Origin of the sequence: uncultured Haliea sp., from assembly GCF_963973825.1 — a bacterium.
Lineage (GTDB): Bacteria > Pseudomonadota > Gammaproteobacteria > Pseudomonadales > Halieaceae > Haliea.
Window position 1 is genome coordinate 1 of sequence record NZ_CAXBAE010000002.1, and the last position, 57,671, is coordinate 57,671.

The following is a 57,671-nucleotide window of genomic DNA, read 5'->3' on the forward strand; positions in this document are numbered from 1 at the left end:
GTGCCCATCACCGTTTCCTTGCCGTCGCGGGTGGCGGCGCCGGTGCGCAGCTCCTTGCCAATGGCCACGTCAGCTACATCGGCTACCCGGACTGGCGCACCATCCCGGTTGGCAATCACCACCTGTTCAATATCGCCAATGGTGGCCAGCTGCCCGGGCGAGCGCACCAACAGCTGTTGGCCGTTGCGTTCGATATAGCCGGCGCCGCGATTGGTGTTATTGTCCCGCAGGGCGCTGACCAGTTCATCCACCGTGATGCCGAACTCCAGCAACCGTTGGGGCGACGGCGTGACGTGGTACTGCTTGTCGTAGCCGCCTATGGTGTTGACCTCGATGACACCGGGCACCTGGGCCAGCTGCGGCTTGATGATCCAATCCTGGATCTCCCGCAGCGCCGTAGCGTCCAGCGGACTGCCATCCGCTTGAGTGGCGCCGGGCAGGGCTTCTACGGTGTACATGAAGATCTCGCCAAGGCCGGTGGCGATGGGACCCATCTCCGGCTCCAGCCCGGGGGGCAGCGCGCCCTTGATGGCGCCCAGTCGCTCATTGATCAGATTGCGGGCGAAGTAGATATCCGTGCCTTCTTCGAACACCACCGTCACCTGGGACAGGCCGTAGCGGGACAGGGACCGGGTATAGGACAGGTTGGGCAGGCCGTACAAAGCCGTTTCCACCGGGAAGGTGATGCGTTGCTCTGCCTCCAGAGGCGAATAGCCCGGTGCCTCGGTGTTGATCTGCACCTGGACATTGGTGATATCCGGCACCGCGTCGATGGGCAGGCGCTGAAAACTCCACACGCCCACGCCGACCAGCACCAGAATAAGGGATAACGTTAAAAACCGCCGCTCTACCGAGAAGCGTAAGATGGCATTTATCATCATAGCCTCCTGGGTTAGTGGTCGTGGGATGCGCCGGATTTTTCGATATCGGCCTTGATCAAATAACTGTTTTCCACCACATAGCGATCGCCTGCCTGTAGGCCTCCCAGCACCTCAGTCAGGTTGCCGTCGCTGCGGCCCAGCTCCAGTGGGCGGATCTCGTAGGTGTCATCCACCTGAATAAACACCACGGTCCAGTCCCGGAAGGATTGCAGGGCGCGGTTGTCAACCACCAACGGGGCCTCCACCGTTTCCACCACGATCTCTCCGGCCACCAGCAAACCCGGGATCAACAGGCCTTTGGCGTTGTCGACTTCGACCCGGGCCAGGGTGTAGGGCGCGTTGCCGGGTGCCGGCAGCAGGTGGCGGATGGCGCCTTCCCGCGCGATGCCGTCAGCCTTCAGGCGGGCTTTCTGGCCAATGGCAACCTCGGCCCGCTGGCCAGGGAAGACCTTGAGTTCGGCCCACAGAGTGGTCAAATCGGCAATGGCGAATAGGGGTTGCTCCCCGGCCATTTCCCCGTTACTGATCCGGCGCTCAATGACGATCCCATCGATGGGCGCTCGCAGTGCGTAGGTTTGCAGGCTTTCGTTGGACTCGACTTGAGCGAGTACGTCACCACGTTCGACTCGATCGCCCAGATTGACCTTCACCTGACTGACCACGCCCGGGAAACGGGCGCGGATCCGGGCAATCTGCTGCGGTGCCGTGGCCAGGCTGCCGTAGGTGGTGAGGCTACGCTCGATGGCACCCGGCCCGGCTGCGGCCGTTGTGATACCCGCTTTTTGGGCGATAGCCGGGGCAATCCGGGTGCGACCTTCATGGGATTCCCAGAGCCAGCTGTAGTTCTTGCCGTCCATCGCGAGGGTCACTTCCACGTCGAAGGAGTGGGGCTCGATCACCACGCCATCTCCCAGCCAGTAGTCCCCCCGGTAGGCGAAGTCGAATGTGTCCACTTGCCCGCCCAGGCGGGTGAGCTGGACATTGAGGTCAATAGCATCGGTAACGGCGCGGCCATCCCTGGTGACCCAGGCCCGGTATTCCGGGGGAACGCCCTGCTCAAAGATTTGCAGTTCGACGGTGGCGTCGTTCTGTTGCAGCAGTATGCCGCCGTGAGGCCCTTTAGCCTCGGCCTGCGATTCGCCCTGTTGTTCCTCGGCAGCGTGCAAGGGACTGACGGCAAGGCAGCTGGCCACCAGAATCAGACAGAGTTGTTTTATCAGTTGCATGGTGTGAGTCCTGAATTCGTGGGTTAGCGCGCCGGGGCGCTCGGAGTAGTCGCGAGTGGCTGCGCCGTAAGTTGTTCGATCAACGCCTGGTTGAGTAGCGCCGTGGTCGCGGCGTCGACCAGTACCTCCCGTGCTGAGAGCAGCTCACGCTGTGCGGCGGTCCACTCCACATAGCTGTAGCGGCCGTTTTCATAGGCTTGGCGGGTCTGAGTGAGTGCATCGGTCAGGTCGGGAAGCATTTGGCTGCGAATCTGCTCAACAGCCTCAATACTTTGTTGTCGCAAATGGTAGGCATCGAAGAGGCGCGAATGGAGGCGCAGCAGGGTATCCTCCCGGCGGAATCGGACCTCATCCCGCGCCGCCAGGGCGGCCTGCACCTCGCCGCGATTGCGCCGTCCGGAAAAGAGCGGTACCGAAAGCCCAGCGGTCAAGGCCGTATCATCCGTCTCTTCGAAGCGCCGGATGCCGACCTGCCAACGGATGTCGCTCTCGGACTGGCTGCGCGCCAGCTGAATCTCCGCTTCGCGGATACGCTGTTCGCTGGCGTAGATTTGAATGGCTGGGCTGGCGCTGACCCGCTGGTACAGGGCATCGAAGTTGTCGGAGGAACCGAACTGGAACAGATCGCCTTCCAGCATTTGGAAGTCCGGGCTGGTATCGCCCCACAGGGAAGCCAAAGCCATTTTCCGGCTCGCGAATTCGGTTTGCCGACGGGCCTGCTCAATACGACTCTGGGTGAGCGCGGCCCTGGCGCGCAGGACTTCGGCCTGCGGCGCTGCGCCGCGGTCGGCACGTCGGGTGACGATCTCGTGGGTGGCCTCGGCCAGCGCCACGGCTTCAGCGGCTAGTTGGAGTTTTTCCTGCAGGGCCAGGGTGGCGACAAAACGCTGGGTCGCCTGTCCCAAGAGATTCAGGGTCTCGGCCCGGCGCTCGACCTCGACCCGCCCGTATCGTGAGTTAACCACGCTCACGCGGGCCTGACGCTTGCCGCCAAGTTCGAGAGCCGATGACAAGGACAGGGTGTACTCCGCCCCGTCGACCCCTTCCAGATTGTCGCTGCCGAGGAAGTTTTCCACTTCCAGGCCGGCCTCCAGGGCAGGATTTTGATCTGCCGTAACGCGGCGACCCTCAAGGCCCTGAAGGCGAAAATCGAAGACCTGGAGGCCGGGGTTTGCCGCCATGGCCCGCGAGAGGGCCTCGGACAGAGTGAGCGGTTTGTCACCGGCATGGGCCAGGGCAGAACCGAATGCCAGCGCTAAGAGGCAAAAAGCATGGACAATAAAGTGGCACGGCATTGCGCGCCGCCCGTTTTTTACGGGCATTCTGAAAAGCATAAGACTGCTCCTACGAAAGTCTAGATGACAGTTCCCCGGGTGGGGAAGGTATTCGCAGGATCAGACGATAGGAGGGCGGAAAAGGGAGGATTGAACCCCGGTGGTGAAGTTGACTTGGTAGTCGGACAGTACTATTCCCGCAGTCAAGCCGGAAGTGTTGGTGAGGGTTCCCAGCAACACCATGTGGAAGCAGCTATGGCTGTGATGGCAATGGTCCGCTGAATGATTGGGGCTGTCGGGAGACGACTTGGTTGCCTGATTTTCGCTGAAAAAATCCGCTGATTCGTGTGAATGCTCATCATGATGTGGCATTGCAGGGTTGTGCGGCTGTGCCTCATAGGCAATAGATGCCATCGACTGCAAAGCAATCAACAGCGTCATTGCGACTATGAAACAGCGTTTAATCATGCAGGCGGTCCAATAATGTGAGCAAGAGCCTAGCAGAAAGGCAACCGCATAGAAAGGACTGGACTCCCATGGCGTTAGGTGAGTCCGTCGTGGGGTGGCCTGAGCAAATCAAGTGGAGGCGATAATTAAATTGCGTCATCAATATCCCCATAGATAGATTGATACCGCTATAGCGGATAGCCACAGACCGATAATGACGCCTGCCGCGACTTCCACAGCCGCCAGATGATCTGGAAGGCAGTGTAGGTTTTGCCGGTGCCGGTGGCCATGACCAACAGGATACGGTCCTGCCCGCGGGCCACGGCCTCCACGGTGCGATTGATGGCCACCGCCTGGTAGTAGCGGGGCGCCCGGCCGCTGCCGTCGTCGTAGTAGGGCTGCTCGACCACCGCGCGTGCCGCGCCGGCGACGCCCTTGTATTGGCAGTAACGCTCCCACAGGTACACCGGGGAGGGAAACTCGTCCAGGCTAAGGGTGGTTTCGGTGACAGGCCCCAGGCCGGTGCGGTCGTGGAAGAGGAAGCCGTCGCCGTTGCTGCTGAAGACGAAGGGCACATCCAGGGCATCGCTGTAGGCCAGGGCCTGCTGCATCCCATCGCCTAGGCTGTGGCTATTGTCCTTGGCCTCTATCACCGCGATGGGCTGGTTCTGCTGGTAGTTCAGCACATAGTCGGCACGCCGCTGCTTGCCTCGGGAGTGCAGGCGACCGCGGACGATAACGCGGCCGGCGGTAAAAGTGACCTCTTCGCGGATCTGGGTCTGGAGGTTCCAGCCCGCCTGGATCAGCGAGGGTGTGATGAACTTGGTGCAGATGTCCCTCTCGCTGAATTGCTTCTTATCCATGCCTGAGACAGCCTGCTCGTCCATTCATCGGGGCTTTTCGTTGTTGGCTGGACTATAACACCCACGACGAATGGGTCCAAAACATGCCGTGTGGTGATCGTGATCCAGGTACGCTCCACGACTTGCAGGAAAATCACCGGCTCGGAATCAGATTGGCTACACTCAGGGACATAGTCCTGCCGGAGACAGGCTCGATGTGTGGCCGTTTCAACGTTACCGAGATGCCCGGCCTCCAGAACCTGCTGGATTCTCTGGGCATCGATGTACGCTTACCACCGCCCCGCTACAACGTCGCGCCCACCGAAGATGTGCTGCTGCTTCACGACGGGCAGGGGGAATTGGCCCGCTGGTGGCTCACCCCCTCATGGGCAAGAGAGGTCAGCACGAAATACAGCATGTTCAATGCCCGCGCCGAGTCGCTGGCCCAAAGCCCGGCATTCCGCGGTCCTTTCAAGAGTCAGCGCGGCATCGTCCCCATGAGTAGCTTTATTGAGTGGCGTACAGATCAAGGCCACAAGCAGCCGTGGTTGATCACCAACAAAGACAGCTCCCTGGCCGTGGCGGCACTGTGGGATGTCTGGCGAGGCCAGCCGGCCCCCTTGCTGTCCTGCACCCTGGTCACCACAGAAGCTGCCCCAGAGTTCCAGCCCTGGCATTCGCGCATGCCAGTGATGCTGTCGCTGGAGGAGTGCGTCCGCTGGCTGGACAATGCCGAGGAGATACCACCCGATGATCCGCTAGTTCGTGCGGAACTGAAATTCCCGTTGGCCCTGCAGCCGCTGGCGTCGAGTATTGGCAATTCCCGGAACAAGGATGCGGCACTGCTGGAGCCAGTTGGGGAGGTAGTGTGGCTTGAGAGTAGGTGAGGGGTGTAGTGGACTTGTCGGCCGCTGTGGTCCAGCCGGCGAGCCAGTCTGCGTCTATCGGCTCCGTGGGCTGAGTTTAGGATGAGGGCGGGGACGCGGCTACTGGGAGCGTTGATGCACCACTTTCGCTTAGTGGGGATCTATATAGGGATAGATCACGAATAACGTCTAACTAATTGATTTTATTGATATAGTGGTGCCGGAGATAGGAGTCGAACCTACGACCTTCGCATTACGAATGCGCTGCTCTACCAACTGAGCTACACCGGCGGGGGCCGCGATTATAGCAAAAGGGGCGCGGGCGGCCGCAAGTTTTTTCTCGAACAGCTACCGCCCTGCCATCTCCTTTCGCAGCGCGTTATAGCTGGCGCGGATATGTCCGGGCAGCTCATCAATGGCCGCCTGCCGCGCCGGGCAGCCGGCGATACCGAAACACAGCTTCCCGGCATGGCTCACCACCGTGATGTTCAGGCCCATGCCGTGGGTGATGATCGACAGCGGGTAGAGTGCCTCGAGGCGTGCGCCGTTCAGGTAGAGTGGTGTCCTCGCCCCGGGAACATTGGAAAAGATGGCGTTGATTGCCGGCCGCACGCGCTCGACGTTGCCGCTTAAGGTGAGCAACACCGCAGGTAACATCAGCAGCGCGTAAAAGTCTTCTGCCGCCGTTACTGACATCGCCGCCATCTCCCGTTTGGCAGCGCGGGTCGTGCGGACAACCCGCTGCAGGCGTTTGGCGTCGTTGCTCTCGCTGGTGAAGAACGGGCTCAGGATGTAGCTCAGGCGGTTGCCGTCGGCACCCTGCGCAGACTTCAGCGACACCGGCATGCCCACAATCAGCGAACTCTTCGGTAACGCATTCTGTGCCTTGAGGTACCGGCGCAGGGCGCCACCGCAGATCGCCAGCAACACATCGTTGACGGTGCCGCCACTCTGCTTTGCCAGGCGACGCACGGTGCCCAGTGGCAGATCACAGATGGTCAGGCTACGCCGGGCCTCCAACTCGGTATTGAACAGGGTGCGGGGGGCGGTGAAGGGCAGTCGCATGCCCTCCACGTTGCCACTGAGGATATCTTCCCCCATGTGCAGCAGCAGCCGCGACAGCTGCGGCAGGGCGCGATACTGCTTGATAGTGCTTCTGGCAACGCGGCCCAGCTGTTCGAACAGGCTGTGGTGACTATGCCGGTGGCCCTGTTCACGCCGCACCTGACGGAAGTCGATACGGCCCGCCGGATCCGTGCTGAACAGGCTCTGGATCATGCGCATGGCGCCGATGCCATCAACCAGCGCATGATGGGTCTTGCAGTACATTGCAAAGCGACCGCCGGGAAGCCCCTCGATGATGTGCAGTTCCCACAGCGGGCGGTGACGGTCCAGGCGCCTCTCATGTGCGCGGGTCACCAACTGCAGCAGGTCCTGCATGCGCCCGGGTTGCGGCAGGGCATAGTGGAACACGTGGTTTTCGGGGCAGTAGTGGGTGGCTTCCTCCCAGTGCGCGCCGGAGATGTTCTCAGGGTCCGACAGCTGCCTGTTGAACGCGGGCAGAATCTCGTTGAGCCGACCACAGTCCCGGGCCAGTTTGCGCAGGAAGTTCCCGGCAGCGCCTTCCGGGGGGCGCAGCACCATCAAGGCAGCAACGTGGAAAGGGCAGCGCGGCGTTTCGATGCGAAGAAATCCGGCGTCCTGGGCGCTTAATCGGGTCATTGGCGTGTTCAGCCTCCTTCCAGGTAGCGCGCCTCCAGATGCGCGCGGAACCAGGATGACTGCAACGGGCTGCCGGTCGCTTGCTGCATGAGCGCGTTGTAGTCGAGAAATTTGCCCTGGCTGTGGACCTGTTCACGCAGCCAGCCCAGCAGGGCGCAGAAATTGCCCTCCGCCAGCTGCGCGGGCAGTTCGGGCAGCGACCGGCGCGCTGCGGCAAAGAGCTGCGCTGCACTCATCGCTCCCAGCGTGTAGGTGGGAAAATAGCCGAACAGGCCGGCCGGCCAGTGCACATCCTGCAGGCACCCATCCCTGTAGTTACCGGCTGTGGACAGTCCCAGGTAGGCCTGCATGCGCGTGTCCCATGCATCCGGTATGCCGGCGACATCCAGCGTGCCCTCAATCAGCTCGCGCTCGATCTCATAGCGCAGAATGACGTGCAGCGGATAGCTTACTTCGTCCGCGTACACGCGGATGTAACCGCGGTTTACCCGTGTGAACAGCCGGTACAGATTGTCCTCCTGCCACGTTGTGCTGCCTGCGCTGGCCGTCGAAAAACAGCGTTGCAGGTGGGGTGTGAGAAAGTGCAGGAACTCCCGGCTGCGGCAGGCCTGCATCTCCATCAGCAGCGACTGGCTTTCGTGCATGGCGGTGCTGAGGGCCTGCCCCACGGGTTGGGATCGCCATTGCGCCGGCAGCCCCTGTTCGTACAGGGCGTGCCCCGTTTCGTGGATGACGCCCATCAAGGCCTGGGTGAAGCCCTCGGTTTCGTAACGGGTGGTGATGCGCACATCACTGGGCACGCCGCCACAGAAGGGGTGGTGGCTGACATCCAGCCGCCCGTGCTCGAAGTCGAAGCCCAGCGTGCGCATCATCTCCAGGCCGAGCGCGCGCTGTTCCTCGATCGGGAAGGGGCCTTCGGGCAGCACAGCCGGATGCCGCGCTTGTTTTTCAATTACCGCGTCCAGCAGGCCGGGCAGGAAGGCTTTCAGTTCGGCAAACAGTGGGTCCAGCTGCGCGCAGGTCATACCGGGTTCGTAGCTGTCCACCAGGCTGCCGTAGAGGGACATGCCGTTCACGGCTGAGCGCGCGGCGGCCTCCTCCCGGGCCAGCGCGACAACCTCTTCCAGCAGCGGCGCCATGGCTTGCCAGTTATTTTCCGCGCGATGCACACGCCAGGCCTGCTCGCAGCGGCTGTTGGCCAGTGCCCGGCGTTCCACGAGGCTTTCCGGGACACAGGTGGCATCGCGGTAGCTGCGGTGCATTTCGCGCAGGTTGGCGGCCTGCCAGGGTGCCAGTGTTGCGGTTTCCGCCGCTGCCAGCCATTCGCCCAGTTGCGGGTCAGTGAGCATCTGGTGTGTGATGCCATCCAGCGTCGCCAGCGCCTGTCCGCGCGCGTCGCCGCCACCGGTCGGCATCATGGCGGCTTCATCCCACTGCGCAATCGCGCCCACGTGGTACAGATCATTGAGTCGAGCAAAGTGTTTGTGCAGCTTGTCGTAGGGTGTCATGGCGGTAGTCCTGTTGGTGTCGCAGGCGGTTTTGGTTTCAATTTTTCCGGTTCAAGGTATCATACTGCGTGCGAAACAGCGTGGAGCCCTGTAGTGATAAAAAAAGACGTGTTGACCACTCTCGCCGAACTTCCCAATTTGATCAAGGTGAAGAAATTGCTGCGTCCCCGCCCTGGCGACACGCGCGATTGCCTGGGTGCTCGCGTTGCCGCCAATGCGGCGCGCATACCGCGACGCTCGGCCTTTATCTGTGAAGGGCAGACCCTGGACTGGCAGCAATTCAACGCGGAAGCAAATCGCTATGCTGCTGTGTTTCGCGCCCAGGGCCTGAAGCGCGGCGATGCGGTGAGCGTGCTCATGGAGAATCGCATCGCCTTTATGGTGGTAGTTATCGCGCTCAATAAGCTGGGTGTCATTGCCTCCCTGATCAACACCAGTCTGACCGGGCGCCCCCTGACCCACTGCGCGGAGATCACCAACGCCCGCAAGTTCCTGTTTGGCGAGGAGTGCTTGGACGCCGTGAGCGATGTGCGCGATACGCTTTCGCTGGCAGACGGCGACTACCTGTTCGTGCCGGACGCGGGTACGCGCGCCGCGCCACCCTGGGCGCTGGACATGGCGGCTGCGGCTGCCGAGGCGGACGCGGAGAATCCGCCGGAGACGGCGGATATCGTGATTGATGACACCGCGTTCTATATTTTTACCTCCGGCACCACCGGCCTGCCCAAGGCTGCCGTGTTGTCCAATCGGCGCTACCTCCTCACAGCCAGCGTTGTCCAGGTGGGTGGCCTGCAGCTCACCGAGGATGACCGACTGTACCTGTGTCTGCCGCTGTTTCACGGTACCGGCTTGATGGTGGGTGCGGGGGCTGCGTTTCTGGCCGGAGCCAGCATGTTCATCCGGCGCAAGTTCTCCGCCAGCCAGTTTCTGCCGGAAGTTCGTGAGTATCGCACCACGACGTTCGTTTATATCGGTGAGTTGTGCCGTTATCTGCTTCACGTGCCGGCGCAGGCGGATGATGCGGACAACCCGCTGCGTGCCGTGGTGGGCAACGGTCTGCGTCCGGATATCTGGCACAACTTCAAGCAGCGCTTCGGGATTCGGCGGGTGGCCGAGTTTTACGGGTCTAGCGAGGGCAACGTGGGCTTTTTCAACCTGTTGAACAAGGATTGCACGGTCGGCACCTCGGCGTTGCCTACGGCGCTGATCCAATACGACGTGGACCGCGACGAGGTGGTGCGCGATGCCGCGGGGCGCTGTCAGCCGGTGACCGCAGGCGAGCCCGGCCTGCTGCTGGGAAAAATCACCCCGCACACCAGGTTTGAGGGCTACACCAGTGCTGACGCGACGGAAAAGAAGATACTGCGCGATGTGCTGAAACCGGGCGATGCCTGGTTCAACACGGGGGACCTCATGCGGACGGTGGACGTAGGTTTCGCCCTCGGCTTGCCGCACTACCAGTTTGTGGACCGCATCGGGGACACGTTCCGCTGGAAAGGAGAGAACGTCTCGACCAACGAGGTGGGTGAAATTCTCAACCTGCACCCCCAGGTCGCGTTGAGCAATGTGTACGGGGTTCAGGTGCCCGGCACCGACGGGCGTGCCGGCATGGCATCGCTGCGTCTGGAGGAGGGTGTGGAGAGGCTGGACCTGGATAGTTTTTCGACGCATGTGCAGACTGAGCTGCCGCACTATGCACGGCCGCTGTTCATTCGCATCCAGCGTGAGATTGATACCACCGGCACCTTCAAACTGCTCAAGGGCGAACTGCGCAAGCAGGGCTATGACCCGGCGCTGGTCGCCGATACGCTGTGCGTGCTGAAGCCGGGGTCATCGCGCTACGAGCCGCTGGACGCCGCTTTCCACGCGCAGATTGTCCAGGGCACGGCCGGTTACTGATGGCATTGACCGGGTAAACAGGCTATGTTCGCGTCTATGCAAAACTATGCCCGTGTTGTTACCTGCTGCCTGCTGTCCGCGCTGCTGCTTGCCTGCAGTGCCGGTGAGTCCAATGTGGCTCAGGGTAACCGCGACGGGATCCTCCACTTTGGTAATGGCTCTGAACCCCAGGGTCTGGATCCCCATGTGGTGACCGGCGTGCCCGAGAGCAAGATCATCGACGCGCTCTTTGAGGGGCTCACCCGAAAAAACCCCTGGACGCTGGAGCCCGAGCCCGGCGCGGCCGCGAGTTGGGAGTTCAGTGAGGATCGCCGGGTCATTACGTTCCATATGCAGCCCGAGGGCCGCTGGTCAAACGGCGACCCGGTCACTGCGCACGATTTTGTCTGGTCCTGGCGGCGCGCGCTGGACCCGGCAATGGGCAACCTGTACGCCTACATGCTGTACCCGGTGAAAAACGCCGAGGCCTACGCGACCGGCAAGATTGACGACCCGGAGCTGCTCGGCGTGCGCGCGCTAGATGACATGACGCTGGAGGTGACGCTCAACGCGCCAACACCGTATTTTCTGCAGCTCATGGACCACTATTCGAGCTTTGCCGTGCACCGTGAGACGGTCGAACGCTTTGGCAAGGCGACAGACCGTTTTACCCGCTGGACCCGCGTCGGTAACATCGTGAGCAATGGTCCGTTCCAGCTCAAGGACTGGGAGCTCAACCGGCGCATCGTTGTGGAGCGCAATCCGCACTACTGGGACAATGACACGGTGCGCCTGAACGGCATCGTGTTCTACCCGACAGAGAATGCGGTCAGCGAGGAGCGCATGTTCCGCGTCAACCAGCTGCACTACACGGGCGATGTGCCGCTGAACAAGATTCCCGCCTACCGCAGCCTGCCCAACACCCCGTTTGTCGAAGCGCCCTATCTGGGTACCTATTTTTACCTGCTGAATACCGAGCGACCGCCGCTGGATGACGTGCGGGTGCGCAAGGCCTTGTCGCTGGCGGTTGATCGCGAGGCGATTACCCGCAACGTGCTGTACGGCAGCAATAACCCGGCGTACGCCATCACGCCCCCGGGCACACTGGGCTACCAGCCACCGCAGTTGTTTTCCTACGATCCGGCGGAAGCGCGCCGTCTGCTCGCCGAGGCCGGGTATCCGGACGGTGACGGCTGGCCCGGCCTGGAGCTCATCTACAACACCAGTGAAAGTCACCGCAAGATCGCCGTAGCCCTGCAGCAGATGTGGAAAGATGTGCTCAACATCAAGGTCACGCTCTCCAACCAGGAGTGGAAGGTCTACCTGGATTCAGTGTCCGAAATGAATTTCCAGGTAGCGCGGCGCGGCTGGATTGGTGATTATGTGGACCCCAACAACTTTCTCGACCTGTACATCACCGAGGGTGGCAACAACAACACGGGCATTGCGGACCCGGTCTACGACGACCTGATTCTGCAGCGCGCGCCGCGGGCCGCCACCCAGGAGGAGCGCTTCGCACTGTTCCATGAAGCGGAGACGCGCCTCATGGAGCAGATGCCGATCATTCCCATCTACACCTACGCCAGCAAACACCTGGTGCACCCCTCGGTAAAAGGGCTGCCTGCCAACCTGATGGATTTCATCAACGTAAAGTACATTTATCTCGAGGATGTACCGCTGACCGAGTTCGAACTGGAGTAGCCTATGTGGCGGTTTGTGGTAGGGCGCCTGTTGCAGGCAATACCGGTGATTCTTGCGGTAATCACCGTCACGTTTTTTCTGGTGCGTATCGCACCCGGCGGCCCCTTCGACAGTGAAAAAGCGGTCATACCCGAAGTCAAGGCGGCGCTTGAGGCGCAGTACCGGCTCGACCTCCCCCTGGGCCAGCAGTATCTGGCCTACCTGGGGGATCTCGCGCAAGGTGAGCTGGGCCCCTCCTTCAAATACCCGGGGCGCAGCGTCAATGAATTGATAGCGGCGGGACTGCCGGCGACAGCCGAACTTGGCGCGTATGCCTTGCTGGTTGCGGTTGTGCTGGGTGGGCTGGCGGGTGTGGTTGCTTCGCTGAAGCCGAATAGCGCCCAGGACTACATACCCATGTCCGTGGCCATGATCGGCATCTGCATGCCGACGTTCCTGCTCGGGCCGCTGCTGGTGCTGCTGTTTGGCATCCACCTGGAATGGTTGCCGGTGGCGGGTTGGGGTGACATTCCGGGCGACAAGATTCTGCCAAGCCTTACGCTGGGGGCTGCCTACGCGGCCTATATCGCGCGGCTGAGCCGCGCGGGCATGCTGGAGGTGATGTCACAGGACTATATTCGCACGGCACGCGCCAAGGGGTTGCCCGAGTGGCAGGTGGTGACGCGTCATGCGCTGCGCGGTGGCCTGATTCCCGTCGTCGCCTTTCTCGGCCCCGCCTTCGCCGGCTTGCTGGCCGGATCGTTTGTGGTGGAAACCATTTTCCAGATTCCCGGGCTGGGCCGCTTCTACGTGCAGGCCGCGTTCAACCGTGACTACACCATGATTCTGGGTACCACGGTGTTTCTGTCGACGCTGATCGTGTTGTTCAACCTGTTGTCTGACATCCTCGCGGCGTGGCTGAACCCCCGCTTGCGTGCGCAGTACGGGGAGGCCTGAATGACGGCGGCGAACCTCACCAGCGTGGCACAGGCAGAGCAGGGCACGTCCCTGTGGAAGGATGCCTGGCGCAGGCTGCGCAAGAACCGGCTGGCGTTGTTCGGGCTTGCCGTGCTCACGGCGTTCATCCTGATCGCCCTGTTGACCCCGTGGTTGGCACCCTATGCCTACGATGCGCAGAATCTGGATCTGGGCGCCTCCCCGCCCTCTGCGGAGCACTGGCTGGGCACTGATATCTTCGGCCGCGACCTGCTGACCCAGATCATGTACGGCGGGCGTATTTCCCTGGCCGTGGGTTTCGTCGCCACCGCGGTTGCGCTGGTCATCGGCGTCACCTGGGGCGCGGTCGCCGGGTATGTGGGCGGGCGCGTGGATGCGGTCATGATGCGTCTGGTGGACATCCTGTACGCGCTGCCCTTCATGATTTTCATCGTGCTGTTGATGGTGGTCTTCGGTCGCAACCTGCTCTTGCTGTTTCTGGCCATCGGTGCGGTGGAGTGGCTGACCATGGCGCGCATCATGCGCGGTCAGGTGCAGTCATTGCGGCAGCAGGAGTTTGTGGAGGCTGCGGTGTCCCTGGGGCTGTCGCCCGCCACCATTGTGCGCCGCCACCTGGTGCCTAATGCGCTGGGGCCGATTATCGTCTACACCACCCTGACCATACCCAGCGTCATGCTGCTGGAGGCCTTCCTCAGCTTTCTCGGGCTCGGTGTGCAACCGCCGGCGACCTCCTGGGGCCTGCTGATATCCTACGGCGCCGAGACCATGGAGGAGTACCCATGGTTACTGATATTCCCGGGTGCCGCGCTGACGCTCACCCTGTTTGCTTTGAACTTCCTTGGCGACGGCCTGCGTGATGCGCTGGACGTGCGCGGTTCTGGAGACTGATCGCTTATGCCTTTGCTCAGTGTCCGCGACCTGCAGGTGGATTTCACGACGCGCAACGGGCGTGTCACGGCGGTCAACCGCATCGGCTTTGATGTCGAGGCCGGCAAGATCACCGCCATTATTGGCGAGTCGGGTTCGGGCAAGTCCGTGGCCTGTTACAGCCTGCTGGGTCTCCTGCCAGTGCCCCCCGCCAGTATCGAAAGCGGCAGCGCCGTGTTTGACGGGCGCGATCTGCTGCAGTTGAGTGAGCGGGAATTGCGGCAGATCCGTGGCCGCGATATTGCGATGATCTTCCAGGACCCGATGACCTGCCTCAACCCCTACATGACGGTGGGCAACCAGCTGATGGAGCCGTTGCTGTATCACCGCAAGGTGACGCGGCAGCAGGCGCGCGCGCGAGCGCTGGAACTGCTGGCGGAGGTGGGCCTGCGCGACCCCGAGTCGACGATAGACCAGTACCCCCACCAGTTCTCCGGGGGCATGCGCCAGCGGGTGATGATCGCCATGGCGCTGATCAATGAACCCAAGCTGCTGATAGCTGACGAGCCGACCACCGCACTGGATGTCACCATACAGGCGCAGATCCTGGGGCTGATCGCCGAATTGCAGCGCAAGCGCGACATCGGCGTTATCTTCATCAGCCACGACCTGTCGGTGGTCGCTGACATCGCCGATGAAATTGTGGTGATGGAAAAGGGCCACGTGGTGGAGCGGGGCGACCGGCAGGCGATTTTTGAGGCCGCTGAACATCCCTATACCCGGAAACTGCTGGCGGCGATTCCCGCGGGCAGCAAGGCGCCCGGCGAGTTGCCCCGCGACGACCTGATCCAGGTGCGCAACCTCTGCACCTGGTTTTCCCAGGGGCGCGGGTCGGAGCCCCTACGTGCCGTCGATGATGTCAGCTTCACTGTACAGCGCGGTGAGGTGCTGGGTCTGGTGGGGGAGTCGGGCAGCGGCAAGTCCACCATCGGCCGCTCGCTGCTGCGCCTGGTGCCGGTGACTCGCGGTGAAGTGCTGTTTGACGGCACCGATGTGACCAGTCTGCAGGGTGCCGCCCTGAAGCAGATGCGGCGGCGCATGCAGATGATATTCCAGGACCCGTATGCGTCTCTGAACCCGCGCATGTCGGTCTATGACACCCTGGCCGAACCCCTGCTCCTGCACGGTATTGAATCACGCAAGACGGTGGAGCAGGGTGTCCTGCGCCTGATGGATGATGTCGGCCTCGCCCGCGCTTTCGTGCGCAAGTACCCGCACGAGTTTTCCGGCGGACAGCGGCAGCGCATCGCCATCGGTCGAGCCCTGGCAACCCGCCCCGAGTTCGTGGTGGCCGATGAGCCGGTGTCTGCACTGGATGTGACCATACAGGCGCAGATCCTTGAACTCATGCTGGAGCTGGGTCGTGAGTACGGCCTGACCATGCTGTTTGTTTCGCACGACCTTGCGGTGGTGCGCCACATCGCCGACCGCATACTCGTGCTGTACAAGGGGCGTGTGGTAGAGCAGGGTACCGGTGATGCCCTGTTCAACAGCCCGCGTGAGGAATACACCCGTCAGCTGCTGCAGGCCATTCCCGGGCGTGGACTGCTGTAAGCGATACATCAGCCGGCAGCGCTGCGACGGGTCACCGGCACTGTGACGGCGCCGCAGCCGACGGGCGAGGGCGCCGCAGCGGACTATCCGGCCGCGGGCACCGCCAACTACGCGCTCGTGCTGCTGTTGCTGGCCTATATCCTGTCCTTCATCGATCGCAATGTCATGGCCGTGCTGATCGGGCCGATCCGCGCCGATTTCGCCATCAGCGATTTCCAGTACAGTTTGCTGCACGGCTTTGCGTTTTCCATGTTCTATATCGTCATGGGCCTGCCGATTGCCCGACTTGCCGACCGTCACAGCCGCAAATGGATCATCACCTCGGGCCTGGTCGCCTGGAGCGTGATGACCTGCCTCTGTGGTGCGGCACGCAGCTTTGGAGGCCTCTTCCTCGCGCGCGTGGGCGTGGGCATCGGCGAAGCCACCCTGTCACCTTCGGCCTATTCCATGCTGGGGGATCTCTTTCCCCGGGAAAAACTGGCACGTGCCCTCGCGGTGTACAGCCTGGGGATCACGCTGGGAGGGGGGCTCGCCTACGTCGTCGGCGGCGCGGTGTACGCCTGGTTTGCGCAGAGCGAGCCGGTGACACTCCCGCTGCTGGGCGAGATGCGACCCTGGCAGATGACCTTTATCGCGGTGGGCGCACCGGGCCTGTTGCTCGCCGTGTTGCTGGGTTTTCTGCCGGAGCCGGCGCGCCGCGGTGGGGCTGTTGCCGTTGCAGGCTCGGCGGTGGTGGAGCCCTCTACACCGGGTCTGGGTGCCATCTTCCGCCACCTGCGGGCGCACGCGCGGGGCTATCTTGCGCCCATCGGGGCAGCGTCCGTGCTCAGTATCCTCGGCTACGGCACCATGGCCTGGTATCCGGAATTCCTGATGCGCAGCTTCGCCATGCCCCGGGCCGAGACGGGCAGCCAGTTTGGCCTGATGTTCCTGATTGCGGGGAGTCTGGGTGCGTTGGCCGGGGGGTGGTCCGTGGAGCCGCTGCGGCGCCGGGGGTACGCAGATGCGCCGCTGCGCATTGTGCTGCTGGTCGCCGCACTGTGGATGGTGCCGGCCATCGCGGGGCCGTTGAGCAGCACCCCCGAGCAGGCAATCTGGTGGGCGGCACCCATCGTGTTTTTCCTCAATGCGCACTTTGGCGTCGGCGTGGCCGCCGTCCAGTTCATGACCCCCAATCGCATGCGGGCACAGGTATCGGCACTGATGCTGTTTTTCACCAACCTGTTCGGGCTCGCCTTTGGCCCCAGTGCGGTGGCGATGCTCACCGACTTTCTGTTCGGCAATGACCTCGACCTGCGCTATGCCCTGGCGCTGTTGCCGGTGCTGGTGTGTCCGCTGGCGATAGCGCTGGTGCTGCAGGGCCTGTCCGGCTATCGCCAGGCGATTTCAGAAGAAATGCAAAAACAGGCTTGACGCGATCCATATTTGGGAATAAATTCCCAAATATGGATATGCCAATACATGACATTCTGGCGGCAGCGGTACTGCGTATCTTGCGCCCCCTTGCCCGCGTGCTGCTCTCACACGGCATGGCCTACGGCGCGTTTGCCGAGCTGGCCAGGCGGGCCTTTGCGGATGAGGGCTTCGCGCTCGCCGCCCGCAGCGGCAAACGCGCAACGGTCTCCAGCGTGTCAGCTCTCACGGGTATGACCCGCAAGGAAATCAGCCGGCTGCGTGAAGACGATGCGCCCGTCAGCGCGGGTGCGAGCCAGCGCTACAACCGTGCGATCCGGGTGATCAGCGGCTGGGTCAACGACACCGATTTTCACGATGCCGCCGGTCAGCCCGCGGCGTTGCCGCTGGAGGGTGCCGAGGCGAGCTTCGCCGAACTCACACGCCGTTACAGCGGTGACGTTCCGGCGGCAGCCATGCTCGCTATCCTGGAAGCCAGTGCTAACGTCCAGGTCCACGAGGGCAGGGCACTTCTCGTGGAACGTGCCTACATTCCGATGGCGACGTCGCTGGAAAAGCTCAACATCCTCGGCAGGGATGTGGGTGAACTGGTCTACACCATTGGCCACAACCTGGAAGCCCCCGCGACAGACCGCTTTTTCCAGCGCAAGGTGTCCAACGCCTCCATCGGCGGCGCGGCGGCTGCGGAGTTTCGTGCGCTGTCGAACCGCAAGTCCCAGGCGTTGCTCGAAGACTACAACGCCTGGCTGAACCAGCATCAGGTTGACGACACGACAGAGGGCGCAGAGGCACCCCGCTATGTTGCTGTTGGCATCTACTACATTGAACTCCCTGAACAGGAGCAGTTGCCATGAAACACACTTTCGTACCGCGTCCCTTCGTCACGTCCAGCGCTTTGGCTCTGGTGCTCTCTGCCTGCGGTGGAGGTGGCGGTGGCGATCTCCTCAGTGCAGCCGTCAGTGTCCCACCCACATCGGGCGGTGGCATAGGTGGCTCCGGTTCAAGCACAACCAGTAGCGGGTCGATTGATGGCTTCGGCAGTATCTTTGTCAACGGTGTGCGCTTCGAGACCGACGACGCCGAAGTCATCGTCAATGGCGAAGTGCGCGATGACGATGCCCTGCGCCTGGGCATGGTGGTGCTGGTGACCGGGGAAGTGGATGACAGCGGCACCAGCGGCACCGCGGAGCGCGTGATTTATGACAATGAACTGAAGGGGCCGATATCCGGCATTGAAGTCTCTGCCGACGGCGATGCAAAACTGCTGACTATTCTTGGCATCAACGTGATCGTCGAACGCCTGGGTACCGTGTTTGATGATGTCACGTTCGATACGCTGGCGCTCGACGATGTCGTGGAAGTTTCCGGCTTCACGGGCCGCGGCGAGAGTCTGCGGGCAACCCGGGTTGAGCGGGAAGGGCGGTTCGTCGCCGGTCAATCCCAGGTGGAGCTGCGAGGCCGCGTCACGGCGCTCAGCGGAAACCAGTTCATGCTCGGTGATGTGAGCGTGGATGCCAGTGAGGCCGCTCTGGAGGATTTTGGTGGCGCCACATTGAGTGAAGGGCAGTTGGTGGAGGTGCGCGGCACACTCACAGAAGGCGTGCTCACTGCGACGCGCATCGAGTTGGATGAAAGCGTCGGCAACCGCTTCGCGGAGGGTGCGGCTGTGCAGGTACAGGGTGCCATTACGGGATACCAGAGTCCCGCCAGCTTCCGCGTGGGAGGGGTTGACGTCGACGCCAGCGCCGCGACCCTGCAACCCGCGGGTCTGGTGCTGGGCAATGGCGCAGTGGTGCAGATAAACGGGGTCTGGGAGCAGGGCCGGCTGGTGGCAAGCCGTATCGCGTCACGCCGTGGACGCATCAAGGTGGAGGGCCCGCTGGGTGCGGTTGACGTCGAGGCCGGCACCCTCACCCTGCAACTGGTGCCCGGCTCAGTTGCCGTGACCCTGTCGCAGAGCACACGGCTGGACGACGACTCTGATCGTGCCAGTATCCTGCGTATCGGCGACCTCGTGCCGGGTGATTACCTGGAGGTGGAGGCCTATCTCGATGGTGACCGCCTGGTAGCGACAACAGTGGAGCGGGATGATGACGAGAACGAGCAGTCGCTGCAGGGGCCGGTAGACAGCTTTGTGGCGGGCGAGAGCATCACCATTCTGGGCCTGACCTACAGCACTTCAGGTGCCGAGTTTGAAGGCAGGGATGACGTCGATATTGATGCCGACCTGTTTTTTGCCAATGTGCAGCCCGGTGATCTGGTCAAGGTCAGCGATGACCCCGTCGCCGATGGGATCGCGGATGAAGTGGAGTTTGAAGATCTGGTGGCCCTGGCGGGTGAGCGTGAGTTCGCCTGCTTCGGGGATGACGACTCTGAGGATGGCGATTCTACGGATGACTCCAGCGAGGGCTGTGACGATTTCCTGGACGACGACCCCCTCACCTCCGGCGATGACGACAGCGACGAGGATGACCTGACGGACGATGACGATCTGACGGACGACGACGATCTCACGGACGAGGATGATGATCCCGACGACTCCGAAGACGACGACCTCACGCCTGAGGATGAGCTTGAGGAAGACGATCTCACCGAAGAGGACGACTAAGGCGGTGCGGTCTGCGCGAGCGCCTGTTCAGGGCGCCCGCGTCGACCTCAACCCGCGCCGGCGATCTGGCGGATCCGGGCGACCATGGCCCGCAGCCCGTTACCCCGTGTGGGAGACAGGTGACGCAGCAGGTCCAGCTGTTCGAAATAGGCGTCGATATCGAACGCCCGCACTTCCTCGGGCGTCTTGTTGTTGTAGGCCGCCAGCACGACGCCGAGCAGGCCCTTGACGATAAAGGCGTCACTGTCGACTGACAGCTGCAGGCGACCCTGTTCCAGCTGTGCATCAATCCACACCTGGCTCTGACAGCCACGGATCTTGCGTTCCTCGGTGCGCAGTGCCGGCGGCATGTCCGGGAGTTCGCGGCCCAGGTCGATGATGTACTTGTAGCGGTCCTCCCAGTCATCGAAGAACGCGAGGGTGTCTACGATGTCATTGCTGGTGATGCTGTGGCCAAACGGATTGGCGGGCGCCGGGTCTGGCACGGTGAAGTCTCCCTAGTAGAACATGCCGGTTTCGAGTTGGGCTTCCTCAGACATCATGTCGCGGCTCCAGGGCGGATCGAAGACCAGGTCCACATCGACTTTTTTGACATGCGGCACCTGCGACACGCGGTACTTGACGTCCCCCACCAGCACCGGGCCCATACCGCAGCCTGGCGCGGTGAGTGTCATGCTGATTGCGACACGGCCGCTCTCCTGGTCGATCTCGACGCTGTAGATCAGCCCCAGATTGACCAGGTCGACCGGGACCTCCGGGTCATATACGGTACCCAGTGCCTCCCACACCTGTGCCTCGTCGATGCGGCCATCGGCCGGCGGGGTAAAGTCCAGCCGCTGTGGTGTCAGCCCCAGCGCGTCGGCATCGGTGCCGTCGACGCGCACCATATTGCCGTTGTGAATGACCGTGTAATTGCCGCCCAGCGCCTGGGTCAGCGTCACGAAGGTATGCGCCGGGATGGTCACCGGATCGCCAACGGGCACCAGCCTGCCCGGGCAGTCACGCTGGGTGGTCAACAGTGTTCTTTCCTGGGCGCTCATGCAGACTCCGCGGATCAGCTGATGCTGAAGCTTTCGCCGCAGCCGCAGGCAGCAGTGACGTTGGGATTGTGGAACTTGATGGTACGGTTCAGGCCTTCCTTTTCGAAATCCAGCCGGGTGCCCTGCAGAACGGGCAGGGAGGCGCGGTCCACGAAAATCGCCAGCTCCGCATCCGGATGCAGGGCCAGATCGCCCTCCTGGCCGCTGTCCACTTCGTCCATGACGTACATGAAGCCGGTACAGCCGCTCTCCCGGACGCTGATGCGCAGCGCCCGCTTGCCCGACTGGCCGAGCTGTTTCTTCAGGTAGGCAGCCGCTGCCGGCGTAACCTGCAGGGCATCGGTGTTCACGTCAAACGTTTCAACGCTCATAAATAACCTTCTAGCCAAAGAGCCGTTTTGCCTTGTGGATACCGGCGAACAGTCGCTCGACATCATCCACGGTATTGTACAGTGAATAGGAGGCGCGCACGGTGCCCGGCAGCTGATAGTGGGCCATCAGTGGCTGCGTGCAGTGGTGGCCGGTGCGCACGGCGATCCCCTGTTCATCCAGCAGCATCCCGAGGTCGGAGGGATGCACGCCCTCGAGGACAAAGCTGAAGATGCCAACAGCGTGTGCAGGGCAGCCGATGCGGCGCAGGCCGTCGACTTGCGCGGCGAGTGTCAGGGAGTGTTGCAGCAGGTTCACCTCATGCGCCGCAGCGGCTTCGATATCAATGCCCGCGAGATAGTCGATGGCGGCGGCCAGCCCGATCGCGCCGGCAATGTTGGGCGTGCCGGCCTCGAACTTGAAGGGCAGCGTGTTCCAGGTGCTGCCGCTGAAACTGACTGTCTCGATCATCTCGCCACCGCCGAGGAAGGGCGGCATGTCTTCCAGCAGGGCCTCCCGACCCCAGAGCACGCCGATACCGGTGGGTCCAAACAGCTTGTGCGCCGAGAAGACGTAAAAGTCGCAGCCGATGGACTGCACATCCACCGCCATGTGCGCAATCGCCTGGGCGCCATCCACCAGAATTTTCGCGCCGGCGGCGTGCGCCATGCGGCTGATCTCCGCCACCGGGTTGATGGTGCCCAAGGCATTGGAGACGTGGTTGACCGCAACCAGTTTGACGCGTTCATCCAGCAGGCCCGCAAGTGCCTCCAGATCGATATCGCCCGCTTCGGTAATGGGAATCGGGACGACTTCGGCGCCGGTGGCGGCGGCTACCAGCTGCCAGGGTACGATGTTCGAGTGGTGCTCAAGGTAAGAAACCAGAATACGGTCACCAGCGCGCAGCTGGTTGCGACCCCAACTGTAGGCGACCAGATTGATGGCCTCGGTGGCGCCGCGCGTCCAAATGACCTGGTGGCTGCCAGGGCTGTTGATAAAGCGCGCCACTGTTTCACGCGCGCCCTCAAACGCCACCGTGGCCCGGTCGCTCAGGGTGTGTACACCGCGGTGTACATTGGCGTTGTCGCGGCGGTAGTAATTGCCGATCGCCTCAATCACCGCTTCCGGTTTTTGCGTGGTTGCGGCGTTGTCGAGGTAGACCAGCGGGGCAGCATTCACGGACTGCTGCAGGATCGGAAAATCCTGGCGCAGTATCTGGGGGTCAAATTCGACGGCTGTGACCGTGGCAGGAGAGCTCACAGGATATGCCTCGTCAGGCGTGAATCCCGCGCAAAGCGGTGGGCCAGCAGGGGTTTCAGGAAGGCCTGCAGTTCGGCCTGCTCCACGGCTTCCACCAGTTCGTTGATAAAGCCGTAACTGAGCATCACCTCGGCTTCATCACGCGGCACGCCCCGGGTGCGCAGGTAGTGCAGAGTCAAGGGGTCAAGCTGGGCCACCGTGGCACCGTGGGCGCACTGTACATCATCGGCGTAGATTTCCAGCTCCGGCTTGGTGTTGATTTCCGCCTTGTTGCTGGTGAGCAGGTTTTTGTTGCTCAATTCCGCACGGGTTTTCTGCGCCTGCGGATGAATGTGAATGCGCCCGTTGAATACGGCGCTGGCCTCATCAGCGATGATGCCGCGGAAGCGCTCCCGGCTGGTGCAGTGGGGCACGGCGTGTTCGATGCAGGTGTGGTAATCCACCGTTTCGGTGCCGCGCGGCAGGTACAGGCCGTCCACGGCACAGTGCGCTCCGGGCCCCTGCTGGTTGACCACCAGATCTATGCGTTTCAGCGCGCTGCCCAGTGCGAGGTGAAAACCGTTCAGCACGCTGTCCGCCTCCTGACGGGCGTGGACGCCGCCGATGTGCACCACGTCGCCCTGCTCAAGGTGCAGCCGGTAGTGGTTCAGCTGTGCCCCGCGGCCGATCAACAGCTCGGTCAGCCCGTTGGTGAAGGCGGTGCCGCCGGTGGCTGTGTTGGCGAAGGACTCGACAAGCGTGGCGCCGCTGTTTTCCCCAAGGCAGACCAGCAGGCGCTGGGTCACACTGATGGACTCGTGCTGCCCCGTGGTCAGCCAGGCGATGTGCACGGGTGTCTCGATGCGGGTGTTTGCCGGCACGTCCATAAACACGCCGTCAGTCAGCGTGGCGTCATTCAACGGCGCGAACACGTGACGCCCCGGCAGGATGGCGCTGCCCAGGGCCGCAGCAATGCGCTCGGCCTGGTCGCTGGTGGCGTCAGCAAAGCGCACCAGCCTTAAACCGGCAGGGAGCTCCGTGGTGGACAAGTCTGCCCGATAGTGGCCGTCGGTAAACACCAGGGTAGGGCCTGACAGTTCAGGCAGCGGTACATCCCCAAGCGGCGATCCGGCGGACTGTGTGGGCGCTGCGCTGAAGGTTTTCTGCAGCGCCTGCAGGCTGGTGTACTTCCACGCCTCGGTCTTGCGTGTAGGCAATGACGTCTTGCTCCACGCTTCACGACCGCGCGCCTGCAGTGGTTCCAGCCAGGGTGGCGCTGAGCGCGCGGCAGCCGCCAGCGCCTGCTGCATGAAGTCATTCATCAGGCGACATCCTCCAGCCAGGCGTAGCCGCGTTCCTCGAGTTCCAGTGCCAGTGAATGATCGCCGGATTTGACGATACGCCCGCCTGAGAGCACGTGCACCCGATCCGGCTTGATGAAATTGAGCAGGCGCTGGTAATGCGTTACCAGAATAAAGCTGCGGTCCGGGCTGCGCATGGCGTTGATGCCATCGGCGACCACCTGCAGGGCGTCGATATCCAGCCCGCTGTCGGTTTCGTCCATGATGCAGAGCTTTGGTGCCAGCAGCATCATCTGCATCAGTTCGTTGCGTTTCTTCTCGCCGCCGGAAAAGCCCTCGTTGACGCCGCGCTTGAGGAACGCCTGGTCCAGGTTCACGGCCTTGCAGGCCTCGCGGGCCTGCTTCATGAAAGACACACTGTCCAGCGCCGGCTCGTTGCGGTGTTCACGCACGGCATCCACGGAGGCCTTGAGGAATTCCATGTTGCTGACGCCCGGAATCTCCACCGGGTACTGGTAGGCGAGGAACAGGCCGAGGTGTGCCCGCTCCTCAGTGTCGAGTGTCAACAGATCCTGACCCAGCAGCTGTGCGCTGCCCGCCGTAACCGTGTAGCCGGGGCGACCCGCCAGTACGTGGCCCAGCGTGCTCTTGCCCGAACCATTGGGCCCCATGATCGCATGGACCTCGCCAGCGCCGACGGCGAGGTCCAGGCCCTTCAGAATGGCTTTATTTTCTACACTGGCGTGCAGGTTGTCGATCTTCAACATGGTCTTCTTGCTCCGAAGTGCGGCAGCGGCGCCGCACACTAGTCATGGGTTTAACCGACAGAACCTTCCAGGCTCACTTCCAGCAGCTTGCCCGCTTCCATGGCAAACTCCATGGGCAGTTCCCTGAAGACTTCCTTGCAGAAGCCATTGACGATCATGGAGACCGCCTTTTCTGCGTCGAGGCCGCGCTGCTGGCACAGGTACAGCTGGTCATCGCTTACCTTGGAGGTCGTTGCCTCGTGCTCGACGACCGCCGAAGGGTTGCGGCTCTCGATGTAGGGAAACGTATGCGCCGCACAACGGTCACCAATCAGCAGCGAGTCGCACTGGGTATAGTTGCGCGCACCCTCCGCCCGCGGGCTCATGCGCACCAGACCGCGATAGGCGTTGGAACTCTTGCCCGCCGATATGCCCTTGGAGATGATGGTCGAGCGCGTATTTTTGCCCAGGTGAATCATCTTGGTGCCTGTGTCGGCCTGCTGTGCATTGTTGGTCAGGGCGACCGAGTAAAACTCGCCGACGCTGTTGTCACCACGCAGAATGCAGCTGGGGTACTTCCAGGTGATGGCAGAACCGGTTTCCACCTGCGTCCAGGAGATCTTCGAGTCCCTGTGCGCCACGCCGCGTTTGGTCACGAAGTTGTAGATGCCGCCCTTGCCGTCGGCATCCCCCGGGTACCAGTTCTGCACCGTGGAGTATTTGATCTCCGCGCCATCCAGCGCCACCAGCTCAACCACAGCAGCGTGCAGCTGGTTCTCGTCGCGCATGGGAGCGGTGCAACCCTCAAGGTAGCTGACGTGACTACCTTCGTCGGCAACGATCAGCGTGCGCTCAAACTGGCCGGTGTTGGCTTCATTGATGCGGAAGTAGGTGGACAGTTCCATGGGGCAGCGCACACCCTTGGGGATGTAGACGAAGGAACCGTCGCTGAACACCGCACTGTTGAGCGCCGCGTAGAAGTTGTCCTTGCGCGGCACAACGCTGCCCAGATACTTCTTGATCAGTTCGGGGTAGTCGTGAACCGCCTCCGAAATGGAACAGAATATGACGCCTGCCTCCCAGAGCTTTTCGCGGAAGGTCGTCGTGACGGATACCGAGTCGAACACGGCATCGACGGCGACACCGGCGAGGGCGGCTTGCTCGTGCAGCGGAATGCCCAACTTGTTGTAGGTCTCGATGAGCTGGGGGTCGACCTCGTCCAGGCTCTGGGGGCGGTCCTTCATCGCCTTCGGCGAGGAGAAATACGAGATTTCGTTGAACTTGACCGGTGGGTAGTTCACGTGCGCCCAGGCCGGCTCAGCCATCTTCAGCCAGTCGCGATAGGCCTCAAGTCGCCATTCGAGCAACCACTCAGGCTCGTTCTTGCGACCGGAAATGAAGCGGATGGTGTCTTCGTTCAGGCCCGGCGGCAGGGTGTCTGACTCGATGTCGGTGGTGAAGCCCGCCGCATATTCCTTGCGTATGGCGTGTTCGATGTGTTCCTGCGACATAATCAGTGACCTGTGCTGGCGGGCGTGACAGTGGTGGCTCGTGGTTCCGTGTATTTTCGCACGCGCTGCACCCTGATGGCGACACGCTCAGCCAGGATGCCGGTGAATACCCGAGTATTTTAGTCGACTATTGCCCCGGGTGCAACGCGCGCCCTCACGCCCTGTTGCGCTTGCGCCTGCGCTCCCGAACGCTGCGGGGCTCCGGTGGGCTGCTCAGCCGCGGCCGGGCGAGCTCGTCTGCGTAGGCCTGCATCATGGGTGCCAGTTGGTGCCGGAAGCGGTGCGCAAATCCGACCAGCGCGGGGCTTATCTCTCCCACCGAGTCCAGTGAACGGCTGGGGAAAATGCGCCAGGTCCGGGGTGTTCCCGGTGCCTGGTGTTCGGCCCTGCCTGCATCGTCGAGCGCCAGCAGCGCTGTCAGTTCTCGGCGCACCAGGTCGGGCTCACGCACCAGCGTCTCGTACTGCACCTGCAACAGGGGGTTGGGCAGGGCCGCCTGCCAGTGGTCGATGAGTTTCTCCGCGAGGGCCATGGCGCGGCCAATGGTTGCGAGCTGGTAGCTGTAGCGATGGCCGCTCCGAAAATTCTTGAAGAACAGCGCCAGGCCCAGATCGAGCGGAGCCCGCCTGCACAGGATAACCGGCACTTCCGGGTGCAGCAGGCCCAGCCAGCCAAGCCGGCTCAGGTTCGCGGGTGACGTGTCGGTGAGGTAGCGCGCCCCAGCGCCCTCCAGGGGAGGGCAGAGTTGCAGCAGCGGGGACTCGGCCTGTGCCACGAGTCTCCTGGCCTGGGCATGCAGGTTACCCTCTGCCGGTAAAGACGCCGCCAGCTTGCGCACCAGTGCGAGTTCGCCACCGGCGACGACGCCCGGATGGTGTGCCAGCAGTGTCTCGACGAGACTCTTGCCCGAGCGTGGCAGACCCGCCACCACCAGCAGGGGGCAGTGCGGGGCTGGCTGCCCGCGGCGGTACCGGCTGAAAAACGGCCGATCCATACCCGCAGCGCTGGGGGATACCTGGTACTCGCGCGTGCCTTTCAGGTCGGCCGCGGCAAACCGGTTTGCCTGCTCATAAAAGGCGAAGCCCGGATTGTCGAGGCCGGATTCGGTGTAGATCTGCCCCAGCAGGAACAGGGCCCGCGCTCGGGCAGCGTGACTGCGCTCCGTGTCCAGCGCCAGTTTCAGCAGGGTGGCGACTTCCGGACTGTCCAGAGGGATGGCGCGGAAATTGAGCAGCCCGCGGTATGCGTCGGTCAATGTGGCGTCTGCAGCCATCGCCTGTGCAAAACAGTCACAGGCCTCCTCGCCGCGATTCTGTCGGCTCAGCAGGTGTCCGAGCTGGACCAGCAGGCGCGGTGCGCCATTGCACAGCTCCAGGCCGGTGCGGTAGCAGGCCTCCGCCTCCGCCAGTCGACCCAGTCCCTGCAGGGACTGTCCGTGCAGGCTCCAGAGCTCGACAAGCGTCGTGTTCTGCTCGAGCAGCACAGCCGACTCGCGCAGGCTGCGGGCAAAGTCCTTGCTCTGCACCTGCTCGCGTATCACGCTCAGGGCAGTCTTGTAATCCGGCCTTTGGGCCATGAGCCGATGTCCTGCTACGACGCCTTGACGCGCACCGGCGCGACGAGCGTCCACTGCGCGATGGTTGCCCAGGGCGCCCCTGTGGTCAACTGCTTTGCGCCGGCTGCCCGACACCGAGTTCGGGTTGGCGGGCAAGGATGGCGTCGCGAAACCGGGCGGGGATGGCGATGGACCTGCGGGTCTGCTTGTCTGTGAATACCTGGGTGAGGCTGCCGCGGGCGAGGGGTCGACCGCTGCTTTTCTCCTGTAACGTGAACGCCAGTTCGGCACTGCTGCGACCCAGTCGGGTATAGCCCACCTGTACGGCCACAGTCTCATAGGCTCGGCATTCCCCCAGATAGTCGCAGTTGATGTTCACGGTGAAGATGAAGCAGGGTGCGGTTTGCGGGTTCATGGCACCCAGGCCGAGCTCCTCCATGTAGAAGCCGGCTACCTCATCGGCGTAGACCAGGTAGTTTGCGAAGTACAGGTGCCCCTGCGCATCGGTATCACTGAACCGTACGAGGATGTCGCTGGTGTAGGTGAGTGGGTGGTCGTTCACGGGCCGGCCATCTTCAGCAGGTGCTGCAGGTAGTGCAGTTCATGCAGGGATACATCTGCATTTTCGCCCTCGCCGCCGGGCGCATCGTCGGCGCCAAGGGTGAGCAGTGAGGGCGGCTGGCGCGAGCCCGCAAACTCGGGCGCGCTGTAGCGGTAGGGCCGTTGCCAGGGGTCGAGGGGCAGTGTGTCCAGATAGCCGCCTTCCCTGAACCGCCCGGCGCGGCGCAGGCTGCCGATAGGCCGAAGCAGGCTCTCCAGCCCGGGGTCGGTTTGTGGATAGGTGGCGACGTCGTTGTAATAATCGTCCAGCGCCGTCTGCAGCCGACCCAGGTCGTCGGCGATCTTGCGCAGCGCGCTGCCGGGCGCGGGGCGCGTCTGGATGCCGGTCAGCGCGTACAGAGCGGCGGCGGGGTCTTCGCTGCAGAACACGGTGATGTCCTGGGCCGTTGGCAAGACATCGGCCTGGCCGGCCCGGAAAATGAACGGTTTGAAGCCCGGCGTGTCGCCATAGCGCTGGATAGACCGGTAGTCTCCGCAGACAACGGCTCCCGGATAGTCTGTGAGCCCGCGAAATTCGATGGTCTCGACGGCGGGCAGGGCCGCGGTGACGGCCTCCTGCGCACGCTGTCCCTGACTGCCGCAGGCCGTCAATCCGGCGAGGCTGAAGATCAGCAGCAGTCGTTTCATGCCGGGGCGTCCCCATCATCTTCAAGCTTGTGCAGGGCGACTGCGTTCATGCAGTAACGCAGTCCGCTGGGCGGCGGCCCGTCCGGGAATACGTGTCCCAGGTGCGCTCCACAGGTGTTGCAGGTCGTCTCGATGCGCGAGCGACCAAAGCTGTGGTCGTTGTGGTATGCGATGACGTTGGACTTCACCGGCTGGGTAAAGGAGGGCCAGCCACTACCGGATTCAAATTTCTGCTCACCATCGAACAGCAGTGTGCCACAGCACACGCAGGCGTAGTTGCCGGGCTCAAAGCGCGAGCACATGTCATTGCTGAACGCGCGTTCAGTGCCGGCCTGGCGAGTGACATGATACTGTTCAGGGGTCAGCAGCGCGGCCCATTCCGCATCGCTGCGCTGCAGGGTCGTGTCGGGCTCCGGATTGCCTTCGTTGGCGAGACGGCAGATTTCGTTCCAGGTGATCATGACGGCATCCTCTCTGTGATCGGTGGGTCCACCCGCGTCGGCGAGCCCGCTCGGCGCACAGTAGGGGCAAGCCGGGGCAAGATCAAGAGGGACATAGTGCTGCGCGGGTATGTAAAAACTGCGCTTTCCGTGCGGGTGCTTTGCTGCGCGGCGCTACAGTATACTGGCGCCAAAGGCGGCTTCCGACGATGGCCGCGATAAGGGGATTTCATGGTTTTGCGATTCAAAGTCACAGCGCTGGTGATGTGCGGGCTTCTGGCGGGTTGCCAGGCGTTGCCCGAACAGGCTAACCAGGCACCCATCTGCCCGGAAGCCCCGGTTGTCATGTGCCCGATCTGCCCACTGCAGGAGTGCCCCGAGCCTCGGGTGCTGGAGAAAATCGTGTTGCGTCCCGCAGCTCCGGTGCCGGTGCCCGCGCGTCCGTCGACAGCGGGGGAGCTTGAACTGCCGATTATCGGGGTGCTGGAGTTTGTTCGCGTGGAACCTTCGGGCCTGACCTTGGAGGCGGTGATCGACACGGCGAGTGAGCACACCATCATAGCGGCGCGGGATGTACAGCTACTGGAAAAGGATGGCAAGCGTTACGTGAGCTATGTGCTGGTCGATCCTGCCAGTGATGAGCAGCACGCGCTGGAAGCACCCTTGTTGCGGCGCACTTCGGCGGTCGATGCCTACGGCAACAGCAGCCGCAATTACATCGTCAGCATGTGGCTCACCCTGGGCGACAGCCGGGCCCGGGTTGAAGTCAATCTGTCCGAGAATACCGAGATGCCCTACCCGGTTGTGGTGGGGCGCAACCTGCTGACTGACGTGGCGATTGTCGATGTCAGCCGGCGCCACACCCTGGAGCACCCGGCAGCCCCATGATTGCATCCCGCGCAAAGGTCGGCATTGTCGCCGGCGCACTGATTGTTTTTGGTATCGCTGTAGCAGCGTACAAAGTGGTGGGGCTCGACCTGCCCTTGTGGCCGGGCGAGTCGCGAGAGGTCTGGACCATCGAGACCAAGGCCAGTTTCAAGCCGGCAAGTGGTCCGGTCGAAGTGGACCTCGCGCTGCCCTCCGGGCTCGGCGGCTGGGTAACGCTGGAAGAGCATTTCGCCTCCTCCGGCTTCGGCTTCTCTGTGTTCGAGGAGGCGGATGGACGTGTGGCACGCTGGTCGCGCCAACTGCTGGAGCACCCGACAACGTTGTACTTCAAGCAGCAGGTCTACCGTGCGCGGCGTGCCGACTTGCCCGACATGCCCGTGGAAACACCTGATCCACCCCTGCTCGAAGCCGACCAGCAGGCGGCGATGGAGCGTTTCGTGGCAGACCTGCGGGAGCGCTCCAGCAGCCCGGCCACGTTCACCGCGCTGATGATTCAGGAACTGCGCCGGGCAGAGCCCAGCCAGGACGCTGAGTTCCTGCTCGGCACCTACAGCGATGCGCCGCTGCGCGTCATGCTGGATGTGCTGGCCTATGTCGACATTCCCGCCTATCCCGTGCGCGGCATTGCCCTGCAGGACGGTCGCCGTCGGCAGACGTTGAGCACGCTGCTGCAGGTCTACGATGGCAGTGACTGGGAAGTCTTCGACCCGGAGAGCGGGCAAGCGGGCCTGCCGGAGGATTTTTTCGTCTGGCGCCAGGGCAACGGCGCGGCGCTGCGTGTATTGGGCGGCCGCGACTCCAGGCTTGAGTTTGCGCTGGTGCGCAACAGCCTGTCGGCGAAGACCGTAGTCAGCATGGAAGAGCGCAGTGACGAATTTGCCCTGCTGGACTTTTCCATCTACGCCTTGCCCGTGGAGCAGCAGGGGATCTTCAAGGGTATTCTGCTGTTGCCGGTTGCGGCCTTTGTCGTGGTCATGATGCGGGTACTGGTGGGCATCAAAACCTCAGGGACCTTCATGCCGGTGCTGATTGCGCTGGCCTTCCTGCAAACCACGCTGTGGGTGGGGTTGGCGATATTCCTGGTGCTGGTCAGTGTCGGGCTGTGGATACGGTCCTGGCTCAGCCATCTCAACCTGCTGCTGGTGGCCCGCGTCTCTGCGGTGGTGATTGTGGTGGTGCTGCTGATGGCCGCGCTGTCCCTGATCAGTTATAAACTCGGCGTTGACCAGGCACTGACAGTCACCTTCTTTCCCACCATCATTCTGTCCTGGACCATCGAACGTATGTCGATCCTGTGGGAGGAAGAGGGTGGACGTGAGGTCATGATGCAGGGCGGTGGCAGTCTTCTGGTGGCCGTGCTCGCCTACCTCACCATGTCCGTGCCGGTGGTCGAGCACCTGACCTTCAATTTCCCCGAGCTGCTGATCAGTCTTCTCGGCGTGATCCTGCTGATCGGCAAATACACCGGCTACCGGCTTTCCGAGCTGTACCGGTTCCGCGACATGGCGAAGATGCAATGATTCGGCTGGTGAAACCCTCTGTCCTGCGGGAGCGGGGCATCCTCGGCATGAACAAGCGCAATCTCACGTTCATCGGCGCCAATAATCCCCGGCGCAACTACCAGATTGTCGACAACAAGCTGCTGACCAAGAAGGCCGCCCTGGAACGCAATATTGTCGTGCCTGAGCTCTACGGCGTGATTGAGCACCAGTTCCAGATCAACCGCATGCTGGACCTGCTGCAGGGCCGCGACGCGTTTGTGATCAAGCCGGTGCAGGGCAGTGGCGGCAAGGGCATCCTAGTGATCACGTCGCGCGACGGTGAGCATTTCGTCAAGTCCAGCGGTGGTGTGCTGGATGAGCGCGATCTGCGCCGCCATACCTCCAATATTCTCGCCGGTCTGCACAGCCTGGGCGGGCGCAACGATGCCGCGATGATCGAGGCGCTGATCGATTTCAACCCGCTGCTTGCGGAATACAGCTACGAGGGGGTGCCGGATATTCGTGTGATCGTCTTTCGGGGGGTGCCGGTGATGGCGATGATGCGCTGTGCCACCCACGCCTCGGACGGCAAGGCGAACCTGCACCAGGGCGCAGTGGGGGTGGGCCTCGATATCGGCGAAGGCTTCAGCGTTGCGGCCGTGCAGCGCGGCAGCCTGGTAACCCACCATCCGGATACAGGCGCCTGCTTCAAGTCGCTGCGGCTCCCCGACTGGGATGCCATTCTGGACCTCGCCGCGAGCTGCGCTGAAATGACCGGGCTGGGCTATCTGGGTGCAGACATCGTGCTGGACCGCCAGCGAGGCCCGATGCTGCTGGAGCTGAACGCGCGGCCGGGGCTGGCGATTCAGGTGGCCAATCAGGAGGGTCTGATTCATCGTCTGGGTGTTGCGGCGGAAATCGCGCGCACCGCGGTGGATCACGACGACCGAATCCGGCAGGCCAAGCTGCGTTTTCATCGGCCGCAGGCGGTGTTGCAGGCATCCTGAGCCGTGTAAACCGGAGTCGCTGCTGATGACCTTTGACACATTGGGGCTGTCGCCCAGCCTGCTTCGCGCCGTTGCCGAGCAGGGCTATCAAACACCTTCTCCCATCCAGGCCCGGGCGATACCGCTGATTCTTGCGGGCAAGGACGTCATGGCCGCTGCCCAGACCGGAACCGGTAAGACCGCCGCATTCACGCTGCCGTTGCTGCAGCGCCTTGCGGGCGGCCCGCGGGCGCAGCCAAACCGTTGCCGTGCCCTGGTGCTCACGCCCACCCGTGAGCTAGCCGCGCAGGTGCAGGAGAGCGTTCGCGATTACGGAAGCCATGACGGCGTTCGCTCTGCGGTGGTATTTGGCGGTGTGAACATCAACCCACAGATTGCGCAGCTGCGCCGCGGCGTCGATGTGCTGGTCGCCACGCCGGGCCGGCTGCTCGATTTGCACGGACAGGGCTTCGTGGATTTCCGCGATCTGGAAGTGCTGGTTCTGGATGAGGCCGACCGCATGCTGGATATGGGCTTCATCCACGATATCCGCCGCATCGTCACGCTGCTGCCCACCCGCCGCCAGACCCTGATGTTCTCGGCGACGTTCTCCGGGCCGATCACGCAATTGGCGCAGGGGTATATGCGGCAACCGGTCCGTGTAGAAGTCAGTCCGCCCAATGCCACTGCCGAGACGGTGCAGCAGTGGGTGTACCCGGTAGACAAGAAGCGCAAACCGGAACTGCTGAGCCATCTGGTCGAAGTGCACGGTTGGGACCAGGTGCTGGTGTTCACCCGCACCAAGCACGGGGCCAACAAACTCAGCCAGCAGCTGGAACAGAACGGTATCCGTTCAGTCGCCATTCACGGTAATAAAAGCCAGAACGCGCGCACCCGCGCCCTCGCCGACTTCAAGCAGGGGCGTGTACAGGCGCTGGTCGCAACGGATATCGCCGCGCGGGGGCTGGATATCGAGCAGCTGCCCCAGGTGGTGAATTTCGATCTGCCGAATGTCGCGGAAGACTACGTGCACCGAATCGGTCGCACAGGGCGCGCGGGTGCCGCCGGACAGGCCTATTCACTGGTCAGCGCTGACGAGGCCGATTACCTCTATGACATCGAGCGCCTGATTTGCAAAACCCTGCCGCGGGAAGAGATTGAAGGCTTTGAACCCCAGCACGCGGTGCCCCGGGGGCGGTCCGCAAAGGGAGGCCCGGCAAAGGGAGGCCCGGCCAAGGGGCGCCCGGCAAAGGGGCGCCCGGCCGCATCGGCCCGTGTCGGAAAAAATCCTCACAGCGGGCCGCCAGCTGCGCGCGATGGCGCACCCGTACCGGCACGTCGTCAACCTCGCGCGGGACCCCGCAGCAGCGGCGCGCCGGCCCGCGGCAAGGGCAATGGCCGCACCCCATCGCGCGGCGGTCGTGGCCGCTGACGGCCCTTCTGGCGCGCTTGCGCCGGTAACACGATTGCTGTAATTCTGTGTGCTCTGCCGGCCGCACGTCGCGGCGCTGCCAACGGAGCACACCATGACCGATCACCCTCATTTGCGCCGCCGTACTTTGGTGAAAGGCATTGCGGCTGCCTCCCTGTTGCCGCTGCTGGGCGGTAATCTGGTCGGCTGTTCGGACGGCAGCGATGCCCCGCCGCTGCCCGAGGGTGTTGCCGCCGATTTCAATCACGGTGTGGCCTCCGGCGACCCTCTGACGGATCGCGTGATTATCTGGACTCGCGTGACCCCGCGTGAGCCCGGATTCGTCACCGTCGACTGGGAAGTGGCGAGCGACGAGGGCTTTGCCAATCTCGTGGCCAGCGGTCGCGGGAACACGGACGAAACCGTGGATTTCACGCTCAAGGCGGACGTTACCGGGCTGGCGGCAGGCACTACGTATTTCTATCGCTTCCGGGTGCGCGAGGTGCTTTCCAGCGTGGGCCGCACCCGCACGGCACCGGCAGGGGCCACCGCAACGGCGGCGTTTGCCGTGGTGTCCTGCTCCAACTACCCCGCGGGCTACTTCAATGTATACCGTGAAGTGGCTGCGCAGCCGGTGGATGCCGTGCTGCACCTGGGTGACTATATCTACGAGTACGCTCCGGGTGGCTACGCCAGCGCCAATGCCGAAGCCCTGGGGCGCGTGGTACAGCCTGCTGGCGAATTGTTTGAGCTCGCGGATTACCGGACGCGCTACGCGCAGTACCGTACTGACCCCGACCTGCAGGCAGCGCACAGCGCCCACCCCTTCATTGTCGTCTGGGACGATCACGAGATTGCCAATGATGCCTGGCGGGAGGGCGCGGAGAATCATGATCCGGCGACCGAGGGCGAATATTCAGACAGGCGTGCCGCCGCGATACAGGCCTGGTATGAATGGCTACCGGTGCGTCCCCCTGCGAGTCAACAGGAGATCATTTACCGGCGATTGCCTTACGGTGATCTGCTGGACCTGATCATGCTGGACACGCGTGTGATCGGCCGTGACCGGCAGTATGTCTACCCGGACTTTGTCAGTGGTGGTCGCATTGACGTCGAGGCAACGCGGGCTGCCAGCAATGCGTCTGATCGCACGCTTCTCGGTGCCGAGCAACTGGCGTGGCTGGAGACCCAGCTGATCGACTCGACAGCCCGCTGGCAAGTGCTTGGCCAGCAGGTGCTGATGGCGCGCTACCTGTTGCCGGCGCCCATTCTCGAAGCGCTGGAGCCCAGCATCAGCGGTGGCGATGCGCTGGCAGCCGGCACCGCCGCGGTGCTTGCCGCGGTTACGGCGAAGAACAAGGCACCAGAGGAGCGCACGCCTGAGGAACAGGCGCTGCTGGACTCGGCGGTTCCCTACAATCTCGACGCCTGGGATGGGTATGCTTTCGAGCGTGACCGCGTGCTGGAAGTGGCACGCCAGATGAACAGCCGGCTGGTCGCATTGGCGGGTGATACGCATAACGCCTGGGCGTCGCAGCTTTTTACCAGCACGGGCGAAGTGGTGGGCGTGGAACTGGCGACCGCAAGTGTCAGCTCGCCGGGGCTGGAGGAGGTGCTTGGCCGCGATGTGGCCGGGCTGTTTTCGCCCCTCATTGCGACGCTGGTCGATGATCTGGTGTACGCCAACCTGATCGACCGGGGTTATCTCGTCACCCGCTTCACGCCGGAGTCACTCACCGCTGAGTGGCGTTATGTGTCCACGATCAACTTCCGTGAGTACAGCGAAAAGACGGCCGCCTTCCGGCAGGAGGTGGTGCAGCGCAGCAACCTTCTGCTGGGCTGATGTCGACGGGGGAGAGCGGGCGGTCCGTTCGCCGTTTTCCGGCGTATAATGATCCGAAACAAGCCGCCCGAGATCAACGATGACACCTGTAGCCCGCTGTTTAGTGCCCTTCCTGTTGTTGCTGGTTGCGGGCTGTGCCCAGTACGAAAACCGCCGTGGCGTAGAGGCCGGCTGGACCGACGCCTATATGCAGACGCTCCAGCCGGGGGTGACCACGCGCGCCGAGGTGATGGCCGCCCTGGGTCCGCCGTCCCAGGTGATCGCGCTTGAAGGCGAGTCGATTCTCTATTACCTGTTCGAGCGCTCCGACGGCGAAGGTATCGTGCTGGTGCTGTACAACCGCATGCAGATCGATACGCAGTATGATCGCGCGATCTTCTTCTTCGACCAGAACGGCCTGCTGACTGACGCGGCGAGCCGCATCGCGCCAGCCGACAATGGCTGATACACGGCGCGTGCCGCTGCTGGCACTCGCGCTGATGCTCAGCGGCTGCACGCAGTGGCACTACAACCTCGGCGAGAGCCTTGCCCCTGAGGCCGCAGCGCTGGCTGCTGCGCCCGCCACGGACCTTCGTGCCGGCGACATCCTCTCCAGGCTCGGACCCCCACTGCGCGTGTCCGCCATTCCCGGCGGCTATGTGCTGGGCTGGGAGTCCTGGCAGGTGACGGAGAACGTGCTGGGCTTCAGCCTCGGTGCGCTGGGCGTGGACTTCCTGTCCATTGATGTCGGCCGGGCCAGCACCCGCAATGAAGCCCTGTTGCTGACCTTCAGCGCGCAACACCGCCTGGTGGGCGGCAGCTGGCATGGTCGCGACGACAGCGTGGGCGGTGGGCGCTCGGTGCAGCCACTGGTCGGGCTGGTGCCGGTCGTGGATGTGGACGACATCACCGCTCGGCTGCCACAGCACGATTGGGGCCGTGGGGCACTGGAGCCGCTGCCGGTTGGGCTGAACCGGGCCCAGCGTCCCGATATGGGTCAGGCGGGTGTCGCACAGCGGGGAACGCCGACCGGCACAGGGCAGCAGACGCTGGAGCTGCGCTGAGGACGAATTTGCGTGGCAAGCCACGCCGGGTTTTGTACACTGGAACGCACGGGTTTTCCGGCCCCGTTTACCGGCATCCCGAATCACAATAAAAGAGGACACCACTATGCAGGCTGACACACTCGACAAACTGCTGGCTCACTGGGCCGCGGAAACGCCAGACAGAGTCTGGCTGAAGGATCTGCTGCCAGAGGGGTCCCGGGATGTGTCCTGGAAGGAAGCCCACGCAACCGTCAATGCCATGGCCGCCATGCTTGAGCACCACTTCGGCCACGGCGAGCGCATCGGGCTGTTATCGCGCAACTGTGCGCACTGGTTTATGGCGGATCTGGCGATTATCCAGTCCGGTAATGTCACGGTGAGCATGTTCACCACGCTGCCCGCATCCACTGCCCAGTACATTCTGGATTTTACCGAGACCAAGGCACTGATCGTCGGGGAAACCTCGAACTGGAACGCGGTGAGGGGCGTTCTTCCGCAGGGTATCACGCTGATCACACTCCCCGGGGTAGAGCTGGAGGAGCCGCACCTGCGTTGGGAGGATCTGCTGGCGGAATGGCAGGGGCAGCTGCCGAAGTACCGCTGCCAGCCCGATGACGTGATTTCCCTGGTGTTTACATCGGGTACTACCGGCCTGCCCAAGGGCGTCATCCAGACGCACCGCAGTAACCTCGTGCCCATCACGCGCTTCCGCTCTACGTTCGGGACGCGAGACGAGGCCCGCTATTTCTCCTATCTGCCGCTGTCGCACATTGCCGAGCGACAGATTGTCGAGTTCTCCTCGCTGACCTGCTGCGGTGAAGTGAGTTTTAACCAGAGCCTGGAGACGCTGGCAGCAGATCTGCAGCGCACGCGGCCGCACATGTTTTTTGGCCCACCCCGTGTCTGGGAGCAGTTGAAGCAGGCGGTGATCGCCAAGTTCGGCGGTAATGACGTGCTGGAGCAGGCCCTGAGCCAGGACAGCGCGGGCATTGGGAAGCTTGTGCTGGATGGCCTGGGCCTTGATCAGGTGGAATACTGCCTGGTCGCTGCCGCGCCGACACCGCCGTCATTGATCGAGTGGTGGGAGCGTCTGGGGCTGATCCTGATGGAGGGTTTTGGCCAGACCGAGGCCATGGGCGTGATCGTCAGCGGCCACGACTCACGGCGGGTCGGTTCTATCGGCAAGCCCATCGGGGAGGTTGAATACCGGATCACCGATGAGGGCGAACTGGTGGTGCGCGCCGACGGCTGCACGCCGGGTTACTATAACCAACCGGACAAGACGGCAGAGCTGATCCGGGACGGGTGGCTGCACACCGGCGACAAGGCCCGGGTCGATGAGGATGGCTTTATCTATCTCACGGGCCGCGTCAAAGAGTACTTCAAAACCATTCAGGGCAAGTTTGTGGCGCCGCCGCCCATTGAAGGTGAGTTTGCCAAAAATCCGCACACGGAACAGCACTGCCTGCTCGGTCGCGGTTTTTCCAAAACGGTCATGGTGGCCGTGCTGAATGAAGCGGCCCGCCAGCTGGCGGAGTCCTCCCGCGAGCAGGCGGAGGCAGAGATTGCACAGGCCATACACGAGGCGGTGCAGAGCATCAATGACGCGGTGGAAAAGCACGCGCGTATTGGCGCAGTCATCCTCTCACGGCAGGAGTGGACCATCGACAACGAGGTGCTGACGCCGACGCTGAAAATACGCCGTGAGAAGGTAGAAGAGCGCTACGGTGAGCTTGCCGAGGGCCTTGCGCGCAGCGCGGCGGAACAGCGCCAGGTGATTCTGCACTGGGCGGATTGACCGCCGCGCGGATGCTAAACAGCTAGCGAGATTGCTGTTCCGCGTCCGCCTCGGGCTCAGTCTGGAATTCATCGTGGCCCTGCGTGTCGGTGGGTAACAGGTCGCCGATGGCGTCCTCCGGTCCCCGCGGGTCAAGACTGAAGCCGGTCGGCGCAGCCTCGGTAGCGGCGGCGGAGAAGGGCACCTGGTCTTCCGCGGCGACCACCTGGTCCTTGTCCCGCGTTTGAATGGCAAGGTACACGGTAAACACCGCACACAGCGCACCGAAAGACCAGAACAGCGCCGTGGCATCGTACAGGCTCATTAATTGCCCGAGCAGAATGGGGGCGGAAGCTGCCCCCAGGGCATTCAGCAGCAACACCGATGTACCGATCTCCACAAACTCCTCAGCCGACGAATTGTCAGCCGCCGTCGCCAGCGATATCGCATAGAGCGGCATGGTCATAGCGCCGAACACAAACACCGCAGCCAGATGCGCGCTGTGCTGCACGGTGAGCGCAACCGCGGCGGAAGCGGCAATCGCGCCCAGGCTCAGGAAGACAAGCACGTAACGCCGGTCGATGCGGTCGGACAGCCAGCCGATGGGATACTGGAACAGCGCCCCCCCGGCGATGCCCGCGGTAATAAACCAGGTGACATCAGCCATGCTGTCGCCATAGCGCCGGGCAAACACGGCGCCGAGGGCCCAAAAGCTGCCCACCACCAACCCGGAGAGCAGGGTTCCGGCGAACGCAGCGCGGGAGCGGCGATAGAGCAGATTGAAGCGGATGCGCGTGGATTCGATGGGGGCCGGCGCCAGACGGCTGGTGAGCCCCACCGGGACGATGGCCAGTGCCATGAAGATGGCAGCGAGGATAAAGGGCGTCGCGCTGTCGGCAGGGCCAACGTTGATCAGTATCTGGCCCAGGGCCATTGCCGCAAGAATAATGAAGGTGTAGATGGCCAGGACCTGGCCCCGCGACTCTGCGCTGGTCTGGTCGTTGAGCCAGCTTTCGATAACCGTGTACAGGCCGCAGATCATGGCGCCGGTCAGGAAACGGAGCAGCAGCCAGGGCAGCCAGCCGTCAAGCGTTTCCAGGGCGAGAATGGCGCTCATCATGATGGCTGTCAGCACGGCGAAGCTGCGGATATGGCCGACCTTGGCGATGATTCGCGGAATCAGCAGACAGCCGGCGACGAAACCCAGAAAATAGGCGGACGCGCTGACACCGATCAGGAAGTCCGACAGCCCGATACTGCTGGCGCGCAGCGGCAGCAGGGTCAGCTGCATGCCCTGGCCGACCAGCAGCAGCGCTGTCGAAAGCAGCAGTGAGGTGAGGGTTAGCAGTGTTCTCATGGGGTGCCCGGTGTTGATGCGTGGTGCTGTGGTAGAGAGGGCAGGGTACACGCTTTGCGGCAGACGAAAAACCGCAATGCAGGATAAAAAAAAGCCCGGCAGTGCCGGGCGAAAAAGCCGAATTCCCAGGGGGGGATCAGTTCAGGAATTCGGCCCGGGTGCTCGGGTCGGACTTGAATGCACCACCCAGCGAGGTCGTGCGTGTTCTGGAATTGCTGTCCATCACGCCGCGCGACTTGACGCAGTAATGTACAGCATCGATAGTGACGGCAACGTCATCGGTGTCCAGCAAGGTTTGCAGGGCGACCAGAACCTGCTGGGTCAGGCGTTCCTGCACCTGCGGGCGCTGGGCGAAAAAGCGTACGATGCGGTTGATTTTTGAAAGGCCGATCACTTTGTCTTTCGGAATGTAGGCAACCCGTGCGCGGCCATCGATGGTGACAAAGTGGTGCTCGCAGGTGCTGACGACATCGATGTCGTCCACCTGCACCATCTCTTCGACCTGCATCTTGTTGGAGATCACAGAAATCTTTGGAAAGCGTGAGTAATCGAGCCCTGAAAAGATTTCATCAACGTACATTTTCGCGATACGGTGTGGGGTCTCGGCCAGGCTGTCGTCGTTCAGATCCAGGCCCAGCGTGCGGGTGATGTCGGTGAAGGACTGTACAATACGGCGATATTTTTCGTCACGGGAGAGCCCGTTTTGTATCATCGGGGTTTCCAGGCCGCGTTCCAGCAGAGCATTGCGCACAATCGCTGCCTCTGCTGACATCTTGCTTGGGAAGGGAATGTTTCCAGCCAGTGCAGTTTCCATGTCGCATCTCCAGTACGTTTGGGGTAGTTACGGCGGGCTGTACCGGGTGGATTACCAGCCGGTGATCGAAGCCGCAGCGCTGTCGTACATTTGGTGGACAAAACCTGGTCAGGAATCTGGCGCAACGCCTGGAGGAGGGGGACTATGACACACGCACGACCCATCAAGGTGGGCCTGATGGGCTTTGGCCAGATTGGCCGCCAGGTCTACGACCTGGCAGCGCGGGGCACGGATGTCGAGATCGTGGCCATAGCCGACATCGGTGATCCCGCCATCCTGCACTATCTGCTCTGCTCGGAGATGAAAGCGGCAAGCTACCGGCTGGAGGGCAATTTTCTCCACAACAGCCGCTTCCGTACCCGGCTGCTGCGCACTGACACGCCCGCCGAGATGCCCTGGGACGTGTTCGGGGTGGATATCGTCATTGACGCTACCGGCAAGTTCCGCCAGCGTGACGCCATGCTCCAGCACCTACAGGCGGGTGCGCCGCGAGTGCTGTTGCGCACCCTGCCCAGCGATCATATCGATCGGCTCGTGATGCCGGGTATCAACGGTAACAGCATTCGGGCAGCAGATCGCATGATATCCGCGGGGTCGGCCACCACAACGGCGCTGTGCCTTCTGCTGCACGCGCTGTCCGCTGAGTTTGAGATTGAGTGTGGCAGCATGACCACCGTTCACGCCTACACCTCGGACCAGGTATTGCAGGACTACGCGGGCAGCGACTTCCGCCGCAGCCGCTCCGCCGCAGAGAACATCATTCCCAACCAGCACGAGGCCGGGGCGTGGCTGGGGCACGTGCTGCCCGCGCTCGCCGGCAAGGTGCTGACCTCCGCCCTGAATGTGCCGATCCATCAAGGCTGCCTGCTGGACGTCAACCTGGTCTTCGCCGATACGGCGGTCACGGCTGACGCCGTCAACGACTGCATGCGTCGCCGCGTGGCGGACTACGCGGGCATTTTGACCGTCGTGGAGGACCCGGTGGTGTCCTCGGACGTCATTGGCAATCCCCACTCGCTGGTGTTCGACGCTTGCGGCACCATCAAGGCCGGCAAGCATACCATCAAGGCCCTGGGCTGGCATGAGACCCTGGGTCACGCCGCGCGCCTGCTGGATGTGGCGCGCCTGTATGCGGCACTGGACCACACAGAGGAGGCGGTATGATGCGTGTAGCAATCAATGGCTTTGGCCGGATAGGCCGCTCGGTATTCCGCATCCTCGAGAACGACCCCGATATACAGGTTGTGGTGATCAACGACCTGTTTGACCACGCCGCCCTGCGTTATCTGCTGAACTACGACACGGTCATGGGGCCGTTTGGCAAGTCGCTCGTGCTGGAAGGTGACGAATTGGTCACCCCGGGTGGACGCTGCAAGCTGATCAGCGAACGCGATCCCGCAGCCCTGCCCTGGGCGGAGATGGGTATTGATGCTGTGGTGGAGGCGACAGGCGCCTTTCGCAAGCGAAGCCAGCTCGATGGGCATCTGCAGGCGGGTGCGGGCCGGGTGGTGCTCACTGTGCCGGCGTCCGACCCCATCGATTACACCGTCGTACTGGGTGTCAACGATGATGGCCTGCGTCCGGAACATCGCATTGTCTCCAATGCCAGTTGCACGACGAACTGTCTCGCGCCCATGGCCAGCGTACTGGATAGCGCCTTCGGTATCGAAGAGGGCGTGATCAACACCGTGCATGCCTATACCAACGACCAGCGGCTCGCCGATGTGCCGCACTCCGATTGGCGGCGCAGTCGGGCGGCCGCGGAGAACACCATCCCCACCTCGACCGGCGCGGCGAAAGCGGTGGGTGAGGTGCTGCCGCAGCTCAAGGGGCGCCTGCACGGCATCGCCTCGCGGGTGCCGGTTCCCGACGGTTCAGTGGTCGATCTGTTCGTCACACTGGCACGTCCGGTGACCGTGGATGCGGTGCACGAGGCGGTGCGCACGGCCGCCGCCTCCCCGGCCCTGCAGGGCATCCTCGCCTTCAGTGAACGGCCGATTGTTTCCACGGATATCATCGGCAATGCCCACTCGTCCATCTACGACGCGGGCTTCACCGCGGTTGTCAACGAGCGCTATCTGCGCGTGCTTAACTGGTATGACAATGAATGGGGCTACTCGGCCCGTGTGTGTGATCTGTTACGGAGGTTCAGCCAGTGGTAGGCACCCGGGAAGCCGGCAGCGGTGAGCGTTCCGATTACAGTGAGCTGCGCAGCAACGTCAGCTTTCTCGGCCACCTGCTGGGCGACACGATCGCAGCGGCGAACGGCCCCGAGTTTCTGGACCTCGTGGAGAAAATCCGTCGCCTATCGAAGTCGGCGCGGGCGGGCGGCGAGGATGCCGCCCACGCCGAGCTGCTGGCGGTGCTGCGCGCGCTGGACAACCAGCAGCTGGTGCCGGTAGCGCGGGCATTCAGCCAGTTCCTCAATCTCGCCAATATTGCCGACCAGCATCACACGGTATCGCGGCAGATGGATCCGCTGTTCTCGGCTTCGCGCAACCTGAGCGGCAATTTCGAAGCCCTGCTGGAGGAGGGTGTGCCGGCGGAGTCTATCGTCGACGCTGTCGCGGCGCTGCGCATCGACCTGGTGCTCACCGCTCATCCCACGGAAATCATGCGGCGCACCCTGATCCACAAGCAGACCGAGATCGGTCGCTGCCTGTCACAGCTGGAACTGGGCGGCCTCACCCGGCGCGAACAGGAACAGCTGCACACCCGCCTGCGTGAGCTGATTGCCCAGATCTGGTATGGAGATGATTTCCGCACCGAGCGGCCCTCCCCGGTCGATGAGGCGAAATGGGGCTTCGCTGTGGTCGAGGACTCCCTGTGGCGAGCGGTGCCGGAATACATGCGCCGGCTTGATGCGGCGCTGCAGGAATGCTGCGGTAGCCGGCTGCCGCTGGAGGCGGCACCGGTAACCTTTGGGTCCTGGATGGGTAGCGACCGGGACGGCAATCCCAACGTCACCGCTGAAGTGACCTCTGAGGTACTCTGGCTGAGCCGCTGGCAGGCGATTCAGCTCTACCTGCAGGACGTGACGCGACTGGTGGAGGAGCTGTCCATGACTGTCTGCGTTCCGGCGCTCGCCGAGGCGGCCGATGGGTCCCACGAGCCCTACCGCGCCGTTCTGCGGCGCTTGCGCGAGCAGTTGAAAGGCGACCTGCAGACGATAGAGGCGGCTCTGGCCGGCGCGTCCCCCGACAGTGCGTCACTGTTGACCCGGGAGGATCTGTGGCAGCCGCTCTCCCTCTGTTACCACTCGCTTCAGGCCTGTGGTATGCAGGTGATCGCGGACGGTGCCCTGCTGGATCTGCTGCGCAGAGTACGCTGTTTCGGGGTGCATCTGCTGCGCCACGACATCCGCCAGGACAGTGCACGGCACACGGAAGCACTGTCCGAACTGACCACCTGGCTGGGGTTGGGTGATTACGCCGCCTGGGACGAGGATGCGCGCTGCGCATTCCTGCGTCAGGAGCTCGCCAGCAGGCGCCCGCTGGTGCCGCCCCGCTGGACACCCAGCGAGGCGGTGGCTGAAGTGCTGGCCACCTTTGCGGTGGTGGCCCGTCAGCCCCGTGAGGCGCTGGGGGCCTACGTGATCTCCATGGCCCGTCAGGCCTCCGACGTGCTGGCGGTGCACCTGCTGTTGCGCGAGGCCGGTTGCCCCTTCGACCTGCCGGTGGTGCCGCTGTTCGAGACCCTCGATGACCTGTCCCGGGCTCGCGAGGTGGTCACGGCCCTGCTTGCGGATCCCTGGTATCGCGGGCACATCCAGGGGCAGTTGATGGTGATGATTGGCTACTCGGACTCGGCCAAGGATGCCGGTGTGCTGGCGGCGGCCTGGGCACAATACCGGGCGCAGGAAGAGCTGCTGGCGGTGTGCGCCGCCAGTGATGTGCGTCTCACGTTGTTTCACGGCCGCGGCGGCACGATCGGGCGGGGCGGCGCGCCGGCACAGGCGGCTCTGCTGTCCCAGCCCCCGGGTTCACTGGAACAGGGCCTGCGGGTGACCGAACAGGGCGAAATGATACGCACCAAGCTGGGCTGGACCTCGCTTGCGGTGAAAACCCTGGCGCTTTATACCAGCGCAATCTGTCGCGCCAACCTGCAGACCCCGCCGACGCCGCGCCAGGAGTGGCGCGATCTCATGGAACAGCTGGCTGCCGGTTCCTGCACCGAGTATCGACGCGTGATCAGGGAAGAGCCGGATTTCATCGCCTACTTCCGCTATGCAACGCCTGAACAGGAACTCGCAGGCCTGCCGCTGGGCTCACGGCCGGCACGACGGCGTGGCGGCGGTGGTATTGAAAGCCTGCGCGCGATTCCCTGGATTTTTGCCTGGTCCCAGAACCGCCTGATGTTGCCGGCGTGGCTGGGTGCCGGCGCCGCCCTGAGACAGGCGCTGGATGCCGGTCACGCGGCGCGCCTGCGTGAGATGGCGGCTGGCTGGCCCTTTTTTGCCACACGTCTCTCGATGCTGGAAATGGTCTACGCCAAGGCCGATGCCGGGTTGTCGGCGCACTACGACGCCTGTCTGGTGCCGCAGGAACTGCACTGGCTGGGGCAGTCGCTGCGATCCGCCCTGCAGCGCGATGCAGATACGGTACTGGAAATCAGCGGCGGCGAAACCCTGCTTGCGGATTCGCCCTGGATTCGCGAATCCATCCAGTTGCGCAACATCTATACCGACCCCCTCAACGTGCTGCAGGCGGAGTTACTGCAGCGTCAGCGTCGTGAACCCCAGGGTGTGCTTGAGCAGGCGATCATGGTCACCTTCGCCGGTATCGCGGCGGGTATGCGCAATACCGGATAGTGGCCCCCTGGCTGCATGCGCTACGGGAAATTGGCAATCAGTGCTATGGTTGAGGCTGGTTCCCAAAAAATGAAATGTGAGGCAGTCCATGAACAAGACCAACGTAGTGTCCGCCCTGTACCTTCTGCTTGCGCTGGCGCTCTCGCCGCTGGCCAGGGCAGACAATTACGCCGAGGCACTGGCATCATTTCGCAGTGCCGGCGAAAGTGCCGCCTACTTCGACTCAGCCTACGGCTACGCCCTGTTTCCGACCATCGGCAAGGGGGGTATCGGTATCGGTGGCGCACACGGCAAGGGGCAGGTCTACCGGCAGGGTGAAATGATCGGTGAGGCGACCATGACCCAGCTCACGGTGGGCTTCCAGCTGGGTGGACAGGCCTTCAGCCAGATCATTTTCTTTGAGAACGCCACGGCCCTGGAGCAGTTCACCAGCGGTAACTTCGAATTCGGTGCACAGGCCACGGCGGTAGCGATTACCGCAGGGGTGTCAGCGGAAGCGAGCACCGGAGGCGGTGTCAGCGCCGGTGTCAGTGGCGGTCGCAATGATGCCTCCACTGCCAGCCTCGGCTATCGCAAGGGTATGGCTGTGTTCACTATTGCCAAGGGCGGTTTGATGTACGAAGCCACGCTGGGTGGGCAGAAGTTCAACTTCACGCCTAACTAGTCGCCCCTACACCTCCACTGGCTTGCGCCAACACCTCCGCTGGTGTGTCGCCCACCAGGATGACATGCCAGCGTCGGGGGCCGTGTGCGCCCATCACCAGCTGCGCTTCCACGTCGGCAGTGCTGGAAGGGCCGGCGATAAACTGGATGCCGCGGGGCCAACCGCTTGCTGCCGTGTCGTGACGTATTCTCGCCCAGGCATCTTCCAGGGTCGAGACAACGTCTTCCCGGTTGATCAAGACCAGGTGGTCTTCAGGTAACAGGTTGTTGCGCCCGGGGTTGGCGCGGCCCGTGTAGGTGACGATGGCGCCGGTCTCGGCAACCCCCAACCTGGCATAGCTCAGTGCCGCCGAGTCTCCGTTTTCAGCCGCTCCGAATCGCGGCAGCACACCACCATCCCGCCAGGGCATCGCCGCCAGCCGCGGGTCATTACCCGCAACGAGTTTATGGGTGCGGAAGCGTTGGTACAGATAGCGCCCTATGGCCTGCACCGCGGCGCCGCGATCCCGAGCCAGTTCCACGGTCCCCTTGTTGGCCAGCACATTGGCCAGGAAGGCGGTGTGCAGGTCGGTGTGTGTTGCTCGCGCGGGCTGCGCGTGGCCAAGTGCAGCGAGCGCGCGCGCTATCTGCTCGGGCGCAACGGAGGTTTCCTGTTCGCGCAGCCGGGCGAACAACTCAGCCCTGACGGATTCAGCCACGTTTGCCTCCCCTGCGTCGACGCGCCGCATACTGACGCATGAATGTGCCTCCGCCTTCCGGTGCCGGGAAATCGCGCTGGCCGGTCCAGCCGCCCGCAAAGGGCAGGCGGCGGAACGCCCCCCGGCGCTTGCCCAGCAGACCGAGTACGCTCATGGTCCAGCCGGTGAGATTCCGATAGAGCCCCGGATGGCGCAACAGCCACGCGTGCAAGCGCAGCCCGTTGCGCCAGCGAGCCGGTTTCAACTGCTGCACGCTCTCGTCCTGGCGCAGGTCGCGCAGCAGGTCCGGCAGCGGAATATTCGCCGGGCAGACCTCCGCGCAGCGGCCACAGCTGGTGCAGGCGTTGGGCAGATGGTGCGCCTGCTCCAGTGACGTGAGCAGCGGCGTCAACACCGAACCCATGGGGCCGGGGTAGACCCAGCCGTAGGCGTGTCCACCGACGCCGATGTAAATGGGGCAGTGGTTGAGGCAGGCGCCACAGCGAATGCAGTCAAGCATTTCACTGTAGTCGCTGGCGAGGATATCGCTGCGCCTGTTGTCCAGCAGGATGATATGGGTTTCCAGAGGGCCGTCCACATCGTCCTCGCGGCGCGGGCCGGTATAAAAGCTGGTGTAGCAGGTCTGTGGCTGTCCTGTAGCGGAGCGCACCAGCAGGCGCTGCAGTGCCATGGCATCTTCGGCGCGCGGCAGTACGCGCTCGAAGGTAGTGCAGACGATCAACACCGGCGGCAGGTTGGCGCAGAGATCGCCGTTACCCTCGTTGGTGACCAGCATGCTGGTGCCGTGCTCGGCGATCAGTGCGTTGGCCCCGATAATGCCGACGTCCGCAGCGAGGAACTTCTCGCGCAGCACTCCCCGCGCTTCCTCAACGACTTCGCTTACCGTCTCGAGGTCGCGGTCCCCCAACGTGTGCTTGTCGAGGAACAGCTGGCGGATTTCCGCCAGCGACTTGTGCAGTGCCGGCCCGACGATGTGACTGGGCGTCTCGCCCGCCTGCTGGATGATGTATTCACCCAGGTCGGTTTCCAGCACGTCCAGCCCTGCCTTGAGCAGGAGTTCGTTGAGGCCGGTTTCCTCGGTGACCATCGATTTGCCTTTGGCCACGCGTCGCGCGCTGTGCGCCTGGCAGATCGAGAGCACCTTGCTGTTGAGTTGCTCCGCGTCGGCGACAAAGTGCACCTGGTTGCCGTGTTGTACGGCTGCCTCCTCAAATTGCTCCAGATAGTGACTGAGATGCGCCATGGTGTGACGCCGCACCCGTTTCAGGTGTGCGCGCAGGCCGTCGAAATCGCCGTAGGCACTGGCGGCTGCGTCCCGCGCCAGGGGCAGGAACTGACCGATGAGGGAGCGCCGCTGTGCTTTGTCTTCCTCCAACAGGGCAGCGCTTGAGGCCTGCATGAACTCATTGCTGGCGAGCTTCATTCCCGACCCTCTCCGATGCCCGGGCCGCGAGGATCACCGGCGAGCAACTCGGCAACATGCCGGAACTCCAGCTTGAGGCCTCGACGGCGGGCGCGGCCGGAAAGGTGCAGCAGGCAGCCGAGGTCGCCGCCGGCCACCACACTGGCTCCGGAAGCGACCGCATTGTCCAGCTTGTCGTCGGCCATTTTCGCGGAAATATCCGGCATGCGAGCGCAGAAGGTGCCACCAAAACCGCAGCACACCTGGTTCTGCCCAAGCTCGCTCACCTGCACGCCGCACTGTTCCTGCAGCAGTTGCCGCGGTTGCTGATGCACACCAAGCTCGCGCAGACCGGCGCAGCTGTCGTGGTAGGTAACGCCACGCTCCAGCGGTTTGTGCCGGGGCGCGGGGAGCCGCGCCACTTCAGTGAGAAAACGCGTCAGCTCCCAGGTTTTTGCCGACAGTGCCAGGGCGCGCTCGTGCCACTCTCCCTCGAACAACGCCGGGTAATGGTGGCTGAGCATGCCTGCACAGGAGCCGGAGGGCACGACAACGTAGTCAAAAGGCTCGAAGGTTTCGATGGCAGCCCGCGCAACAGGCACCGCCGCATCGACTTCACCGCTGTTATAGGCGGGCTGGCCACAGCAGGTTTGCTGCTCCGGCACGGTGACGCGGCAGCCCGCGCGTTCCAGCAGCCGTATTGCCGAGAAGCCGACCGATGGGCGCATCAGATCCGCAAGGCAGGTGATCATCAGAGCGACGTCCCGTCTCTGCCGGCTGCGCTTGCGTTTCGGGTGTGGCTTGTCCATGCAGGGCGCGTGCTCCTTGTCGCTTTGGGCGGCAGTCATTCCGGGCGTTGGCAGGGGTCGAGTATAACGAATTTGTGCTTCCGGCGCCGCGCTGGATATCGTCTGTTCAGGGCAGGAGCGTCAGCGTGCTCGCCGTCAGCAACACGACCAGCGCGGCGCTGATCGCCAGCGCCAGCGGCTGCCGGGACTCCAGCATTGTGACCAGTACCGCGATCATGTCACTGCGGCTGCTGCCGGAAAGTAGCGCCTCGACCGCTCCCCAGCGCGTGGTATCGAATGCCGGTCGACGGCGGCTGCCGATGTCGACCTGCACCCCCTCGATGCGCAGGAAGCGGGGGTGTCGCTGAATCTGAATGCCGTTGCCCGCATGGTAGACGCCGCGGTGATCAACGAGTACAAGCAGGGGCCCTAGCAGGCCGATGTACCCACGGGTCCGCGCGCGGCGTAGCGTGCCGCGTTGCGCTGCGTCCATGGGTTTCAACCACTCTACCTCGTTGATGCGCGGCCCGAGCAGCGGCGCATGGCGGCCGCGCTCAGCAGCAAATACCCGCTGTCGGCCGTACTGCCAGAGGCCAAAACAGGCCGCCAGTGCGCTGAGCACCAGCAACAGGCCCCGCCCGCTGTGCAGCGCCGTGACTCGCAGCTGCAACGCCCGGCCGCGCTGTGCCGCGCGCTCGGTCAGTGCGTCTGACGCCAGAGCGCTGCCTGCGGCGCCATCGGCAGAAAAGCGCAACAGCGCGTTGTCGCCGGCGCGCAGCAGCAGCATGCGATCTCCCCAGGGCACCAGCGTCATCGACGCAGCCGCCGAGGGCGGGAGGACGGGGGGTAGTGCGTTCCACTGGCTGTCGAAGCGGAACACGCCGCGCTGGCCGCTGCCGGCGTTCTCCAGTACCACCCACCAGAAAGAGCCTGCGCGGGCGAAATCCTGAACCCTGTCGAGCTCTGCTGCCAGCGCGGCTTCCGGCAACAGCAGCAGTTCATCCAATTGCTGGGCGAATGCGCTTGGCTCGTAGCGGAACACGCTCAGCGCGGGGCCGGCGGCGCTACTGCTGAGCAGGAGTCCGTCGTGAATACGCAAGGTCGGGTTTGCCGGCAGCGACGCCTTTCCTTCGGCGATGGTATTGCCGACGCCATCGACCCGCCAAAGCCTGCCGCCGACGCTGTCGGCGAGCACCAGGTGACGGCTGTTGGGCACGCGTACCATGGCATCCGCCCGCCAGTGGCCCTGGTCACCGGCAAAGGCCCGACACTGTTTGTCCGCGATCGTGCAGCGATACAGGTTGCCGCCCTCGGTGGTTGCAACCCGAACCAGCAAGCGTTCGCTGTTCAGCCAAAGCAGTTTTTCAACGGGTGCAGTGAGACCCAGTTCCGTGGCACTGATAACACCCAGCTGTGCACCTGACCGGTCATGGTGCAGTAGCAGCCTGGACGTTGCCAGCATCAGCTCACCGGATTCACTGGTGGCTGCGGCCTGCAGAGTGGGCAGCGCCGGCGGCGGTGGCAGCAGTTGTTCCAGGGCGTCCAGTGCAAACAGCAGGCAGAGCGTAAGCAATGCGACGGCGAGTGCGACGTGTGCGCGCCGCGCCGCCTGCCGGGCACGCTCTGCTGCGGGGGCGGGTGCCCGATAGGGCTTGAGTGTATAGGGATTGGGGCCCCAGCGCGCATGGCCGGGTGAGGCCGGGGTCCGTATCGGCCGACGGTGACCCGGCGCGGCCGCGGTGGCAGCGCGCGCCTGAGGGACCGCTTCGAGGTGTGCCTGCAGGCCGAGACCGCGCATCCGCACGAACCACGCGGCCGCTGCCTTCTGCTCAAGGCTGCGCCGCAGAGTGACCGTGTCACCGCTGAAGAAGCGCTCGACACGCGCCGGGTCGCGTATCTGGAAAAGTTGGCCAAAGTGCCTGCGCGCGGTGGCGGGGTCCGTGCCCGGCAGAATTTCCCCCGAAAAGGTGAGGTTGAAGCGCTTCACACCGGTAGGGGAGCCCTGCGATTGAGGTCTTTCAGGCAATGTCTGGTCTCCAGCCCTGCTACAGGATTCGGGGTGCGCAGGCTAGGCGATCGCCACTTCCTCGAAGGTCAGTCCGGCGCGCGAGGTCAGCCGCTCCAGCAGATGTTCGCCCAGCGCGGAGGCGGGTGTCCAGAACCCTCCCGCACAGGTCAGGGGATCCTCGGCGAGGCTCAGTGCAGATTCGGCAAGCATGCGAGCAGTAGAGCCATAGCCGGGGTCGAGCGTGCCGGCGACGCGAACCCGCAGGTCACAGGCGCTGTCCTCCGGGTGCACGCCGTGGAAGAACAGCTCGTAGTGGCCGGCCTCGCGCTGTGCGCGGTCTGGGCCTTCACCCGGCTTCGGCAGAAACCGTTGCAGCAGTTTACGCCCCGGACCGGTCGACAGGCCGAGCATCACGCCACCCATGGCGAGGGTGTTGCGCAGGGCCTGCGCGCGCGAGCTGCAGAGCTGTGCCTCGTCAAAACGGAAATCGTCGCCCCAGGGTTTGCCCAGCAGGTAGTGGCTGCGGCGCACAACGCGCCCATTGATGGCGGCCATGATGAAAGGGCAGGTCCAGCGCTGGAAGTCGGGGTCATAGCGCGCCACCGTCTGGTCGCGCTCATCAGGGCCCGTGGTGCCGGCAGGGCAGAGAGAGTAGGGGTCGGCCAGCAGGGCGCGCACGTTCTTGTCCCGGCGCGCTTCGTCGAGCACTTCCAGCATGCTGGCCACGGTGCCACCGCTGGCCGTGCCGCGGTTGCGCCCGACACGGGACTTCACGTGGCGTGCAGGCACACCGTGCCGCGCCAGCATCTGGCGCTGCAGGAACCAGGTGCCCATGTCCGAGGGTATCGAGTCGAAGCCGCAACTGTGGACGATGCGCGCCCCACTGGCCGCGGCGGCGGACTGATAGGTGGGAATGACGCGCGCCATCCACTGCACCTCACCGGTGAGGTCACAGTAATGTGTGCCGTTTTCGGCGCAGCTGGCGACCAGCGCTGTCCCGTAACGGGCGTAGGGCCCCACGGTGCTGCAGATGACCCGGCTGCGGGCCGCCATCGCATTCAGGCTTCCCTCATCACCGCTGTCTGCCACAACCAGCGGTATTTCTACGCCGCCAGTGCTGGCCAAGAGGGACTGTTGTACGGCTCGCAGTTTGGTCTCGCTGCGACCACCCAGTGCCCAGCGCAGGGTGCCCTCGCCGGCGAGGTATTCCGCGACCAGCTGCCCGGTAAAACCGGTCGCTCCCCAGAGTATGATGTCGAACTCGCGCGCTGTGTCGGTCATGGGGTCATGTCCTGTAGGGGCTTCAGTGAATGCCGTGCATCATTTTTTTCAGCAGCGGTGCCAGCAGAAACTGCACCACCGCCACGCCGATGCCGACATAGAACAGTGTGGTAAACAGCTCCGTGTAGGTTGCCAGGGCCGTGGCAACGTCACCCACACCCGCCTGCAGATCCAGGGCAGCCAGTTTCGAGAGCTGCGCTGCCACATGCTGTGAGTAGGCGGTGGCGAGGAACCAGGCGCCCATCATGACACCTACAACACCGGGCACCGACAGTTTCGTCACTGCAGACAGGCCCACCGGCGACAGGCAGAGCTCGCCGGCAGTGTGCAGCAGGTAGGCCAACACCATCCAGTAGCCGATGACCAGTCCTGCCTCATTGGGGGACGCCGCGCCCGCCACCAGGGCGCCAAACCCGAGGCCGGCGAAACCCACCCCGAGGCCGAACTTCACCGGCGTTGAGGGTTCAATGCCGCGTCGTCCCATGGCAGTCCACAGCCAGGCGAAAACCGGCGCCAGCATGAAGATAAAGAACGAATTGAAAAAGCCGAACTGGGAAGCGGTGAAGTTGATGCCGAAGACAGTGCGATCCATGACACGGTCAGCGTAGAGCGTCATCGACGCGGCGCTCTGCTCGAACAGTGACCAGAACACGACACTGCAGATGGTCAGGGCAACCAGCACCAGCATGCGGCTGCGCTCCACGGGCTGGCATCGATACGCGATAAACCAGGCCAGACCCAGCAGCACAATGATCGCGAGCACGTTGAGTAGCACACCCACCGCACCGTGGAACTGCAGCATCTGCCAGGCCGCAACGACCCCGCCGCCGGCGCCCAGGTAGATGGCCCACTCCTTGTTCAGGCTGGGCAGAACACGTTCCTGCAGGCGTTCGGGTACCGGAGGCTCAGCGTAACCACGCAGATGTTTCTGCCCGTGCAGGAAGGTGACCAGGCCAAACAGCATGCCGATACCGGCGACACCGAATCCGTAGCCCCAGCCATAGGTCACGCCCAGATAACCGCACACGAGTGTCGCCGTGAGCGCGCCGAGGTTGATGCCCATGTAGAAAATGGTAAAACCCGCATCCCGGCGAGGATCATCAATGGCGTAGAGGCGGCCGACAATGGTTGAAATGTTCGGCTTGAGGAAACCCACCCCGACCACAATCAGCGCCAGTGAAAAGTAAAACACCTGTAGCGCCCGGTCATCGCGAACGACCGTATCACCCACCAGCCGCGCCTGTTCGCCCTCAAAGGCCATGCCCAGATGGCCGAGCACCAGCAGCAGCCCCCCGAAGACCACCGATTTGCGCATGCCCAGATAGCGATCGGCCAGCAGCCCGCCGATCACCGGCATCGCATAGACCAGTGCTGCGTAACCTCCAAGTACTTCAAGGCCATTGGCATCCGAGAACAGGTGGTACTTGGTGAGGTAGAGCAGCAGGAGGTATTTCATGCCGTAGAAAGAGAAACGTTCCCACAGCTCGGTGGCGAAACAGACATACAACCCGCGGGGGTGCCCGAAAAAGGCGGTGTCATCGGCGGGGGCGGGCGTCGCTGTTATTGTCATTCCACGGGTTCCTGCTGGCGAGAGGCATTGGCTTGCGCGTGTGACGGGAGAATACCACTCCTTTCGGGCGATTGCGCAGCCCCTCGCGTGCGGCCCCGAGCCCCCACGCGACGCCGTGCGTGCATGCTGCGAACAAAGCGACTAAGCTTTTCGCTTCCAGTTGCCGTTCACGGAGCTTTCATGACTTCACCCCTCGCTTCTTTGGTCGCCGCCTGTGGCTTGAGCGCCTGCCTGGCCTGGTCGCACAGTACTGCAGCGCTGACCGTTGACGAGCAGGTTCAGAAGGACCTGCATTTCCACATCGCTGAGCTGGCGCAGGATGCCTATGCCGGGCGAGAGCCGGGAACGCCCGGCGAGGAGATGACCATCGACTGGCTGGTCAGGCATTTTGCCGAGCTGGGGGCAAGCCCGGGCAACGGTGACAGCTGGCTGCAGGAGGTCGCCATCACCGCAGTGACGACGGACCCCGCGGCGGTATTGGCGATCCGTGGGGACGGTTTCAGCGCCGACTGGTCCTATGGCGAGCAGATGATGGTGGCAACGCAGCAGCAGGTGGCCACCACGGGTATCGAAGACGCCGAGCTGGTGTTCGTCGGCTACGGGATCAATGCCCCGGAGCGGGGCTGGAACGATTACGCCGGTATCGATGTGCGGGGCAAAACCGTGGTCATCTTGATCAATGACCCCGGATTCGCAACCCAGGACCCGGCGCTGTTCAACGGCAATGCCATGACCTACTACGGGCGCTGGGACTACAAATACGCGGAGGCGGCGCGCCAGGGCGCTGCGGCCGCCCTGATCGTGCACGAAACCGACGCCGCCGCCTACCCCTGGGAGGTGGTGCGCAACAGCTGGTCGGGCGCCAAGATTGGCCTGACGGCGGAGAATCGTCACCGCGACAAGCTGGCGGTGGAGGGCTGGATCCCCCTGCAACAGGCGCAGGCACTGTTCGCGGCGGCGGGTCGCGACTACACGCAAGACAAGGCCGCGGCAGCCAGGGCTGGCTTCCGGGCGCTGCCCCTGGGCGCGCTGACGGCTTCGGTCACGCTGAGCAATACCCTCGCCGATCGTGTGTCCCACAATGTCGCGGCATTGATTCCCGGGACCAGCCACCCCGATGAGGTGATTATCTACACCGCGCACTGGGATCACCTGGGTGTGCGGCCGGCCGATGACGGCGACAATATCTACAACGGCGCCAGTGACAACGCGTCGGGCGTGGCGGGGCTGCTCGCGCTGGCGCGGCAGTTCCTGGAGGACGGGGCGCGGCCTGAACGGTCCCTCCTGTTCCTCGCGGTGACGGCAGAGGAGTCAGGGCTCCTGGGCTCGAAGTATTACGCGCAGAACCCCCTGTTCCCGCCAGAGAAAACCGTGGCCAACTTCAATATGGATAACATCGCCGCCGGTAACCTCGGGCGTACCCGCGATGTCGCCGTAGTCGGGTATGGCAACAGCGAGTTGGAAGACTACCTGCTGCGCGCCGCCCAGCGGCAGGGTCGTGTTGTGGTACAGGAGCCCTATCCGGAAAAGGGTTCCTACTACCGCTCCGATCATTTCTCACTTGCGCAGGTGGGTATCCCGGCGCTCTATCTCACCAATGCCACGGACAGCATTGAGCACGGCAAGGCCTGGGGCGATGCCCGGTTGCGCGATTACGTTGCCAATCACTACCACAAGCCTTCCGACGAGTATGACCCCGCCTGGGATCTGAGCGGCGCCGCCCAGGAAGTCCTGCTGCTGCTGGAGATGGGTCGGGAACTGGCCTCCAACCGCGATTTCCCCGAGTGGCGCGATGGGGTGGAGTTCAAGGCGGCGCGCGAGGCCTCGCTGGCGGAGTAGGTCAGTGTCCGCCGCCGGCTTGCCACAGCAGGTCGGGTTTCGGCGTTTCTGCGGTGCTGGGCGGTAGCAGCGGGTAGCTGACTCGGGGCGGTTCGCCGCTCAGCGACTCCAGGAAGGCCGTTATCTGACGGATCTCCTGCGCGTTCAACTCCGCCCCCAGTTGCGAGCGACCCATGATCGCCACGGCTTCCTCCAGGCTCCAGACCGCGCCGGAGTGAAAGTAGGGGGCGGTCAGCGCAACGTTGCGCAGCGGTGCCGCGCGGAAGACATATTCATCCGTTGCGGTGCGGGTGACGGCGAAGCGCCCCTTGTCGCCCACCGGCAGAATGTCGGCGCCGGGTTTCGCAATGAGACCGAAGGGGAAATAGTGCTGTCCGCCGAAGTTCACCCCGGTGTGGCAGGCAGCACAGCCCTTGTCCATAAACAGCGCCAGGCCGTTTTTCTGCTCATCGCTCAGTGCCGCATCGTCGCCCAGGAGGTACTGGTCGAACGCCGAGCCGGGTGTGGTCAGCGTGGTTTCGAAGGCCTCGATGGCCAGCGCCATGTTCTCGAAGCTGACCGGGTCCGGTTCGCCGGGAAAGGCCGTGCGGAAGCGCTCAACGTAGGCCGGCATGCTGTTCAGCGTGGCGGTGACCCGCTCGGGTGTGCTGCTCATCTCGACGCTCGCCTGCACCGGGCCCTTGGCCTGTTCTGCAAGGTCGGCAGCGCGGCCGTCCCAGAACTGGGCGGCGTTGAAGACCGCATTGAATACGGTGGGCGAGTTACGTGGCCCACGCTGCCAGCCATGCCCAATGGATGTGGGTAGATAGTCGTGGCCGCCGAACCCCACATTGTGGCAGGTGTTGCAGCTGATCAGGTGACTCGCTGAAAGTCTCGGCTCGAAGAACAGCATCTTGCCCAATTCAGCCTGATCTTCGTTCACCGACCGGGTGGCCGGGTCCCCGGCTACGGGAATCGGATTGAACAGATCATTGGCGCGATCGCGCAGGGGTTCCGCGCCGGCAGAGGGAATCTGCATCAATGCGGCGAGCAGGAGTCCGGTCACAGGGATTGCCCGGCAGGGGGGAACAGGTGGCATGGTCATTCCTCACTGTGTTTTGTATCAGAACCATAGTGGGGGCGCCTGCGGGGGCGAGCAAGTGTATCGTCACCCGCGCTTGATGCAGATCAAATCAGCGGCGCGTGATGGTAAATGGAGACCACGACTGACTCACGGGCATGAGTTCCAGCGCGTTGACATTGAGGTGCGGCGGGAGTGTTGCCAGCCAGAACACGGTGTCGGCAATGTCCTCCGGCTGAATGGGCTCGGCGCCCGCGTACAACGCGTCATAGGCTGCCTGGTCGCCGCCGGTGCGCACCAGTGTGAATTCGCTCTCTGAGAGCCCCGGGGCCAGGCAGCTCACGCGCACGCCGCTGCCCTGCAGGTCGCTGCGCAGCGCCAGTGAAAACTGTTCCACAAAGGCCTTGCTGCCACAGTACACGTTGCCACCGGGGTAGGGCCAGTGACCGGCGACAGAGCCGATATTGATGATGCTGGTGCCCCTGCCGCGGGCTACCAGGCGTGGCAGCAGGGCATGGGTTACCGTAGTCAGCCCCTTGATGTTGGTGTCGATCATCCGGTGCCACTGCTCCAGATCACAGTCCTGGGCCGGCGCAGTGCCCAACGCAAGCCCCGCATTGTTGACCAGGACATGCACGTCGCTGAAGGGCTCGGGCAGCGCGGCCACCGCCGCCTGCACCGCAGGGGTCTCCCGAACATCGAGGCACACGCTGTGCACGGCACACTGCGTTTCGAGTT

At 63.4% G+C, this 57,671-nt stretch carries 50 protein-coding genes and 1 tRNA gene (1 of these 51 running past the window's edge); 22 read left to right on the plus strand and 29 right to left on the minus strand.

The annotated features are described in order from the left end of the window. From AACZ17_RS02515 to AACZ17_RS02535, 5 genes are all read right to left on the minus strand, one after another. A partial coding sequence (locus AACZ17_RS02515) for an efflux RND transporter permease subunit (RefSeq protein ID WP_339637660.1) occupies window positions 1-878 on the minus strand: 878 nt, incomplete at its 3' end. Between the two features lie 14 nt (window positions 879-892). After that, entirely contained in the window at window positions 893-2,107 is a 1,215-nt protein-coding gene (locus AACZ17_RS02520; RefSeq protein WP_286983841.1) for an efflux RND transporter periplasmic adaptor subunit, read from the minus strand. A gap of 23 nt (window positions 2,108-2,130) precedes the next feature. Further along, window positions 2,131-3,429 carry a TolC family protein gene (locus AACZ17_RS02525; protein ID WP_339637665.1) on the minus strand — a complete coding sequence of 433 codons (1,299 nt, stop codon included), beginning with the start codon at window positions 3,427-3,429 and terminating at the stop codon, window positions 2,131-2,133. Between the two features lie 72 nt (window positions 3,430-3,501). After that, window positions 3,502-3,849, minus strand: coding sequence for a hypothetical protein (locus AACZ17_RS02530; RefSeq protein ID WP_144079814.1), 348 nt, complete (start codon window positions 3,847-3,849; stop codon window positions 3,502-3,504). A 167-nt stretch (window positions 3,850-4,016) separates the two neighbouring features. Continuing rightward, window positions 4,017-4,691, minus strand: coding sequence for a DEAD/DEAH box helicase family protein (locus tag AACZ17_RS02535; RefSeq protein WP_339637669.1), 675 nt, complete (start codon window positions 4,689-4,691; stop codon window positions 4,017-4,019). Between the two features lie 194 nt (window positions 4,692-4,885). Here AACZ17_RS02535 and AACZ17_RS02540 point away from each other — a divergent pair, with 194 nt between their 5' ends. Continuing rightward, entirely contained in the window at window positions 4,886-5,557 is a 672-nt protein-coding gene (locus tag AACZ17_RS02540) for an SOS response-associated peptidase (protein ID WP_339637671.1), read from the plus strand. 194 nt (window positions 5,558-5,751) lie between these two features. On the opposite strand, the gene AACZ17_RS02545 is transcribed toward AACZ17_RS02540, so the two are convergent. From AACZ17_RS02545 to AACZ17_RS02555, 3 genes are all read right to left on the minus strand, one after another. Continuing rightward, window positions 5,752-5,827 (minus strand) — tRNA-Thr (locus tag AACZ17_RS02545). Window positions 5,828-5,884: 57 nt separating this feature from the next. Next, window positions 5,885-7,258 (minus strand): wax ester/triacylglycerol synthase family O-acyltransferase, encoded by a 1,374-nt coding sequence (locus tag AACZ17_RS02550; protein WP_290738618.1) that lies wholly within the window; start codon window positions 7,256-7,258, stop codon window positions 5,885-5,887. Between the two features lie 8 nt (window positions 7,259-7,266). Continuing rightward, window positions 7,267-8,766, minus strand: coding sequence for a carboxypeptidase M32 (locus tag AACZ17_RS02555; protein ID WP_290738621.1), 1,500 nt, complete (start codon window positions 8,764-8,766; stop codon window positions 7,267-7,269). A 93-nt stretch (window positions 8,767-8,859) separates the two neighbouring features. On the opposite strand from AACZ17_RS02555, the gene AACZ17_RS02560 reads away from it, so the two are divergent. The 8 genes from AACZ17_RS02560 to AACZ17_RS02595 are packed head-to-tail and all read left to right on the plus strand — an operon-like array spanning window position 8,860 to window position 19,783. After that, window positions 8,860-10,665 carry a long-chain-acyl-CoA synthetase gene (locus AACZ17_RS02560; RefSeq protein WP_290738623.1) on the plus strand — a complete coding sequence of 602 codons (1,806 nt, stop codon included), beginning with the start codon at window positions 8,860-8,862 and terminating at the stop codon, window positions 10,663-10,665. A gap of 36 nt (window positions 10,666-10,701) precedes the next feature. Continuing rightward, on the plus strand, window positions 10,702-12,345 hold the full coding sequence (locus AACZ17_RS02565; RefSeq protein WP_290738626.1) for a peptide ABC transporter substrate-binding protein: 1,644 nt from the start codon (window positions 10,702-10,704) through the stop codon (window positions 12,343-12,345). A gap of 3 nt (window positions 12,346-12,348) precedes the next feature. After that, the gene (locus AACZ17_RS02570; RefSeq protein WP_290738629.1) at window positions 12,349-13,281 is read left to right on the plus strand and encodes an ABC transporter permease subunit; all 933 of its coding nucleotides are present in this window, start codon (window positions 12,349-12,351) and stop codon (window positions 13,279-13,281) included. After that, window positions 13,282-14,169, plus strand: a complete 888-nt coding sequence (locus AACZ17_RS02575; RefSeq protein ID WP_290738631.1) for an ABC transporter permease — start codon at window positions 13,282-13,284, stop codon at window positions 14,167-14,169. Between the two features lie 6 nt (window positions 14,170-14,175). After that, window positions 14,176-15,762, plus strand: a complete 1,587-nt coding sequence (locus AACZ17_RS02580) for an ABC transporter ATP-binding protein (protein WP_290738634.1) — start codon at window positions 14,176-14,178, stop codon at window positions 15,760-15,762. Between the two features lie 42 nt (window positions 15,763-15,804). Beyond that, window positions 15,805-17,175, plus strand: coding sequence for an MFS transporter (locus tag AACZ17_RS02585; protein ID WP_290738636.1), 1,371 nt, complete (start codon window positions 15,805-15,807; stop codon window positions 17,173-17,175). Between the two features lie 32 nt (window positions 17,176-17,207). Further along, complete coding sequence (locus tag AACZ17_RS02590; protein ID WP_290738638.1) at window positions 17,208-18,029, plus strand: DUF6502 family protein; 822 nt, start codon at window positions 17,208-17,210, stop codon at window positions 18,027-18,029. Next, window positions 18,026-19,783 (plus strand): DUF5666 domain-containing protein, encoded by a 1,758-nt coding sequence (locus AACZ17_RS02595; protein WP_290738641.1) that lies wholly within the window; start codon window positions 18,026-18,028, stop codon window positions 19,781-19,783. The genes AACZ17_RS02590 and AACZ17_RS02595 overlap by 4 nt, the downstream gene beginning before the upstream one ends. Window positions 19,784-19,830: 47 nt before the next feature. On the opposite strand, the gene AACZ17_RS02600 is transcribed toward AACZ17_RS02595, so the two are convergent. From AACZ17_RS02600 to msrB, 11 genes are all read right to left on the minus strand, one after another. Beyond that, on the minus strand, window positions 19,831-20,268 hold the full coding sequence (locus AACZ17_RS02600; protein WP_290738644.1) for a SufE family protein: 438 nt from the start codon (window positions 20,266-20,268) through the stop codon (window positions 19,831-19,833). A 12-nt stretch (window positions 20,269-20,280) separates the two neighbouring features. Further along, on the minus strand, window positions 20,281-20,823 hold the full coding sequence (gene sufT / locus AACZ17_RS02605) for a putative Fe-S cluster assembly protein SufT (RefSeq protein WP_290738647.1): 543 nt from the start codon (window positions 20,821-20,823) through the stop codon (window positions 20,281-20,283). A gap of 14 nt (window positions 20,824-20,837) precedes the next feature. Beyond that, the gene (locus AACZ17_RS02610) at window positions 20,838-21,194 is read right to left on the minus strand and encodes an iron-sulfur cluster assembly accessory protein (RefSeq protein ID WP_290738649.1); all 357 of its coding nucleotides are present in this window, start codon (window positions 21,192-21,194) and stop codon (window positions 20,838-20,840) included. A 10-nt stretch (window positions 21,195-21,204) separates the two neighbouring features. Beyond that, on the minus strand, window positions 21,205-22,452 hold the full coding sequence (locus tag AACZ17_RS02615; RefSeq protein WP_290738652.1) for a cysteine desulfurase: 1,248 nt from the start codon (window positions 22,450-22,452) through the stop codon (window positions 21,205-21,207). Continuing rightward, window positions 22,449-23,753, minus strand: a complete 1,305-nt coding sequence (sufD, locus tag AACZ17_RS02620; protein WP_290738655.1) for a Fe-S cluster assembly protein SufD — start codon at window positions 23,751-23,753, stop codon at window positions 22,449-22,451. Before sufD ends, AACZ17_RS02615 begins: the two co-directional genes overlap by 4 nt. Continuing rightward, window positions 23,753-24,499: a Fe-S cluster assembly ATPase SufC gene (sufC, locus tag AACZ17_RS02625; protein ID WP_290738658.1), complete on the minus strand. Its 747-nt coding sequence runs from the start codon at window positions 24,497-24,499 to the stop codon at window positions 23,753-23,755. The genes sufD and sufC overlap by 1 nt, the downstream gene beginning before the upstream one ends. A 50-nt stretch (window positions 24,500-24,549) precedes the next feature. Continuing rightward, window positions 24,550-25,989: a Fe-S cluster assembly protein SufB gene (gene sufB / locus AACZ17_RS02630; protein ID WP_290738661.1), complete on the minus strand. Its 1,440-nt coding sequence runs from the start codon at window positions 25,987-25,989 to the stop codon at window positions 24,550-24,552. 154 nt (window positions 25,990-26,143) lie between these two features. Further along, window positions 26,144-27,565, minus strand: a complete 1,422-nt coding sequence (locus AACZ17_RS02635) for a sulfotransferase (protein ID WP_290738664.1) — start codon at window positions 27,563-27,565, stop codon at window positions 26,144-26,146. 85 nt (window positions 27,566-27,650) lie between these two features. After that, entirely contained in the window at window positions 27,651-28,106 is a 456-nt protein-coding gene (locus AACZ17_RS02640) for a thioesterase family protein (protein WP_290738667.1), read from the minus strand. Beyond that, on the minus strand, window positions 28,103-28,792 hold the full coding sequence (locus tag AACZ17_RS02645; RefSeq protein WP_290738670.1) for a type II secretion system protein GspG: 690 nt from the start codon (window positions 28,790-28,792) through the stop codon (window positions 28,103-28,105). Before AACZ17_RS02645 ends, AACZ17_RS02640 begins: the two co-directional genes overlap by 4 nt. Next, window positions 28,789-29,253 carry a peptide-methionine (R)-S-oxide reductase MsrB gene (gene msrB / locus AACZ17_RS02650; RefSeq protein ID WP_290738673.1) on the minus strand — a complete coding sequence of 155 codons (465 nt, stop codon included), beginning with the start codon at window positions 29,251-29,253 and terminating at the stop codon, window positions 28,789-28,791. The genes AACZ17_RS02645 and msrB overlap by 4 nt, the downstream gene beginning before the upstream one ends. 210 nt (window positions 29,254-29,463) lie before the next feature. On the opposite strand from msrB, the gene AACZ17_RS02655 reads away from it, so the two are divergent. From AACZ17_RS02655 to AACZ17_RS02690, 8 genes are all read left to right on the plus strand, one after another. Further along, on the plus strand, window positions 29,464-30,120 hold the full coding sequence (locus AACZ17_RS02655) for a RimK/LysX family protein (RefSeq protein WP_290738675.1): 657 nt from the start codon (window positions 29,464-29,466) through the stop codon (window positions 30,118-30,120). Next, window positions 30,117-31,640 carry an inactive transglutaminase family protein gene (locus tag AACZ17_RS02660; RefSeq protein ID WP_290738678.1) on the plus strand — a complete coding sequence of 508 codons (1,524 nt, stop codon included), beginning with the start codon at window positions 30,117-30,119 and terminating at the stop codon, window positions 31,638-31,640. Before AACZ17_RS02655 ends, AACZ17_RS02660 begins: the two co-directional genes overlap by 4 nt. 8 nt (window positions 31,641-31,648) lie before the next feature. Then, window positions 31,649-32,608 carry an alpha-L-glutamate ligase-like protein gene (locus tag AACZ17_RS02665; protein WP_290738681.1) on the plus strand — a complete coding sequence of 320 codons (960 nt, stop codon included), beginning with the start codon at window positions 31,649-31,651 and terminating at the stop codon, window positions 32,606-32,608. Between the two features lie 25 nt (window positions 32,609-32,633). Beyond that, window positions 32,634-34,019 carry a DEAD/DEAH box helicase gene (locus AACZ17_RS02670; RefSeq protein WP_290738683.1) on the plus strand — a complete coding sequence of 462 codons (1,386 nt, stop codon included), beginning with the start codon at window positions 32,634-32,636 and terminating at the stop codon, window positions 34,017-34,019. Between the two features lie 94 nt (window positions 34,020-34,113). Continuing rightward, window positions 34,114-35,841 carry an alkaline phosphatase D family protein gene (locus AACZ17_RS02675; RefSeq protein WP_290738686.1) on the plus strand — a complete coding sequence of 576 codons (1,728 nt, stop codon included), beginning with the start codon at window positions 34,114-34,116 and terminating at the stop codon, window positions 35,839-35,841. A 79-nt stretch (window positions 35,842-35,920) separates the two neighbouring features. Next, on the plus strand, window positions 35,921-36,286 hold the full coding sequence (bamE, locus tag AACZ17_RS02680) for an outer membrane protein assembly factor BamE (protein ID WP_290738689.1): 366 nt from the start codon (window positions 35,921-35,923) through the stop codon (window positions 36,284-36,286). Further along, window positions 36,279-36,884, plus strand: a complete 606-nt coding sequence (locus AACZ17_RS02685) for a hypothetical protein (protein ID WP_290738692.1) — start codon at window positions 36,279-36,281, stop codon at window positions 36,882-36,884. Before bamE ends, AACZ17_RS02685 begins: the two co-directional genes overlap by 8 nt. Before the next feature lie 106 nt (window positions 36,885-36,990). Next, a complete protein-coding gene (locus AACZ17_RS02690) occupies window positions 36,991-38,664 on the plus strand; it encodes an AMP-binding protein (protein ID WP_290738695.1) in 1,674 nt (557 codons plus the stop codon). Window positions 38,665-38,686: 22 nt separating this feature from the next. On the opposite strand, the gene AACZ17_RS02695 is transcribed toward AACZ17_RS02690, so the two are convergent. Further along, window positions 38,687-40,000, minus strand: coding sequence for an MFS transporter (locus AACZ17_RS02695; RefSeq protein ID WP_290738698.1), 1,314 nt, complete (start codon window positions 39,998-40,000; stop codon window positions 38,687-38,689). A 136-nt stretch (window positions 40,001-40,136) separates the two neighbouring features. Beyond that, window positions 40,137-40,814, minus strand: coding sequence for a GTP cyclohydrolase I FolE (folE, locus tag AACZ17_RS02700; protein WP_290738700.1), 678 nt, complete (start codon window positions 40,812-40,814; stop codon window positions 40,137-40,139). A 144-nt stretch (window positions 40,815-40,958) separates the two neighbouring features. Here folE and AACZ17_RS02705 point away from each other — a divergent pair, with 144 nt between their 5' ends. The 4 genes from AACZ17_RS02705 (at window position 40,959) to AACZ17_RS02720 (ending at window position 46,288) form a co-directional block, all read left to right on the plus strand. Then, window positions 40,959-41,978: a glyceraldehyde 3-phosphate dehydrogenase NAD-binding domain-containing protein gene (locus tag AACZ17_RS02705; protein ID WP_290738702.1), complete on the plus strand. Its 1,020-nt coding sequence runs from the start codon at window positions 40,959-40,961 to the stop codon at window positions 41,976-41,978. Beyond that, complete coding sequence (gap, locus tag AACZ17_RS02710; protein ID WP_290739722.1) at window positions 41,978-42,976, plus strand: type I glyceraldehyde-3-phosphate dehydrogenase; 999 nt, start codon at window positions 41,978-41,980, stop codon at window positions 42,974-42,976. Before AACZ17_RS02705 ends, gap begins: the two co-directional genes overlap by 1 nt. Beyond that, the gene (ppc, locus tag AACZ17_RS02715; protein WP_290738704.1) at window positions 42,970-45,624 is read left to right on the plus strand and encodes a phosphoenolpyruvate carboxylase; all 2,655 of its coding nucleotides are present in this window, start codon (window positions 42,970-42,972) and stop codon (window positions 45,622-45,624) included. Before gap ends, ppc begins: the two co-directional genes overlap by 7 nt. A gap of 88 nt (window positions 45,625-45,712) precedes the next feature. Next, on the plus strand, window positions 45,713-46,288 hold the full coding sequence (locus AACZ17_RS02720; protein ID WP_290738707.1) for a YSC84-related protein: 576 nt from the start codon (window positions 45,713-45,715) through the stop codon (window positions 46,286-46,288). Here the strand turns inward: AACZ17_RS02720 and AACZ17_RS02725 are convergent. The 6 genes from AACZ17_RS02725 to AACZ17_RS02750 form a co-directional block, all read right to left on the minus strand. Beyond that, window positions 46,281-46,985, minus strand: a complete 705-nt coding sequence (locus tag AACZ17_RS02725) for an LUD domain-containing protein (protein WP_290738710.1) — start codon at window positions 46,983-46,985, stop codon at window positions 46,281-46,283. The genes AACZ17_RS02720 and AACZ17_RS02725 overlap by 8 nt on opposite strands. Beyond that, complete coding sequence (locus tag AACZ17_RS02730; protein WP_290738713.1) at window positions 46,978-48,408, minus strand: lactate utilization protein B; 1,431 nt, start codon at window positions 48,406-48,408, stop codon at window positions 46,978-46,980. The genes AACZ17_RS02725 and AACZ17_RS02730 overlap by 8 nt, the downstream gene beginning before the upstream one ends. Beyond that, on the minus strand, window positions 48,405-49,196 hold the full coding sequence (locus AACZ17_RS02735; RefSeq protein ID WP_290738716.1) for a (Fe-S)-binding protein: 792 nt from the start codon (window positions 49,194-49,196) through the stop codon (window positions 48,405-48,407). The genes AACZ17_RS02730 and AACZ17_RS02735 overlap by 4 nt, the downstream gene beginning before the upstream one ends. Before the next feature lie 106 nt (window positions 49,197-49,302). Beyond that, on the minus strand, window positions 49,303-51,201 hold the full coding sequence (locus AACZ17_RS02740; RefSeq protein ID WP_290738719.1) for a hypothetical protein: 1,899 nt from the start codon (window positions 51,199-51,201) through the stop codon (window positions 49,303-49,305). A 42-nt stretch (window positions 51,202-51,243) separates the two neighbouring features. Further along, window positions 51,244-52,464, minus strand: coding sequence for a saccharopine dehydrogenase NADP-binding domain-containing protein (locus AACZ17_RS02745; RefSeq protein WP_290738722.1), 1,221 nt, complete (start codon window positions 52,462-52,464; stop codon window positions 51,244-51,246). A gap of 22 nt (window positions 52,465-52,486) precedes the next feature. Further along, a complete protein-coding gene (locus tag AACZ17_RS02750) occupies window positions 52,487-54,034 on the minus strand; it encodes an oligopeptide:H+ symporter (protein WP_290738724.1) in 1,548 nt (515 codons plus the stop codon). Window positions 54,035-54,214: 180 nt separating this feature from the next. On the opposite strand from AACZ17_RS02750, the gene AACZ17_RS02755 reads away from it, so the two are divergent. Then, a complete protein-coding gene (locus AACZ17_RS02755) occupies window positions 54,215-55,873 on the plus strand; it encodes a M28 family metallopeptidase (protein ID WP_290738727.1) in 1,659 nt (552 codons plus the stop codon). A gap of 1 nt (window position 55,874) precedes the next feature. Here AACZ17_RS02755 and AACZ17_RS02760 read toward each other — a convergent pair whose 3' ends face one another. Both AACZ17_RS02760 and AACZ17_RS02765 read right to left on the minus strand, forming a co-directional pair. Further along, the gene (locus tag AACZ17_RS02760) at window positions 55,875-56,951 is read right to left on the minus strand and encodes a cytochrome-c peroxidase (protein ID WP_339637690.1); all 1,077 of its coding nucleotides are present in this window, start codon (window positions 56,949-56,951) and stop codon (window positions 55,875-55,877) included. A 94-nt stretch (window positions 56,952-57,045) separates the two neighbouring features. Next, window positions 57,046-57,671 carry the 3' portion of an SDR family NAD(P)-dependent oxidoreductase gene (locus tag AACZ17_RS02765; RefSeq protein WP_290738733.1) on the minus strand. Its footprint extends 133 nt past the window's final position, so 626 of the gene's 759 nt are visible here — the last part of the coding sequence; its start codon lies off the right edge, out of view; the stop codon is at window positions 57,046-57,048.

Bases quoted from the DNA above. Each gene is read 5' to 3' on its own strand.
- AACZ17_RS02520 (WP_286983841.1), bottom strand. From the start codon at position 2,107: ATGCAACTGATAAAACAACTCTGTCTGATTCTGGTGGCCAGCTGCCTT.
- AACZ17_RS02525 (WP_339637665.1), bottom strand. From the start codon at position 3,429: ATGCCCGTAAAAAACGGGCGGCGCGCAATGCCGTGCCACTTTATTGTC.
- AACZ17_RS02530 (WP_144079814.1), bottom strand. From the start codon at position 3,849: ATGATTAAACGCTGTTTCATAGTCGCAATGACGCTGTTGATTGCTTTG.
- AACZ17_RS02535 (WP_339637669.1), bottom strand. From the start codon at position 4,691: ATGGATAAGAAGCAATTCAGCGAGAGGGACATCTGCACCAAGTTCATC.
- AACZ17_RS02540 (WP_339637671.1), top strand. From the start codon at position 4,886: ATGTGTGGCCGTTTCAACGTTACCGAGATGCCCGGCCTCCAGAACCTG.
- AACZ17_RS02550 (WP_290738618.1), bottom strand. From the start codon at position 7,258: ATGACCCGATTAAGCGCCCAGGACGCCGGATTTCTTCGCATCGAAACG.
- AACZ17_RS02555 (WP_290738621.1), bottom strand. From the start codon at position 8,766: ATGACACCCTACGACAAGCTGCACAAACACTTTGCTCGACTCAATGAT.
- AACZ17_RS02565 (WP_290738626.1), top strand. From the start codon at position 10,702: ATGCAAAACTATGCCCGTGTTGTTACCTGCTGCCTGCTGTCCGCGCTG.
- AACZ17_RS02570 (WP_290738629.1), top strand. From the start codon at position 12,349: ATGTGGCGGTTTGTGGTAGGGCGCCTGTTGCAGGCAATACCGGTGATT.
- AACZ17_RS02575 (WP_290738631.1), top strand. From the start codon at position 13,282: ATGACGGCGGCGAACCTCACCAGCGTGGCACAGGCAGAGCAGGGCACG.
- AACZ17_RS02580 (WP_290738634.1), top strand. From the start codon at position 14,176: ATGCCTTTGCTCAGTGTCCGCGACCTGCAGGTGGATTTCACGACGCGC.
- AACZ17_RS02590 (WP_290738638.1), top strand. From the start codon at position 17,208: ATGGATATGCCAATACATGACATTCTGGCGGCAGCGGTACTGCGTATC.
- AACZ17_RS02595 (WP_290738641.1), top strand. From the start codon at position 18,026: ATGAAACACACTTTCGTACCGCGTCCCTTCGTCACGTCCAGCGCTTTG.
- sufT (WP_290738647.1), bottom strand. From the start codon at position 20,823: ATGAGCGCCCAGGAAAGAACACTGTTGACCACCCAGCGTGACTGCCCG.
- AACZ17_RS02610 (WP_290738649.1), bottom strand. From the start codon at position 21,194: ATGAGCGTTGAAACGTTTGACGTGAACACCGATGCCCTGCAGGTTACG.
- sufD (WP_290738655.1), bottom strand. From the start codon at position 23,753: ATGAATGACTTCATGCAGCAGGCGCTGGCGGCTGCCGCGCGCTCAGCG.
- sufC (WP_290738658.1), bottom strand. From the start codon at position 24,499: ATGTTGAAGATCGACAACCTGCACGCCAGTGTAGAAAATAAAGCCATT.
- sufB (WP_290738661.1), bottom strand. From the start codon at position 25,989: ATGTCGCAGGAACACATCGAACACGCCATACGCAAGGAATATGCGGCG.
- AACZ17_RS02635 (WP_290738664.1), bottom strand. From the start codon at position 27,565: ATGGCCCAAAGGCCGGATTACAAGACTGCCCTGAGCGTGATACGCGAG.
- AACZ17_RS02645 (WP_290738670.1), bottom strand. From the start codon at position 28,792: ATGAAACGACTGCTGCTGATCTTCAGCCTCGCCGGATTGACGGCCTGC.
- msrB (WP_290738673.1), bottom strand. From the start codon at position 29,253: ATGATCACCTGGAACGAAATCTGCCGTCTCGCCAACGAAGGCAATCCG.
- AACZ17_RS02655 (WP_290738675.1), top strand. From the start codon at position 29,464: ATGGTTTTGCGATTCAAAGTCACAGCGCTGGTGATGTGCGGGCTTCTG.
- AACZ17_RS02660 (WP_290738678.1), top strand. From the start codon at position 30,117: ATGATTGCATCCCGCGCAAAGGTCGGCATTGTCGCCGGCGCACTGATT.
- AACZ17_RS02670 (WP_290738683.1), top strand. From the start codon at position 32,634: ATGACCTTTGACACATTGGGGCTGTCGCCCAGCCTGCTTCGCGCCGTT.
- AACZ17_RS02675 (WP_290738686.1), top strand. From the start codon at position 34,114: ATGACCGATCACCCTCATTTGCGCCGCCGTACTTTGGTGAAAGGCATT.
- bamE (WP_290738689.1), top strand. From the start codon at position 35,921: ATGACACCTGTAGCCCGCTGTTTAGTGCCCTTCCTGTTGTTGCTGGTT.
- AACZ17_RS02685 (WP_290738692.1), top strand. From the start codon at position 36,279: ATGGCTGATACACGGCGCGTGCCGCTGCTGGCACTCGCGCTGATGCTC.
- AACZ17_RS02690 (WP_290738695.1), top strand. From the start codon at position 36,991: ATGCAGGCTGACACACTCGACAAACTGCTGGCTCACTGGGCCGCGGAA.
- AACZ17_RS02695 (WP_290738698.1), bottom strand. From the start codon at position 40,000: ATGAGAACACTGCTAACCCTCACCTCACTGCTGCTTTCGACAGCGCTG.
- folE (WP_290738700.1), bottom strand. From the start codon at position 40,814: ATGGAAACTGCACTGGCTGGAAACATTCCCTTCCCAAGCAAGATGTCA.
- AACZ17_RS02705 (WP_290738702.1), top strand. From the start codon at position 40,959: ATGACACACGCACGACCCATCAAGGTGGGCCTGATGGGCTTTGGCCAG.
- gap (WP_290739722.1), top strand. From the start codon at position 41,978: ATGCGTGTAGCAATCAATGGCTTTGGCCGGATAGGCCGCTCGGTATTC.
- AACZ17_RS02720 (WP_290738707.1), top strand. From the start codon at position 45,713: ATGAACAAGACCAACGTAGTGTCCGCCCTGTACCTTCTGCTTGCGCTG.
- AACZ17_RS02730 (WP_290738713.1), bottom strand. From the start codon at position 48,408: ATGAAGCTCGCCAGCAATGAGTTCATGCAGGCCTCAAGCGCTGCCCTG.
- AACZ17_RS02735 (WP_290738716.1), bottom strand. From the start codon at position 49,196: ATGGACAAGCCACACCCGAAACGCAAGCGCAGCCGGCAGAGACGGGAC.
- AACZ17_RS02745 (WP_290738722.1), bottom strand. From the start codon at position 52,464: ATGACCGACACAGCGCGCGAGTTCGACATCATACTCTGGGGAGCGACC.
- AACZ17_RS02750 (WP_290738724.1), bottom strand. From the start codon at position 54,034: ATGACAATAACAGCGACGCCCGCCCCCGCCGATGACACCGCCTTTTTC.
- AACZ17_RS02755 (WP_290738727.1), top strand. From the start codon at position 54,215: ATGACTTCACCCCTCGCTTCTTTGGTCGCCGCCTGTGGCTTGAGCGCC.
- AACZ17_RS02760 (WP_339637690.1), bottom strand. From the start codon at position 56,951: ATGCCACCTGTTCCCCCCTGCCGGGCAATCCCTGTGACCGGACTCCTG.